We start from the raw sequence: 57,402 nt of genomic DNA on the forward strand, positions 1-57,402 counted from the left end.
TCGGACCCCCACGAGGGCCTCAAGACCCTGCCCGAGCCGCTCGGCGCCCGGGAAGCTGGTGTCCGGTCCCGGAAGGGGGCCGGACACCGGACACACAGGAGGTGGGCTTCATGTCCCGCACCGTCACCGTGGGGCTCGACGGATCCCGGGAGAGCCGGGCCGCCGCCGACTGGGCGGCCCGTCAGGCCGAGTTCCACGGCCTGCCGTTGAGACTGGTGCACGTGTGGGAGCCGGTGCCGGCCCCCCTGGCCCAGGCACCGCTGCTGGGTACGGAGACGCAGCGGCACTGGACGGAGAAGATCCCGCGGGAGGCCGTTGCCGAACTCCGCTCCCGCTACCCCGGAGTGGAGATCCTGACCGAACAGCACAGCGGTGACGCGGCCGAGGTGCTGGCTCGGGCCGCAGGGGAATCGGAGCTGCTGGTGCTGGGCTCCCGAGGTCTGGGCGCCATCGGCGGTTTCCTGGTCGGCTCGGTCGGACTGTCGGTCGTCGCGCACGCCGACCGACCGGTCGTCCTGGTGCGGGGGCAGGAGCGGGCGGCCGACGAGCACCAGCCGGACACCACCGGTGCTCCGTCCACGCAGACGCCCTTCCGGCCGGTGGTCCTCGGGGTGGACACCCAGGCCCCGCACGACGCACCGTTCGCGTTCGCCTTCGAGGAGGCTGCCCGTCGCAAGACGTCGGTGCGGGCCGTCAGCGCCTGGAGCATGTCTCCGTACTACGTCTACGGGTTCGCCGCCGATCCGACCCTGGACCAGGAAATCGCCGCACAGGAGAAGGCCGCCCTGACCGGACTCCTGGAGCCCTGGCGGCAGAAGTACCCCTCCGTCGAGGTCATCGAGGAGTCCGAGTTCGCCAGCCCTTCGCTGCGGATGGTCGAGGCCGCGCACGACGCGTCCCTGGTGGTGGTGGGCCGGCGGCGGCGGACCGGGGTCGGCGCCCACGTCGGACCGGTCGCCCACGCGGTACTGCACCACTCCGCTGCCCCCGTCGCCGTCGTCCCGCACGACTGACCCCTCCCCCGTCCGCGCCGTGAGGCCCCGGCGGAAGGACCCGCGGGGCAGGGATCGTCCACGTGCTCAGGGCGCCATCGACTGAAGGGCCATCCGGCCCGGTCGGCCCCCCGGCGTCCCTGGCGCCACCGGCGTCACCGGCGTCCTGGGCACCGCCTCCCTCACCGACATCCCGTACCGCACGGCCCTTGCCCTCCGGACCGCACCGGAGGGCAAGGGCCGTCTCGAACGTGGCATTCTGGTCGCGGGAGACCAGGAGGCCGTGGGATGAGCGGACGCGGGGAAAAGCCGTTGCTGTTCCTGGACGTCGACGGGCCTCTCCTGCCGTTCGGCGACGGCCCACGGCATGAGCCGTCAGGCTCCGTGACGGATTCGGCCCTGATGCGGCTCGACCCTCGCCTCGGGCCTCGGCTCGCGGCACTGCCGTGCGCGTTGGTCTGGGCCACCACCTGGGAAGGAGCGGCGAACACCGACATCGCACCGCTGCTCGGCCTGCCCTCCCTGCCGGTCGTGCACTGGCCGGAACCCTCCGACGCGCAGGAACACGAGGACCGGTGGTTCGGGCTCCACTGGAAGACCCGGACCCTGGTGGCACGGGCGGACGGACGTCCCTTCGTCTGGGTCGACGACGAGATCACCGACGCCGATCGGGACTGGGTGTCCTCTCACCACCCTGCCCCGGCCCTCCTCCATCACATCGCGTCGTCCCGCGGCCTCGCCGACGGCGACTTCGCGGTCATCGACCCGTGGCTGCGGGCCGCTTGGGGCTCCCCGGACGCTCCGGGGGAACTGCCGGTTGCTCGCGGAATCCCGACGGCACCGGCGTGGACCATCCGCAAGCGCCCCGGCCGGTAGACGGGCGGGCCCACACGGAATCCGGGGATCGTCGGCGTCAGCGCAGTTCCTCCTCCGGGTCTATGACCCAGTGGTTGGCGCTGAGGACTCGCCCCGCGAAGGTCACCTCGACGGGAGAGAGGAGACGAAACCCGACGGACCGACAGATCCCGTTCGAAGCCGCGTTGTTCGTTGCCGGGAAGGCATGAACCAGCCCCCAGCGTCCCTGGTCACCGGCCTGTTGCAGGAGGGCGCGGACGGCACGCTTGCCAAGGCCCCGCCCTTGGAACTCCGGCAGGACCATCCAACCGATCTCGGAAATCGGCCCGTCGCCGGTGTCGTGGGACCAGATCGTCACCGTCCCGGCCACCACGTCGGGCTCGGTCGCATCAGGAACGATCATCTTGAACCACGCAAGGCCGTCTGCCGCCTGCTGGGCGTCCCTGCGCACCTTGTCCGCCATCCCCTCCCGGGGGAGAGGCCCGCCCAGATCAGCCATCATGACCGGATCGCATCGCATGCGCACATAGGCATCGACGTCGTCCGGTGAAACGTTCCGCAACCGCACTCGCTCCTCCTCCGCTCCACCGGGGACGCTCCCACGGTCCGGGGAGGACGGGCAACTGCTCGTCTGCCACCAAGGCCTGCCGTTGGCGTATCGGTGGTCTCCGGCAGGGACTCCTTCGACCGGACCTTGGCACGCGTGCAGGAGCCGGGCGGCACGGCCACCGCTCATGCGGAGGATCACGAGGGTTCCATCGAGGCCGTACGTCGAGGACGACAGCCCGCTCACCCGGGCACACCGCGCAGCGAAACGGGCGCGGCCACCCCCGGAAGTCCTGGTGGAGGTCAAGGTCGACGGAATGGATCCCGTCGGTGGAAAGCACCGGGGAGAGGGAGGTCCGCAACGCCCCGTCCTCCTGGGGCATGGGAGGTGACGTGGCGCGGGCGTGAGGACCACCGTGCCCGGTGGCCCGGAAGCGGGCGACTCCGCATACGGGATGCTGCCGCTGTCCCACGGGAACGCCCGTCAGGAGCTGGCGGTCCCTCCAGCCTCCGCGCAGGACTTCCAGGGCCGGGCACGCGGAAGGCCGCCCCTCCCCCCGAGAGGGGCAGTCGTTCGACGCCGGACCGGTGGGTGGGCACCAGCCCCCCTTCCAGGCTCCGACACCTCATGGTGACCGGTCGTTCTCCGTCGGGAGGCCGAGGAGAGCGAAGAGGGGACGTCACGGGCGGTCGTCAGCACCCGTGTCGCGCCGGCCGACGACACCCGAACGGAAACGGTGCGGCTCCCCGTTCAGGAAGAGCGCGACGGGCAGGCCCGGGCCGGACACACTCCGCAGTCCGGGCCGCCTTCCATGAAGACGGGCAGCGGGGAGGGGCCGGCCGCGGGGATGCCTCCCCGGTCCGGGTGGCCCTCGGGGAAGCGGAGCACGGCCTCGGGGCGCCTCGATTCCGGTGTCGCTTCCGGTGTCGCTCCCGGTGTCGCTCCCGGTGTCGCTCCCGGTGTCGCTCCCGGCAAGGGGGCGAGCTCCAACAGGAGGAGGGCGGAGTCGTCCTGCAGCTCCCCGCGCACATGCTGGTGCAGGCTTGCGCGCAGCAGGTCGAGGCCGTGGTCGAGGCCGTCGTGGGCGAGCAGTCCGATGCCGTTCTCCACGGCGTAGAAGGTTCCTCCGGCGTCGCGCGCCTCGCTGAGCCCGTCGGTGTAGAAGAGGATCCGGTCGCGACCACCGAGGCGGGTGCGCCCAAGGGCCGGGGCGGCGGACTCACCAAGGACTGCCCCCATGCCCAGCGGGAGGGCCGGGGTGGGTGGCTCCAGGAACTCCCCGGCCCGGTCCCGACGGATCAGCAGCGGTGCCGGGTGACCGTAGTTGAGGGTGAGCAGGGTTCCGTCGTCACGGAGTTCGGCCAGGACGGCGGTGACGAACTCCTCGCCCTCCCTGCGTCGGTTCAACGCGCACTCCACCCGACGCCCGACGGTTTCCAGGTCACCGGTCGTCGCGGCTGCCTCACGGAACGAGGCCAGTACGGTCGCCGCCGTCCTCACCGCTTCGAGGCCCTTGCCCTGGACGTCGCCGATGATGGCCCTCACCCCGCCCCTGATCGGCTCGACCGCGTAGAAGTCGCCTCCGATGTCCGCCGCACGGGCGGCGGACACGTACGACGCCGCAGCGTTCACCCGGCCCACACGCGGCGGCGGAACCTGGAGGATCACGTTCTGCGCCGCTTCCGCAACGGTCTCGACGGCGGACAGGCGGTGCACGGTCCGCAGGCGCCGGCGCGCCGCCCAGGCGGAACAGAGGGTGACCAGGACGATGGCGCCGAGGGCCGCGCGGGAGTGCGCGGCGCCCCAGTCGCCGCTGATGCCACATGCGATCGCACTGAGGACCGCGGTGGTCGCGCCGATCCGGAGCACCGTGATCACGGAGCCGTGGATGGCGGCAAGCACGGGTACGACCGCGGCCAGGTGGACGAAGCAGATGTCCGGACCGATTGCGGCGTCCAGGAGGGCGAGGGCGAAGGGCGACGCTTCCATTAGCAGGCCGCCGTGCGGTCGGGGCTTTTCATGGTGCATGAAACGTTCAGTTCTCCGCTGTCGATCGATGCTCCAGAGAAGTCACAATTTGATCATTAAGTATACATTTAGGAAAATTAAGGGAAAAGTCCGCATGGCTTTCGGAGCGGCGTCCGCTCGGGTCCGATGGGCGAACCAACCGCTGAGTGCCGGCTCGCCCTCCGCCGTCCCCTGGACGCCGGCTTTAGCGGCTCCCCTCCCGTCTCACGAGGAGTCGGGCACGCCGTACGGGAGGGGCCGCACGTCAGTCGGTGAACGCCGGGATGGCGAACCGTTCGACGAGTTCGGCGCCCTTCCTCTTGGCATCGGTGGCGTTGACCGAGTACACCAGCGTTCGCGACAGGTCTCGGGTGGCCGCGACCACCGTGTGGTAGCCGGGGCGCGCGCCCGTCTTGCCCCAGATCTCCTTGCCGTTCACCTCGTACCGCGTCAGCCCCATGCCCATCGTCGCGCCCGGCAGATCCGGGACGGTGAACATCTGGTCCAGGTAGCGCCCGGGGACGAGCCGGCCGCCGAACAGCGCCACCAGCAACCGCTCCAGGTCTGCGGTGGTCGAGATCAGGTCTCCGGCCGCCCACCGGTCCGACATGTTCCACTCCGTGACGTCGACGAGCCGGCCGTCGACCTCCTCGTAACCGCGGTTGTGCGGACCGCGGATGCGCGGGTCCGCACCCTCGGGGAAGGAAGTGCGGCGCATGCCGAGCGGCTTGAAGATCCGGGCCTCCGCCTGATGGGCGTAGCTGTCTCCGGTGACCTTCTCGACGAGCATGCCGAGCACCGTGTAGTGGATGTTGGAGTAGTGCTGCTCCGCCCCCGGGGCGTGTGCCGGGCCCTTCGCGACGGCTGAGGCGACGACCGTCTCCGGGGTCAGGGTCAGGTAGCGGTACCTGAGTGATTCCTCGACCGTGTTGCCGAAGGAGATGCCCGGCTGCAAGCCGCTCGTGAAGGTGAGCAGCTGGCGGACCGTGACGGGCGCGAAGTCGTCGCTCAACAGACCGGGAAGATAGGACTGCACGGTGCCGTCCAGGTCGATGCGCCCCTCCGCGGCGAGCTGGACCACCAGCGATGCGGTGACGACCTTGGTGACGGAGCCCGCGCGGAACCGGGCGTCGGTCAGGGCGGGGGCACCGGTCCGGACGTCCCGCACGCCGGCGGTGCCGCACCAGGTGGCGTCGCCGCCGACGCGGATGAGTGCGGCGGTGGCGTCCCGGTCCGGAAGTCCGGCGATCGCGGCCTCCAGCGCGGGCACGTTCCCCTCGTCCGCCCGGGTGCCCGGGGCGGGCGCGCCGGTCCGTAAAGCGGGGGCGGGGCCTACGGCGAGTGCGGGAGCGGCCAGGGGTCCGGCCGTCAGACCGAGCGTGAGGGCGATGGCGACGGCCAGGCGGGTGCGGGGGTGGGGGGGGGGGCGCATGCGGGGCTCCTCGGGTCTCGGGGTAGGTTGCCGGTATCCATCCTGGTGATCTTGGTGACCGCGCGGATCCTCAGTGAGGAGGGGCTCTCCCCCGATCTCCTGACCGGGAGGGCGGCGCACGGGCTGCGGGTTGTCGTCCGGGGTGCCCCCTAAGGTCCGCCGGGCGAACCTTCGAGCGTTCCGGCCCTCGGACGGTCGCGCGGCGCACCGCTGTCGGTGGTGGGGGTTCGGGCGGATACTTGAAGTCGCGGGGCCGTTCCCTGGGAGGTCGGCACAGATGGAGTGGTGGATCTGGCTCGTGATCGCCGTGGCGGTCGTCGTACTGTGTGCGGCATCCGCGCTCGGGGTCCAGGCGCGACGGCGCAGTGGCGGGGTCATCGCCGGGAAGCGCCCCCCTCGCGGCGGAGGCAGGACCAGACCATGACCGAGTACGTGCGGGCAAGCGAGATCACGAAGTTGCCGGTGGTGACCCTCACGGGTGAGGACATCGCCCAGATCAAGGACATCGTCTTCGACGCCGCCCGCGGCGGTGTCCGCTGTTTCACCCTGAGCGGGCGCGGGTTGCTCTCCGGCCCGCTCAAGCGGGACCTGTCGTGGAACAGGGTGCATGCCCTGGGCCCGGACGCGGTGATGGTCCGCGACGAGAACGCGCTCGACGACGACGATCGGACCTCCCAGGGCCTCATGGCCTCCGGCGGCGGCAACGTTCTCGGTGCCCGGGCGATGACCGAAGGCGGCACGGACCTCGGCAAGATCGTCGACGTCGTCCTCGAGACCGGTCGCAGGCCCTCGGTGGTCGGCTACGAGGTCGAATCCGCCGGGCACGGCCACCCACGGGTCCTGCTTCCCGTGCTCAAGCCCGTCGCCGTCTCCGGTGAGATGGTCCTCGTCCCCGACGCCACCGGCGAGTTCACCGCCGGAGACCTGGCCGGATTCGCCGAAGCCGCTCACGGGCTGCGCAACCGCCTGGAACCGGAGGAGTGACGATGCCGCTGTTCAGCCAGGTCAAGGGCCACGGTGTCGTCGGCTTGGACACCGCAGAGACGCTCGCCACCGTCACCGGACTGATCGTCGCCCCCTCGCCCGCCCGCATCACTGCCCTCCGCGTGAAGACCAAGGGCCCCGGCACCCTCGTGACCTGGAACCACGTCCACGCGTGCGGACCCGACGCCGTCACGATCCGCTCCGCCGAGGACGTCCAAACGGAGGACGACACTTCGATCCCGGCGGACAAGCTCCACGACCCGCTCGGCAGACGCGTCCTGACCGAGGCGGGAGAGGACCTCGGCCCCGCCGATGACATCGAGTTCGACGCGAGCACCGGGCACGTCCAACGCCTCGTCCTCGCGGGCCAGGACGTCGACGGCGAACGTCTCCTCGGCACCGGTGGTTACGCCGTCGTCGTCGCCTCCCCCTGACCCCCGCCCCGCCCGCGGCGGCGCGGCCGGTCGCGCCCCGGGCGCCCGGGCCCCGAACCACGCACATCGACGGGGCGGTGCCGCACCGGCCCGGAAGCCGTGCCGGAGTCCGGCTTCCGACGACGGCACTTGCACTGGCACTGCGACGTTGCTGGAGGGGTGCTCGATGGTGAAAGTCGCCGGGTGCCTAAGGTCGGTTCCATGACGAGGACCACGCCCCCGCGCCCGCTCGATGTCGAAGTGCTCTTCCCGGAACTGGCCGCCTACCGGGGCACGACGACACGGCTCCACCCGCGGCCGGGCAGCCCGCGGGCGTCGGCCAGCTCGGTGGGCGGTCCGATGCTGTGGCCGGTGGACGAGCCGTGGCCGGTATGCGGTGAGGCCCACGGCCGCGGGCAGGGCGGAAGCCCGGCCGACATCCATCACTACCAGCGGGTCCTGGCCGCCGCACGGGCCCGGGAACAGGACCCGGGCCCCACGGAGGAGGAGCAAGGGCTCCTGGCCGGGGTGGCCCGGGAACACCAGCTTCCCGAGGCACCGGAGACGGATCCGCTGCCGATGATCGGTCTGGCGCAGCTGTACCGGCGGGACGTCCCGGACCTACCGGCGGGGCCGGACGGCTGCGACCTCCTCCAGGTGTTCTGGTGCCCCTTCAACACGCACGGCCCGGGCCGACATGACCTGAAGATGCACCTGCACTGGCGGCGATCGCGGGACGTCGGGGAAGTACTGGCCGCAGCCCCCCAGTCGCTGGTCGTCGGATCCGAAGGGTTCGTGCCCGAGCCGTGCGTGCTGCACCCGGAACAGGTGGTCAGCTACCCGTTCGCCGGCCTTCTGCCCGAGGAACTGTGCACCCGGCTCGACGCCTGGGAGGAAGCCCAGGAAGAGCAGGCCGCTCGGTCGGCCGGCGAGGACGCGACCGATCCGGTCGGCTACCAGTACGACCTGTCCATCCCGCCCGGCTGGCGCGTCGGCGGCTACGCCTCCTGGCACAAGACCGACCCGTACCCCATGGACTGTCAGGAGTGCAGGACACCGATGCGCCTGCTGCTGACCATCGACAGCTCGGAATGGGACGGTGGCAGCGGTAGCTGGAAACCGTTGGAAGACCGAGGTCGACCCACCCATCGGTACGCCACCCCCACCAAGGTCATCGTGGGCCGATACGGCGAACTCAACCTCTTCGCCTGCCCTACCGACCCCGACCATCCGCACCGCTGGAGCATCCAGTAGCTCGCCCGTACCGGGTTCCGGCTGATGCGGTGCTCCGCGCGTCGGCGGGCGCGGGGGCCGCCGCTCCCCGGCTCCTGACACTCCGCACCTGCCACGTCCCGTGGGACGGCAGCGCTGCCGGACCCGGCGGCCCACAGCGTTTCCGGACCGGTGCGCCGGGCGACCTCGTTCCAGGGCGACCAAACTGGACGGCCCCACCCATCGAGACGACACACTGCGACACCAGGGGCTCCTGACGACGCTCGGTGATTCGACGCCGACGAGCTTTTCGGAAGGCCCCGTCCACATGCACCGAGCACCCCGCGACCACTCGATCTGGACTCCCGTTCGACGGGCATATTTCAAGATCGAAAGGACAACGACCCCTGAGGAAAACACCAACGGCGACGCAGCGCCTCACACCGTTCAGTCGGTGAGTCGGAACACCCGGTTGTCGTCCGTCACCTCGTACACGTCGATGCGTAGGAGCCGTCGGACGTGCACCGGGACGCGCACGGCGGCCTTGATGGAGGAGGACGGCACGACGAGGGCGTAGCGCGTGTGCGGGTCCTGGCTCGTCATGCGGCGCAACAGTTGGCCATAGGCGATGTCGGCGTCGACCCCCTTCGCGCTGGTTCGGCCCTTGGCCTCGCAGATCAGCCGTTCCTCTCCCCTCACGGCTTCCAGGTCGGTCCACCGGTCCGTGGGATCGACCGGTGTCCAGCGTTCGGCCAGGAGCCAGGTGCGGAAGGTGTCGGTGACCCGGTCCTCGTCACTGTCGCGGGCCAGGACCTTCGCCAGTGCCGCCAGATCGGCGTCTTCGTTGCGGCGCAGCCGCCCGCGGCCGTCCGCATCCAGGTCCGCGGGGCGGATGACGACCAGGCGGAGCCCGTGTAGGGGAATCTCCGTGTCGCGCCGGGCGTCGTACAGGGCCCGCTGCTCGCCGCGGTGGACACCGCTGACGGTCAGTCGGTCCGGCTTGTCGAAATGGGGCATCGACTGGTCGTGCTGCAGTTCGCGGTACTCCACCACGAGCTCATGGCCCGGCCAGTAGGCATCGACCGGCAGTTTGACGCGCCGGCCACCTGCTCCGGGATCTCCCAGCAGCCAGTCGAACTTGTGCTGCGCAAGGCCGACCTCCCCAAGAATCCGGTTGCACAATCCGACGACGTATGACTCGTCACTGCCGTCTCTCGTTCCCATGGCCGAACATCCTGCCACCGTCCACGGACCGCAGCACCGGGCCGACGAACCTCAAAAGCTGTTGTGACTGGACGATACGGCTGTCGCCTGAGCGCGATACCTGTCACTGAGCATGGGGGGGCACGACATCCGTGGCAACGGTGCCTGTCCTGTCGCACCGAGCCTGTCGGATTCTCACCGCTTCTCGTTCGTGCCGGCGGATTCTCATTGCGTCGCGCACTGAGGGACGAGGCTTGCCCCCTAAGCGGGGTTTGATCGCATTTTCCTGGTCCGGTTCTCACCGTACCCGTCACGATCGTTTCGGCAGGTACTGAGGTTGAACTCGCGATAGTGGGTGGGGTGGTCAAGGCGGCTCGATGATCAGGCCGGTCTCGGCGAGGCAGCCGTCGAGCAGGTGCGGGCGGTACTGGATCTTCTTCAGCTTGCGCTTCATGACGCGGACGAGGTGATCGAGATTGACGGCGGCGAAATTCTCCAGCGACCGTTTCAGCAGCGACCACACCCCCTCGGTCGGGGCGGGGAGCGACGGCAGCCGTCGAGCCGCTTCACGTCAGGCTGACCTCCGAGGTGGCCTGGCCACTGCCACTCGCCGTACCCGGGACATGCGCCGGGAGCCGCCGTACGGCAGGAACGCAGAGGAGCGCGAGAGCGGCCGGAACCGCGATGACCGTCATTCCGTACAGGGTGGTCTGCACGCCGATGGATTCGGACACCGGACCGGCGAGTGCCAGGCCGACCGGCATCAGTCCGGCCGACAGCAGGTGGTCGTAGGAGCTCACGCGGGACAAGGCGTGCTCCGGCACGTGCGTCTGCAGCGCCGTCTCCCACAGGACGAAGAAGAGGGAGACGGCAACGCCGGTGACTCCTTCGAGGACCGCGATCAAGGCGAGCGAAGCACCGGACCCGATGATGATCGCCTGGCAGGAGGCCACGGCGAGGGCCGCAGCCCCCAGGGCCATGGGGCGCGAGAGCTTGAGCCGGTAGGCGGCCAGGTCGCCGACGACGGCACCGATGCCGAAGGCCGCGACCACCACCGACCAACCCGCCGCACCACCCCACTCGTGCTCGGCGAGGACCGGTCCCAGCACGTAGACCGACGGCAGCACGACGACGTGGTAGACCGCAATGCCGGCCATGCCGGCCAACACCCACGTCCGGCTGCGCACATGGACCCATCCGACGCGCAGTTCCTCCAGGAAGGTCCCCGCAGCGGTGACCTCCTTCCCCTCGGATGCCGCTCGTCGGGGCTTCAGCCGGGCCAGGAACGCGGCGCTGACGGCGAAGGTCAGGGCGTCCAGGGCCAGGGCGCCACCGGGGCCGGCCAGCGCGACCAGTCCACCGGCCAGGGCCGGACCGAGCACCAGACCGGACGACTGGACGAAGCCGCGCAGGGCATTCGCCTCCCGCAGCCGTTCGGCCCCGACCAGCAGCGGCATCAGTCCCGTGGAGGCGGGCATGAAGAACGCGTCCGCCGTTCCGAACACGACCATCAACAGGACCAGGTGCGGAACCTCGGCGACACCGGTCAGCAACAGCACGGCGATGAGCCCCTGAACGACGAACCGCACCAGGTCGGAGACCAGCATGATGCGGTGCCGTGGGAACCGGTCCGCCCACACCCCGCCCACCAAGGTGAACAGCAGCATGGGCACCAGCCCCGCAGCCGCCACCAAGCCGACGTCGGAGGCGGACCCGCCCGTCGCGAGCACGGCGAAGGGCACGGCCACGAAGGCCACGCGGTCCCCGAGGACCGACAGGGACTGCCCGATGAACAGGCGGGCGAACTGCGGTTCGTCACGCAGCACGCCGGGGATCAAGGGCTTCATGTGGTGGCCGTTCAGGGGCGGGGGCGGATGGCGCAGCGCCCGATGGTAAGAAGAAGCGTCCTCGCCGGTCACCTGAATTTCCCCGGTCGGTTCCGGCGGCGGTACGCCCTCCCCACCTGGCACTCCGGTACGGACCGCTCGGGTGTGCGGCGCGTCGTGCCACGGTCCGTCAAGGTCACGGTTCCCGCCCACGACCGAAAAGCGCCCTCAGTTCCCACTCGTGCACGCTGTGCAGTTCCTCGATGTCGTGTCACGCGTGGAGGGGGACCGATGACACCTGTGGTGAACCCTGAAGCGGGCTACTCGTACCGACTGAAGAACAAGCGCACGGGCCTCCACCTGACCAGCGCCGACTTCAGCGCCGGCACCTGTGCCACGATCTACCCGTCGGTCGCCAGCGGGCAGGGCCGGCCGGCGCAGACCTGGAACGTGCTGAGCCCGGACAACGGCGGGTACCTGATCGAGCAGAAGGCCGGCGGGACCATCCTGACCGCGGACGACTACTCCAGCGGCACGGTGCGCATCAACCTCGACAACCCGCAGAACGGCACCACCAACGTCAGCATCCGCAACAGCCAGATCTGGGTCCTGTGCCCGGAGGGGACCGGGTACACGCTCAGCAACAAGAACGGCGGCCCTTCCTCACCCCCGACGGCTTCGACAACGGAAACGGCCAGGTCGACAAGTGCTACCGGGCGTCCGGCGCGGACGGGACTCCCAGATCTGGGAGTTGGAGCGCGAAACCACCTACGACCGGATCGTCACGGCGGAGGGCGGCCCGACCGACCAGGGCGCCGGCCGGTACCGGTACCGGCCGGCTACCCCAAGCCCAACCCCGAAACCACGCCCGAAGTGCTGATCGGCACCACCGCCCTGCCCTCCCCTCTGGGCGTCGACCCCGCCCTGGGGCAAGCCCGCAAGGCACAGGAGAGCCCGTACCACCTGCTCAAGCGGTACGGCTTCTACAAGATCGTCCACTGCGACGACCACAGCGGCCCCGTGCACAGGGTGGAGTCCCGGAGCGCCACGATCGGCATGTCCACCACCAACGCCCGAGAAGTGGAATCCACCACCGGGATCTCCGTCACCGCCGAAACGGCGATGGGGTACGAGGGCTTCTCCGCCTCCCTGAGCACCACGGTCGGCCATCAACTGCGCACCCGGGTCGCCACCGAGACCACCCAAGCCAACAGCACCACGGTCCCGGTCGAACGCGAATACCTCGCCAACGGCAAACGGCTGGCCCAGAGCATCTGGTTCCGCGCCGACCGCTACGTCCTGGAACGCTCCGCAGGTCATCGCCTTGGAACCAGGCTAGGACGCGCTGTGGACGACTGCACACCGGCCGGGAAAGCGGCGCAAGGGCACGGTCACGCAACGGCATGGTGCCCGGCGCGGGACTGCGGAAGGCCGGACCTCGCCCGGATGCGTCCGGTCGGACCGTGGAGCAACCGGACGCAGGGACGAGGAGAGCGACGGATCGAGGCCCTCCACGTCACCGAATCGCCATTTCGCCCGTGTTGATCACCTTTGCGTCGACCGGACGCTGAGATGCTGCCAGCCGACAGTGGACGCGGCGGTCCACCAGCAGGGAAGGTGATGGCGTGCGGGACGCGAGTTGGCAACCGGTCGCGCTCTTGTCCGCGGTCGCCCTGGCGGGCGTGTTGCTCCTGCGCGTGCTGGGGGCCGCGGCCCGCTCGGCGCGGGAGCCGCTGCGCACCGGAGCGTTCAGCGGGGGCCTGGAGCCTGCGCAACACGCGGTCTCGCGCTTCCACGTGCGCTGGTACCCGGTCACGATGATCTTCCTCGCGTTCGACATGGAGATGCTCTTCATGTACCCGTGGACGAAGGTCGTTCCCGAGATGGGTGCCCCGGCGGTCATCGAGATGTTCCTCTTCCTCTCCATCCTGCTCGCCGGTGTGGGATATGCCTGGCGGGAAGGGGCGTTCCGGTGGACCTGAGGACGCGCATCCACAGGACGGCCCTCGCCCGGCCGGCCGTCCTGCTCGTCCCCTCACCGGGCGGGACACGGGTGCGCCTGGCGGTCGAGCGGGAGCTCGCCCGGAGGGGCTGGCCGCAGAGCACCGGTCCGGCCGATGCCGACCTCCTGGTCTTCGCGGGAGATCCGCTCCCGCTCGGTCGGGACGACTGGGCCGAGCACGTGTGGAGGAGCATTCCCGCCCCGAAGGCACGGGTGACCATCGGCACCGCCGAGGAAGCGGCGCATCTGCTGGACCGGGGACACGCGATGCTGCTGGAGCCGCCCGCGCGGCACGCCGGGCACGCGGATGCCGATGAACAGGGGCGTCCCGGGGAGCACGCGCACGAGGGCCGCTCGGGCGCCGGGCACGAGAGCCACGGTCCGCACACCGGACACGAGAGCCACTCCGGCGCCGTCGCCGGGCTCCCGATGGCCGAACGGGCCGATGACCGGGACGGCTTGCGGCTGGACCGGCTGCACGTGCCGCTCGGGCCCGCCCTGCCGGACTGGCCGGCGGGGCTGGTGTTGCGCGTGGACCTCCAGGGCGACCTCGTGCAGCGCGCCTCCGTCGAGACGGTGCCCGTGCCGCCTTCCGCCCCGCCCCGGGCCTTCTGGAACGAGCCGTGGCTGAGGGCCCTGGAGGGCGAACCGGTGACGACGGGAGAGGCGGCCCGGCGTCGGTGCGCGGCCCATCTCGACAGCCTCGGCAGGCTCCTCGGCGTCGCCGGTTGGGACGATGCGGCGGCCAGGGCACGCGGCACCCGGGACCAGGTTCTCGGTGGCGCCCCGCAGGACGCACTCGCCCCGCACGTCGTCCCGCTGGTCCGGCGCCTGCGCCGGTCGTGGACGCTGCGCTGGCTGACCGCGGGCGTGGGTGCCGGGAACCGGGGGCCGGTCGACGGAGACGTACACGGCAGGCTGCTCGGCTGGTTGGACGCGATCGAGCACGCCCTCGGCGAGATCTCCGTGCGCACGTCCCTCCAGGACGCTCCGCCGACCGGTCCCCGAGGAGGTGCGGGCGCCGGGACCCCGGCTTCGCAGGTGCTCCTCGACGCACTGCCGGGGCTCCTGGAAGGCGCGGAGTTCGCGTGTGCCCGGCTGGTCGTGGCGAGCCTCGACCCCGACCTGGACGAACTGCCCGCCGAGCGCCCGTCGGGAGGGCACGGCCGTGACTGAGACCGCTCCGCCGTGGGTGACCGTGGTCCTGCCGGTGGCGTGGGTCCTCGTCGCCTGGGCGGTGGCCGTGGTCGACGTGCGGTCCACGGGGACGGGGCGCGGCGTGCTGCGGCTGTTGGTGCAACAACGGCGGGTCACGCCCGCCGCGGACACCGCTCTCGTCCGGGTGGGCACGGGTTTGCTTCCCTTGGCCGCCCTCCTCGCCGCCGCGGTTCTGCCCCTCGGTTTCCGCTCGCTCTCCGACCTGCCCGAGGGGATCGTCTGGTTCAACGCGATGGAGGCACTGGCGTGGGCTGCCGTCTGGATGACGGGGTGGGGTCCGAACTCGGCGCTGTCGCTGATCGGCGGGTACCGCTTCCTCGCCCAGGGGCTCGCGTACGAGCTGCCGCACATGCTGGCGATCACGACGGCGGCCCTCGGTGCCGAGTCCCTGCGGGTGGGTGCGGTGGTGGAGGCGCAGTCCGGGCTGTGGTTCGCCGTGTGGATGCCGCTGGCGTTCGGGATCTATCTGTTGAGCGCCCTGGCGATGGCCTTCTGGGGACCGTTCGACCAGCCGGTCGGGGCCGACGTGGCGGGCGGTGCGGCAGCGGAGCTGTCCGGCGTGGACCGGCTGCTGTTCCTGGGCGGGCGGTGGCTCTTGCTGGTGGTGGCCGCCGCGTTCTCCGTACCGCTGTTCCTCGGCGGCGGCCACGGACCGGTGCTGCCGGGCTGGTTGTGGACGGTGGTCAAGACGGCCGCGGTGCTGGGGTTCCTGCTGTGGGTGCGGCGCCGGGTACCGACCTTGAGGACGGAGCGTTACGTGGAGCTGACCTGGGTGGTCCTGACGCCGCTGGCGGTGGTGCAGGCGCTGGTGGTGGCCTTGGTGGTGCTGGGCAGGTGAGCACGGCGGCGTTCTGGGTGATGGCCGCGGTGGCGGTGGCGGGCGGAATCATGGTGTTCCGTTTCGACTCGATGGCACGGGCGACCTTCGCCCTGCTCACGGCCCTGCTGTGCGTGGGCGGACAGTTGGTGGTGCTCGGTCTGGACTACCTCGGCATCGTCACCGTCCTGATGATGACGATCGAGATGGCCGTCATGGCCGTCTTCATGATCATGTTCATGATGAATCCGGCGGGTCTGATGCCGATGACGATGGTGCACAACCGGCGGGGCGCCGCAGCCCTCTGCGCCCTGACCTTCGCCCTGCTGGTCATCGGGATCCTGCTCGCCCCGTGGCCCCGACGGCAAGGAGACGCCCCTGCCGATCCGACCCGAGACCTGGGGATCTCCCTGATGGGGCCGCAGATGCTCACCATGATGACCCTCGGCATGGCCCTGTTCGCCACCATCGTGGCCACGGTCGTCCTCGCCACTCCGCGCGGCCGGTACGACCGCTACGGCGACGACCTGCGGAGCGCCTCCCCCGAGGACCCGGTGCGCGGCGGGGTGGGCCGGTGAACCTGGAAACCTTCCTGCTCCTCGCCTCGGCCCTGTTCTGCATCGGACTGTTCGGTGCGCTGACCCAGCAGTCCGTCGTGATGCTGATGATGGGGCTGGAGCTGATGTTGGGCGGGGTCATGCTCGCCGCGGGCGCGGCCTGGCACTTCATCGCGCCCGCAGAGGCCGCCGGACAGGTGCTGATCGTGGTCGCCGTCACCGCCATGGCCTTGGAGATGGCGATCGGGTTCGCGGTCGTCACGGCCCTGTTCCGGTCCCGCGAGGTCGACATGACGGACGGTGCGGCGGAGTTGAGGGAATGAGCCCCTTGCTGTGGCTGCTGGTCCTGCTGCCACCGCTGGCCGGGACCGCGCTGCTCGTCACCGGGCGGGCGGCCGACCGGTGGGCCGCGGGCACGGCCCTCGCGGTCGCCGCCGTGACGCTGGGCCTCGCCGTCACCGCCGCCGTCCGCCATCCCGCGGCCCGGGCGCCCTTCCTCCAGGGACTGCCCCTCGGCCTCGCGGTGGACGGACTTTCCGGAGTGCTCGTCATCACCGTCGCCGCCGTCGCACTCGTCGTCCTGCTGTTCAGTGCGGCGGAGTTCGGTGCGGCGGAGGCACGGGCGCGGTTCTTCGGGCTCATGCTGCTCTTCGCCGGGAGCATGCTGGTCACCGTCACCGCCACCACCCTCCCGACCCTCCTCCTCGGCTGGGAGGTCATGGGCGCCACCTCGTGGGCGCTCATCGGCTACTGGTGGCGCGAGCCCGCCCGTACGGCGGCGGCCGAGACCGCCTTCCTCACCACCCGCACGGCCGACCTGGGGCTCTACCTCGCGGCGGGAGCAGCCCTGGCGGCCGACCCCGGTGCACTCGACCTCGACGGGCTCGTCCGGGCCGAGGACCCCTGGGCGTCCTTCGCGACGGCGGGACTGCTGGTCGCGGCCTTCGGCAAGTCCGCACAGCTCCCGTTCGGCTTCTGGCTGTCCCGGGCGATGCAGGGACCGAGCCCGGTCTCCGCACTGCTGCACTCGGCGACGATGGTGGTGGCCGGCGCCTATCTGCTGCTGCGGACCGGGCCGCTGCTCGCCGCCTCCGGCTGGGGCGCGACCGCGGCGGCGTGGACGGGCGCGGTGACCGCCGTTGCCCTCGGGCTGGTCGCCATCGCGCAAACCGACCTCAAACAGCTGCTGGCCGCATCCACCTGTGCGCAGATCGGCTTCATGGTGATGGCGGCCGGAGTCGGGGCGACCACCGGCGGAACCCTCCAGTTGGCCGCCCACGCGGCGGCCAAGAGCCTGCTCTTCCTGGTGGCCGGTGCTTGGCTGACGGCCTGGGGCACCCGGCAGCTGTCCGAGCTCCGTGGAGCCGCCCGGTCCTACCGCACCGTCGGCGCCCTCTGCACGGTGGGCGCCCTGTCCCTGGCCGGTCTGCCCCCGCTCTCCCTGTGGGCGGCGAAGGACGTCCTGCTGGCCGGCGCCCTCGACGACAGTCCGTGGCTGTACGCGACCGGCCTCGCGGCGGCCGTGCTCTCCGCCGCCTACAGCGCCAGGATCCTCCGCTTCGTCTGGAGCCCGCCGGTGCGAAGCACCGGGGACGGTCCGCGGATCCCCGGCGGTGCCGTCGCCCCGCTCGCGCTGCCGGCCCTCGGCTGCCTCGCGCTGACCCCCCTGGCGTTCCCCCCGCTGCGGGACGCGCTGAGCGAGTACCTCGGCGCGGGAGACCAAGCGGAGGCGAGGGCCGCGGAGTTCGCCCTGTCCGGGGTTCTCGCCCTGGTCACCGCGGGCGCCGCCTGGGCCTGGGGTGCCCGCCCGGCCCCGATGCCCCGGGGGCTGGCGGCGTGGGCCGGGGACTGGCTCTCCCTGGAGCGTGCCGCGCGACGGCTGTTCGTGGCACCCACCCTTCGGGCCGCCGACGCCGCCGCGGTCCTCGACCACGTGGTGCTCGACCGCGCGGTGGACGCCACGGCCAGCGGTGCCCTCGCGTGGGCCCGATGGACGGCCCACCACGTCGAAGGAGCGATCGACTCCGCCGTCGGGGGCGTCGCCACCACCGCCAGACGGCTGGGCCGTTGGGCCCGCCGCCCACAGACCGGTCAGTTGCACCAGTACCTCGTCCAGGCCGTCGCCGCCTTCGTCCTCCTCGCCGTCGTGCTCGTCCTCGTGAGGTGACCCGCTTGCTCACCGCCCTCGTCTTCGCCCCGTCCGCGATCGCCCTGTTGCTCCTCGCCGCCCCGCCCGCCGTCCCCGAACGGGTGCTGCGGGCCGTCTGGGTGGCGACGACGGCCGGCGAACTCGGTCTGGTCATCGCCCTGTGGGCGGGATACGAGTCGACCGGCGGAACGCAGTACGAGGTGCGGGCGCGATGGATTCCCAGCGCGGGCGTGGGCTACCACATCGGCGTCGACGGCCTGTCGCTGCCGCTGCTCGCCCTCACCTGTTTCCTGTTCCTCGCCTGCTCGGTGTACTCGCTCCGCGAGAACCGGCGCCCCCGGCTGTTCGCCGCCCTGTTCCTCTTCCTCCAGACCACTTGCCTCGGCCTGTTCGCCTCGCTCGACCTCATCCTGTTCTTCGTCTTCTTCGACCTGTCGATCGTGGCGATGTTCTTCGTGATCGCGGGCTGGGGGCACAGCGGCGCACGACGGGCGGCGCTGATGTTCTTCCTCTACACCTTCGTCGGTTCACTGGTGCTGCTGCTCGGGTTCATCGCCCTGTACCTGGCGGCGGCTCCGCACACCTTCGACATGGTCGACCTGATCCGGCAGAACCCGCTCGCCGGTCGCTCCGCGTACGCCGCGCTCGTCCTGCTCGCCATCGGAATCGGCCTCGCGGTGAAGACGCCCACGTTCCCCTTCCACACCTGGCTGCCGCCGGCCCACACCGAAGCGCCCGCGGCAGGCTCCGCGATCCTCGCCGGGGTCCTCCTGAAGATGGGAACGTACGGGTTCCTGCGCATCGCCATGCCGATGCTGCCGGACGCCTGGCGTCGCTACGCGGCCGTCATCGTCGTGATCGGAGTGCTGTCCGTCCTGCACGGCGCCCTGGTCGCCCTCGCCCAGACCCACTTCAAGCGGATGGTGGCCTACACCTCGGTGAACCACATGGGGTACATCGTCCTGGCGGTCGGTGCCGCCGCTGCCGTCGCCGACACCTCCGCCCAAGCACGCTCGCTCGCGGTCACCGGCTCGGTCACCCAAATGGTCAGCCACGGCCTGATCACCGGTGCCCTGTTCCTCCTCGCGGGCGCGCTGCACGAGCGGGGCCGGACCTACGAGATGACCGCCTACGGCGGGGTCGCCTCCCTCGCCCCCGTGTTCGCCGCGCTGACCGGCGTGGCCGCCTTCGCCTCGCTCGGCCTTCCCGGCTTCTCCGGTTTCGTGGCGGAGTTCCAGATCTTCACCGGCTCCCTCGGGCCGCGCCCCCTGGCCACCTCGCTCTCCGTCCTCGGCATCCTGCTCACCGCCGCCCTCTTCCTCCGTGCGCTGCGACAGGTCCTGATGGGCCCGCTGCGCCTCCCCGGGGCACCGGGCACCCCCCTCGCCTTCCCCGACCTCCGCAGACACGAGAGCCTCGCCGTCGTACCGCTGCTCGCCGCGGCCGTGGTGATCGGCGTCGCGCCCCGTTTCCTCCTCGACGTCATCGAGCCCGCTTCCCGCACGGTGCTGGAGCAGCTCACCCGATGAACCCCATGAGCACGATGAACGAGAACCCCCTCGACATCCTCCCCGAGGTGCTGCTCACGGCCTCGGCGGTGCTCGGGCTGCTCCTCGGGTCGTGGCTGCCGCGCCACCGCCAGTGGCTGGTGGGCCTGCTCGCGGCCGTTGCCGCCGGCGCGGGCATCGTGGCCTCGGCCCTCGCCGCGGTCCGCCCCGATCTGACCGCGTTCGGCGGCGCGTTCACCGTCGATCCGGTCAGCAACACGTCCCGGATCGTCGTCCTGGGCACGCTCCTCCTCGTCCTCGCCCTCTTCGCCTCGCCCTTCCGGGCGCACCCCCGCGAGAGCGAAACCCATGTGCTCCTCCAGCTGTCGGCGCTCGGGGCCCTCATGATGGCCGGTACCCAGGACCTGCTGCTCCTCGCCGCCGGCTACCTGCTGGCAAGCATCCCCGCATACACCCTGGCGGGCTTCCGCAAGGACGGACCCGGCACGGAGGCCGCGCTCAAGTACTACGTGACCGGCGCGCTGCTCGGCGTGCTCATGCTGGCCGGCATCACCGTCCTGTACGCCGCGGGGCGCGGCACCGGCTACCCGGCGCTGGCGTCCTCGCTGTCCCGTGCACCGGACGGGCTGGTCAGCGCAGGGGCCGTCGGACTGCTCGCGGGCGTGCTGTTCAAGGCGGGGGCCGTTCCCGCCCACTTCTGGGTACCGGACGCCGTGCAAGGCAGCAGCCGCCCGGTGGCGGCCTTCCTGACCACGATCCCCAAGATCGGCGCCCTGGCAGCCCTGTTGCGCCTCGGCGAGGGCGTGCTCGCCCCCAGCGGAATGCCGTGGGCCGTCGGGGTGGCCGCGGTGGCCGCGGCCTCGATGACGCTGGGCAATCTGGCGGCCTTCTTCCAGGACGACGTGAAGCGGCTCCTGGCGTACTCGACCATCAGCCAGGTCGGCTACCTCCTCATGCCGGTCGCCGTCGCGGGACGCTCCGCTCTCGCCACACCCGCACTCCTGTTCTACGCGGCCGCGTACGCCGTCACGAACCTCGGGGCCTTCGCCGTGGTCTGCGCCCTCCCCCGGGCGACCCGGCTCGCCGACTACCGCGGTCTCGCGCACCGCCGTCCACTGCTCGCCGCGAGTCTCGTCGTCTGTCTCCTCGGCCTGGTGGGCACCCCTCCGACCGCCGTCTTCGTCGGCAAACTGGAGGCGTTCACCGCTGCTTTCGACGGTGGTTACACCTGGTTGGCGGTCCTGGCCGCGGCGAACACCGTGGCCTCCCTCTTCTACTACCTGCGCTGGATCGTGCCGGCGGTGTCCCGGGGCGACGGTGCGGCCCTCGCCACGGGCGACCGGTCCGCACGCGGGGTCGCCTACGCGTCGGCCCTGTTCTCCCTGGGACTCGGCCTCGCCGCGGGAGCGGTCCTCCCCGCCTTGGGGGCATGAGCGAAACCGTCCTTCCCGCCCACGAGCCGGGACGGGGTGACGGCCCCTCAGGAATCCGCCGCTACCGGGTCCGGGGGTTCCTCCGGCGTCGGAGGTGAAGCGCCCTTCGCATTCCGTCGACGACGAGTCCGGTGCCCACGAGGACGGCGAAGATCGAGTAGGGGATCGTGGTGATGGTGCCGGACACGTCGAGGGCGAGAAGCATTGCACCCGCAACGACGGTCCCGTATGCCGTCCATCTGTTCATGGTCGCTCCTGTTGGCGTGTGGAGGGCGTGGAGGGGTGGGAGCCGAGCCCCGCCCTTCGGACGTTCCGCTCATGGTCCACCACCGGCACGGGCCCCTTCGGGAACTCCCCCGCGTCCGCATGCGCGGGCACCGCGAACTGGAGGGCTCCGGGCCGTCGGGTGCCCTTCTCCGTCATGCTCGGTCCAGGCGGCTCGACTGCCCGGCGTTTCGCCACCGGGGGAACGGCCGCTCGTTACCCTCTCACACCATGCGAGCCCTCTTCCCAGGATCCTTCGACCCGGTCACCCCAGGGCACCAGGACGTACTCCGGCGTGCGGCCCTCCTGTTCGACGAGGTCGTCGTGTGCGTGATGTCCCATGCGCACAAGACGGGTCGTTTCCCCGTCGCGGAACGGCTGGACCGGCTTCGCACGGTTGCGGCCGACTTGAGCAACGTGACGGTCGACTCCCACACGGACGGCCTGCTGGTCGACTACGTGAGCCGGGCCGGAATCGACGTGGTCATCCGCGGGGTCCGCGGCGTTTCCGACCTGGGCCACGAAATGCCGATGGCCCGCATGAACCACGAACTGACCGGAGCGGAAACGTTCTTCATCCCTGCGAACCCGGTCTTGGCCCACGTCTCTTCCACCCTCGTCACCACGGTGGGGCAACAGCGCCGCGTGCCGGACGACGATCCGACCGGGCCCCTTCCGGCAACTGGAGGTGACGGCGCGGGTTCCTGAAACGTGCCTCGCGCACGGCCGGACCCCCTCGCGAGGGGCCGCACCCTCGACGGCGGGTGGAGGTCTCCGTGATCCCCGGTCCCCGTCCGGAGCGACCCCAGTAGGGCTTGGTCAGGTCCGTATGGATGCGGGTATGTCGCGGTGGCAGGTAGGGCAGGCGCCGGCCCAGGTGGCGAGCAGCAACTGAACTTCGCGGACGACCCGGTAGAGGCTCAGGCCGATGCCGTTTCTTTGGGGGCGTGGGTCAGCCTCCGCAGGGTGCAGAAGGCGTGGGCGGGGGAGGCGGGGGGGGACGTGGTGGTGCCAGCCGTTGAACGTGCGGCCCTCGAAGTGGGCAAGCCCCAGGGCCTGCTTCGCCTCCCGGTGGTCGTGCTCGATGCGCCAGCGGAGCTCGACCGGGCGGACCAGAGTGGTCAGCGGGGTATCGGCGGGCCGGTCGGAGAGCCAGAACTGCACCGGCTCGGCCTCCTTGGCGGGCCACTCGGCAAGCACCCGGCACTCGGCCGGCTCAACGCCCTCGGTGGCATCGCGGATCTCGCGTCCGGCGGGGCGGATCCGCAGGGCGACGAACCGCGAGTACATGCGCTTGAGCCCGGTGCGCCCCCTGCCCGGGCGTGAGCCCTCGCGCCAGGACCCCGGCTTGGCCGAACCGCGACCCGCCTCGATGACCAGCGCCTTCACCCTGCGGGCAGGGTCGGGACAGCTGGCCACCGGTCGCCGTCCGACGCCACCGTAGGGCGGGGTGATGGGGCGGGCCGAGGCCGGATGGGCGGTGGGTGTGGTGGAGATGCCGACCACGTCGTGCAGGCCCCGTTCGCCCAGACCCCTGCCCAAGCCCTACTGGTCCTTGCGGCCGGCCCCGTGCCGGGACCGGCGGAGCCTCGTCGTGAGGGAACCGGCACCGGACGGCTCGGACCGCGGCTCGCTGTGCGCAAGGCCGAAGAACAGATTGCCCACTCCGCACGACAGCGGCCATCGCAGGATGGCCGGCTGGTGGGAGAGGCCGATGAAGAGCGCGAGGAAAACCACGATCGCGATCGTCACCCGAACCGTCCGAGAGAGGCGGAGGTAGCGATCGAGCCCGTCGAACAACCAACCGGACAGACGCTTCACTTGTCTCCTACAAAACTCGATCGCCCCACGCCTCGCCCTCGTTGTCCCTGGTCGACGTCGCACGTCCCCGGCGGCAAGCGGCACGTCACCATGGTCTCATCGGCAACAGGCGCGGGAAATCCGGTCGGGCGGTCGACCGTCGTCGTGACCCCACCCCGGCCACCAGCACGACCTCCGTGCTTCCGGGGCCGCCTGTCACGGGGACGACGGCAGCGCCCTCGGCGTCCGGACGGGGCGGACCGGCAGCGCGACGTCGTCCACGCCTTCACCGGCACGGCCCTCGGGCCGGTGACGTGCTGCGGGGGCAACTGGTCACGGAAGCCCCTCACCGCGGTGGGCGTGGGGCGTGAAAGGCGGTTCCGGACACCGAGGCCGACACGTTCGAGTGAAGCCGTCCGATTGCACCGTTCGACATGCGGCGGTGGCGCGAACCGGGCAAGCGCCCCGTGCACCCGTGTGGGGGATCCGCCGATCGGACCAGTCCACGACCTGCCTCATTAAAAATGCCTACATATGCCCATACTCTCGTGCTGCATCTTGCGAGATGGCCCCGTCCGGTGGATCACAGAACCGTTCCTTCGTTCGACGGTCCGACCGATGGAGCCCCAGGTCATTCCGCTCCTCAATCCCTGGAGAAACACATGCGCGTTGCCGTAACCGGCGGCGGAGGCTTCCTTGGGTCGCACCTCTGCGAGGCGCTTCTGCGGCGCGGCGACTCCGTGGTGTGCCTCGACAACTTCATGACGGGCTCCCCGGAGAACATCGCCCCTCTCCTGAGCCACCCGTCCTTCGAGTTCCAGCACGCAGACGTGAGCACCTCCGTGCAGGTGGCCGGTCGCGTCGACGCCGTCGCCCACCTGGCGTCCCCGGCCTCCCCGCCCGACTACCTGCGCCACCCCCTGGAGACGCTCGCGGTCGGGAGTCGCGGCACCGAGAACGCCCTCCGGCTGGCCCTGCAGCACGACGCGCGCTTCGTCCTCGCATCGACGAGCGAGATCTACGGCGATCCACTGGTCCATCCGCAGGAGGAGACGTACTGGGGCAATGTCAACTCGATCGGCCCGCGCAGCGTCTATGACGAGGCGAAACGATACGCTGAAGCGGTCTCGACCGCGTACCGCCGCACGCACGGGGTCGACGTCGGCATCGCCCGGATCTTCAACACCTACGGCCCCCGCATGCGCGCACACGACGGCCGTGTGGTGTCCAGCTTCATCACCCAGGCCCTGACCGGCGAACCGCTCACCATCTACGGCGACGGCGGGCAGACCCGCAGCTTCTGCTACGTCGACGACCTGGTCCGCGGCCTGGTCTCGCTCCTCGACTCCGCCGAACTGGGACCCTTCAACCTCGGCAACCCGGTCGAGCGGACCGTCTCCGAACTCGCGCGGCTCGTCCTGGAGATGACCGGCTCGTCCTCCGAGGTGAAGCACCACCCCCTGCCGGTCGACGACCCGGTCCGCCGCCGCCCGGTCATCACCCGCGCCCGCGAGGTACTGGGCTGGGAACCGGAGGTCGACATCACCGAGGGCCTGCGGCGCACGGTCGCGTACTTCTCCGCCCGTGCGGACCGCCTCGGCGCCTCGGCAGCAGCAATCCGCGGCGGCCAGGACGAAACGGTTCCGCTGACCGCGACGGCGCCCCTCACACCACAGACGATCCCGGGCCCGACCGGCGCCGCCACCGGCGTGACGTCCGCCGCCCCCGGAGCGGCCGTAGCCGGCGGCTGACCCGCGCACCGCGGCGGGCCGCCCGCCGCGGCCACGCCCACCCGCCCCTCTCCACCGGGCCCCGCCGTCCGGCCCACCCTGCCGCACCGCCTGGAGAACCTGCCGCCATGACGTCGTTGGAGCACGGTCCCGTCCACGGAACCGACACCGCCGAGGAACCCCCGCTCCCCTCTCCGGCCCCCGGCTCTCCGGAGGAGTGGGAGGCCCTGGGTGCGGAGATCCGTTCCCTGTCCGACGGTGCGGTGGCCTCCATCGGTCCGGACGGGCCCGTACTCGCCCATCCGGCGCACGGGCTCACCGCCCTCCCCTCCAGCTTCGTCCGGGCGTTCTCCCGCACCGACCGTTTCCTGGTCGCGCTGCTGTCCCTCGGCTGGGTGGCCTGCCTGGTCTGGTTCTGGGCCTGGTGGCTCGAACCCTCCCACCGCATCGGCTGGACGGGCCTGATCATCAACAGCGCCCTCCTGCTGTACCTGACCTACCTCCCCCTGCACTTCCTCGTGGCGCTGCTGCGGATGCGCCGCTTCGACCCGACCGTCCCGGTGCCCGGGCTCCGCACCGCGTTCGTGGTCACCCGCGCCCCGTCCGAGGGCTGGGACGTCGCCCGGCGCACCCTGGAGGCGATGCTCGCCCAGGACTTCCCCCACCCCTACGACGTCTGGCTCTGCGACGAGGACCCCGGCGAGGAGATCCTCCACTGGTGCCGCACCCATGACGTGAACGTCTCCTGCCGCCGCGGCCGCGCCGACTACCACCGGGCCGACTGGCCCCGGCGCACGCGCTGCAAGGAGGGCAACCTGGCCTTCTTCTACGACCACTGGGGCTACGACCGGTACGACGTGGTCGCCCAGCTCGACTGCGACCACGTCCCCGGACCCGGGTACCTCACCGAGGTCGTCCGCCCCTTCTCCGACCCCGCCGTCGGTTACGTCGCGGCACCCAGCGTCTGCGACTCCAATGCCGACGAGTCCTGGGCGGCACGCGGTCGGTTGCACCGCGAGGCCATGTTCCACGGGCCGGTGCAGCTGGGCCACTCCGCAGGTCTGGCCCCGGTGTGCATCGGCTCGCACTACGCCGTCCGGACGAAGGCGCTGCGGGACATCGGCGGTCTGGGCCCCGAGCTCGCCGAGGACTTCTCCACCTCGTTCCTGCTGACCTCGGCCGGCTGGCAGGGCTCGTTCGCCATCGACGCCGACGCCCACGGCGAAGGCCCCCTCACCTTCGGCGCCATGGTCACCCAGGAGTTCCAGTGGTCCCGCAGCCTGGCCGTCATGCTCCTGGGCATGCTGCCGCGCCATCTGGGCCGGATGCCGCTGAAGCTCCGGATGCGCTTCGCCGCGGCCCTGATGTACTACCCGCTGCTCGCCGGAGCGACGATCATGGGCATCCTGCTGCCGCCGATCGCCGCGGTCACCGGCGCTCCCTGGATCGACGTCAACTACTTCGCGTTCCTGGCGCACTTCTGGAGCATGTCCGTCTGGTTGGTCCTGCTCACACTGCTCTGCCGCCGACGGGGCCTGTTGCGCCCCAAGGACTCCCCCGTCTTCAGCTGGGAGATCTGGCTCTTCGGGCTCTCCCGGTGGCCGTACGTGGCCTGGGGCGTGCTGGCCGCGGTGGCCCAGAAGCTGCGGCCCCGCCCGATCACCTTCAAGGTCACTCCGAAGGGGCGCGACGGGCTGGAACCCCTTCCCCTGCGCGCCGTCGCCCCGTACCTGCTGATCACGACCTTCCTCTCGGGTGCGGCCCTCGTCGGCCAGTTCACCGGTCCTGCCGTCGGCTACGTCTTCCTCTGTCTCCTCGGCTCCGCCTCGTACGCCGCCGTGACGCTCGCGATCGGTGCGCTGCACGTCAAGGAGACCGCGCGGGCCACCGGCGTCCCCGCCGTCCGGACGCTGCGCACGGCCGCCCTGCCGCTCCTCGCGGGCCTGCTGTCGCTGTTCCCGCTGGGATTCGCGCTCGCCGTCTTCCCCACCTACCTCACCGGTTTCTACGCCTGGTGACGGTCCCTGCGACCGATCGAGAAAAGAGGTTCCCGTGCCCCAGACCGTCCTGGTGACCGGCGGCGCCGGTTTCATCGGCAGCCACACCTGCGTCGAACTGCTCCGCGCCGGCCACGAGGTCGTCGTGCTCGACGACCACTCCAACAGCTCGCCCGAAGTCCTCGAACGGGTCGCCAAGACCGCGGGCCGCCCCGTCGCGGCGGCCCACGTCGCGGACGTGCGCGACCGGCGGGCACTGGACGCCGTCTTCCAGGACCACCCGATCGACGCAGTGATCCACTTCGCCGCCAAGAAGGCCGTCGGCGAGTCGGTGCGGATCCCGCTCGCGTACTACGACATCAATGTCGGCGGCACCACGGCCCTGGTCTCGGCCATGCACGACCACGGCGTGCACCGGCTGGTCTTCTCCTCCTCCTGCTCGATCTACGGCGACGCCACGACCGTCCCGCTGACCGAGGAGTCGCCTCCGGCACCGACCAACCCGTACGCGACCACCAAGTGGACCTGCGAGCAGATCCTCGCGGACGTCTGCCGGCACCTGCCCGAGCTGCGGGTGCTGGCCCTGCGGTACTTCAACCCGGCAGGCGCCCACCCCACCGGACTCCTCGGTGAGGATCCGAGCGGCGTGCCGAACAACATCATGCCGTTCCTCACCCAGACCGCGGTGGGCCGCCGCGACGAACTCGGCGTCTTCGGCGACGACTTCCCCACCCCCGACGGCACCGGGATCCGCGACTACGTCCACGTCGTCGACGTGGCCGAGGGGCACTGCACCGCCCTGGACCACATGGACGACGAGCCGGGCATGCGGATCTTCAACCTCGGCACCGGCCGCGGCGCCTCCGTCCTGGAGCTCGTCCGCACCTTCGAGGAGGTGACCGGACGGCCGATCCCGCACCGCATCGTCGAACGCCGCCCCGGAGACGTCGCCGAACTCGTCGCCGACCCCTCGAAGGTCGCCTCGGCCTGGAACTGGTCCGCACGGCACGACCTGGCCGCGATGTGCCGTGACGCCTGGACCTTCCAGCAGCAGAACCCGTACGGCTACGCGCCCTGACCCGTCGCGCACACCCCACCTCCGCAGTCAGAACAGGAGAGCACCGCATGCGGTTGACCGTCATCGGAACGGGCTACCTCGGAGCCGTGCACGCCGCGTGCATGGCCGACATCGGGCACGACGTCCTCGGCGTCGACGTCGACGCCGAGAAGGTCGCGGCCCTCGCCGAAGGCAGGCCCCCCTTCTACGAACCCGGCTTCGACGAAGTCCTCACCCGGGCCCTCGCCTCCGGGCGCCTGCGCTTCGGCACCGACCTGCGCGGGGCCGCGGCGCACGGCAAGGTCCACTTCATCTGCGTGGGCACGCCGCAGCAGGCCGGCTCCCGCGCGGCCGACCTGCGGTACGTCGACGCCGTCGTCGACGGGCTCGTGCCGCACCTGTCCGCCCCGTGCCTGGTCGTCGGCAAGTCGACCGTCCCGGTGGGCACCACCGCGCGCCTGACCGCCCGCATCGCGGGGCTCGCCCCGACGGGCGTACGGGTCGCAACGGCATGGAACCCCGAGTTCCTGCGGGAGGGCTTCGCGGTCGAGGACACCCTGCGGCCGGACCGGATCGTCGCCGGCACCACCAGCCGGCAGGCGGACGAGGTGCTGCGCCGGCTGTACGCCCCGATGCTGGACGCAGGCGTCCCCTACATCGGCACCGATCCGAGCACGGCCGAACTCGTGAAGACCGCGGCCAACTCCTTCCTCGCCACGAAGATCTCCTTCATCAACGCGATGGCCGAGGTCTGCGACGCCGCGGGCGCGGACGTGGTCACCCTCGCCGACGCCCTCGGCCACGACACCCGGATCGGGCGGCGGTTCCTCAACGCCGGTCTCGGCTTCGGCGGCGGCTGCCTGCCCAAGGACATCCGGGCGTTCACCGCCCGCGCCCAGGAGCTCGGAGTCGGCCACGCGGTGGCCTTCCTGAACCAGGTCGACGAGATCAACGAACGACAGCGGACGCGGACCGTGACCCTCGCCCGTCAGCTGGTCGGGGGCGACCTCGCCGACCGCCGGGTGACCGTGCTGGGTGCCGCCTTCAAGCCGAACAGCGACGACGTGCGCGACTCGCCCTCGCTGGCGGTGGCGGCGGCACTCCGCCGACAGGGGGCGGACGTCCGGGTGCACGACCCGGAGGGCATCGCGAACGCGCGGCGCGCACATCCGGAGCTGCGCTGCGAAGCCGACCTCCTGACGGCGTGCCGGGGAGCGGAACTCGTCCTGCACCTCACCGAGTGGGGGCAGTACCGCGAACTGGACCCGGTGAAGCTGGCCCGGGTGGTCCGCGAGCCGGTCCTCGTCGACGCCCGCAATGCGCTGCCGCACGACGAGTGGCGGGCCGCCGGTTGGACCGTCAGGGCGCTCGGGCGCCCCGCACCGCCGGACCGCCAGCCGGTAGCCCGGGGCGGGGAGCCGCTGCGCACCGTGATCGGCCCGCCGGACGCCGAGACGGACCGCGCCGTGGCCCGGCCCTCGACGCTGTCGACCGGCGTCTAGGGTCTGCCGGGAAAGCGGGCCGTTCCTCGACGGTCGCGCCCCGGCGGCCCCTGGACGGCGGACGTGGCTCCCGGCACGACGAAGGCCACGACGGTGGCAGGGAGGATTCGGTTCCTCCCTGCCACCGTCGACCCGTGGCGCACCAGGGCACTTACGGCAAGGCCCCCTGGTGGCGCAGCATCTCCGCCCTGACCACCCGGACCAGCGGAAACGGGAGTGACGAACACCCCCTTGCCCCGCCGCATCAGCGGGTGGTGCGCGGCTGTGCGGCGCCGGGCCGCAGGACGTCCGGGATCCGGTTGCCGAAGTAGTCAACGGGGCCCACGTCGGCGCCCGCGGCCTGCGGCCCCATGCTCATGGACGCCTCGTCCTCACAGCGCGGCACGAGGTTCTCCGCTCCGGCCGGATCGGTGACGGGTACGGTCAGGGCTCGCAGGCAGGGGTCCTCTCCGGTACCGGTCGGCTCACCGTCGAGGAGCTCCTGGCCGGATGCGGTGCGCCAGCCGGCGAGGTCGGTGAAGCGCCGACCTCCCCAGTCCAGCGACCAGGGGCCCGCGCTGTAGTAGACGTTGCCCCGCAACCGGTGCGTGTCGGGGAGGTACGAGGACTCGGCGTCGATCAGGGGACCGCCGTCGGTGGTGAGGATGTTGTCGTGGACGCTGACCCCCTTCATGCCGTCGCGCAGTCGTAGTGCCGGGGGGCGGTTTCCCGCCGCCTCCGCAGAGGCGAGGTCCCGCGTGCGCATCACGACCGTGTTGTTGTGGACGTCCAGGTTCTCCATTCGGGAGCCGTAGGCGACGATGCCGCCGTACTCGGGAAGCTTTCGCGCGTCGTCCCAACTCATGTTGAAACGGACGACGTTGTCCCGGTGGGCGCCGGTCGCCTGGCCGGAGTAGACGAGGAATCCCGGCCCGTCGTTGCCGTAGGCGAGGTTGTACTGCATGACCGAGTGGGACACGTTGTTGTCGAGGCCGAAGCCGCCGCCGTCCACTCGGGACCCGGTCCGGTTGCGGTAGGAGCGGTTGTTCTCCAGGACCACGCCGGTGGAGTCGTACGCCCAGATGCCTTCGGGCCCCTCTTTGGCGTCGACTGCGGAGCGCGCACCGTTGTCATGGGCCACCGAGCGCGTCACCCTCGCGTCCCGGACGCTGCCGAGGGCGATCCCGCTGCCGGTGTTCCGCCCGTCGCTGTCCGGGTCGCCGGTGTTGGAGTACGCCGTGACCCGCTCGATCCGCAGCCCGGAGTGCGCATAGGTCGGGTTGCCCGCATCGAACCGGGGTCCGTAGAAGACGAGTCCGGCCTCCAGGTTGTGGTGCACGGAGACGTCGTTGATGTGCACGTCCTCGTAGCCCGTGACGGCGTCTCCGTCCGTGCCGACGCTGATCCCGTTCTGGAAGCCCCGCGCTTCCACGTTCGCGATCCTGACGTGGGTGAGCTTCCGTTCCCCGGGGCGGGTGGCCCGGAAGGCGACCCCGACCCCTTCGTGCAGCGCCTTGTCGTCGCCGACCAGCGTGATGTTCCTGATCTCCACGCCCGCGGTGTCGTGCACGGTGATGCCGGAGGCGCCGCGGGGCGCGATCGTGGCCCGGCCCGTGCCGTAGGAATCGATGACGACGGGCCGTGCCGCACTGCCCGCCTCGCCCTCCTCCAAGGTGATGGTGCCGCGGAACCGTTCGCCGCCCTTGAGCCGGAGCCTGTCGCCGGGTCGGAAGCTCGCGGTGTTCGCGTGGTCGAGGGTCCGCCAGGGCTTCTCCGGCGACATGCCGTCGTTCGTGTCGTCGCCGTCCGGGCTCACGTAGAAGGTGAACGGGCCACCGCTCGCGGGGCGGGCGGGCCGGTAGACCCCCGGCACGTCGCATCCCGTGAGCAGGAGGAGCACCATGGCCGGGATTCCCATCGCGGCCCTCGTCGTCCGGCTCCGCTTCACCGCGTTCACGCACACCCCTCGGGGACGTCTTGGTGCCACATCCAGCACATGGGCTAGCAGAGTGCCAGAAAAGCGACACGGAAAACGCCGAGGGGAGTGCGGCATCCGAGTCACGTGCAGCGAATCACGGCTCGGGGGCGGCGGGCCCCTTCAGGGCACCGGGTCTTCCGGACGCGGCAGGCGGCGACGGCCGGGCGGCCGTGGACGGGCTTTTGGAGACGGTTCCGTCGGACCGTTCCGCACGACGTCAGCCCCCGGGCGCCCGGTCGCCCCGCCCGTTGCAGTGGGCGTCGGCGCGCGAAGGTCCGCAGCCGCGAGGACGCACGGGCTACGTCTGGCCGCGGAAGGCCCACGCCCGGGCGCCGACGGCCACGAGGGCGCAGACGACCACGACGAACGGCACCGGAAGGGAGGAGGCGAGCCAGAACGTCATGGACGAGGCCAGCAACCAGCCCGCGCCGGCGCCCAGCGCGGCGAAGAGGAACAGGTCGAAGCCCCGGCCGAAGGCCCGGAGCGCAACCGCGTCACGACGGGGCTGCGCGAGCCAGGGGAGCACCAGGGCCAGCGAGGTCAAGAAGGCGATGAAGCTGGGCTGCACCGGCCCGGGCAGCGGCACCTCGTAGTTCAGGCTCTGGATCGCCGCCAACATCATGAGGAGCGAACCGAGGATCGATGTCTGACTGAGAGTCAGTCGGTCGCGACGGGTCCGGGTCAGTCGGTCCGCCGTCGCGGCCGATCGACGTGCGACCGCATCGGCCCGGCCGTCCGCAAGCGCCAGCACCTCGGCAAGGGTCCGGTTCTGTGCCCGGGCCCAGCGCACCCGTCGCAGTTCCGGCGCGGCGAGTTCGGCCTCTTCCCCGCCCAACAGGTGCAGGGTTTCCTCGGCACCCGCCACGTCCAGGTCGAGGCGCCTCAGCCGGAGGACGGCCATGGCCACCTCCTGGCGGACGGTCTCGAGCGAAGCCAACGCGGTCTCCAGGTCGTGCAGCCTGACGTGGGCCGCGGGCACTCCCCGGCCGTCCCGCGCCGTGTCGTCGACCACGGCCACCTCCCGGCATGCCCGTCCGACCCGGTCCGCCAGGTCCCACAGCGGTGCGGTCGTGATGCGCAACTCGTCGCAGTGCTGCCGGATCCGGGCCGCCATCAGCAGGTGGACGGTCGCCGCGGGTGCGCCCGCCCGCACGCCTTGCCAGGACCACAGGCTCAAGGCCTCGGCGTCCGCTTCGGCCGCCACCGCCAGTTGCCGACGGTGTCCCGTCCACCAATCGCGGCTCACCGACAGCTCCCAGAGGCGGATCGCGCCGCCCTTGCCGACGGTGACGGAGGGCTCCTTCGGGGTGGGCGCCGGAACCGCGGGCATCAGCCAGGACGTCACCGCGTCTGCGTCGAGGGTCGCCGCGGCGGGGGGAAGTTCGGCCAGCAGTTGCTCGCTGCTGCCGAGCAGTCCGGTCGCGGGCCGTACGAGGCGGCCGGCCGTGCCCCACCAGCGAGCCGCCAACCCCGCCCAGTCCGAGGTCGCGTCGTTGGGAGCCAGGAGCACCGAAACAGCGATCATGTCGTGGACGGCCACCACGACGAGCATCTCATAAGCGTCCGCTCCGGCAGGCCCAGTGCGCTGAACGGCTGCGAGCAGCCGGGGCTGCGGCTCCGTCTGCGGCGTTCCCGTGGCCGTCGGCAGGGCGGACGGACGGTTGCCGACCGGATCGACCATGCCCAGCGATGCCGCCGCGTTCCACCAGCGCCGCAGCAGGGCACGGGCGGGCGTCCCCTCGACCAGGGCCGCGTCGGACAGCAGCAGCCGGGCGACCAGCGCTTGCCGGAGCGGCGCTCGGGCGCTCACGGGGTCGACGGGGTGCCGACGGCCCGTCCCGGAGGCGGAGGCGGGTACCGCAGATCGGTTTCCAGCTTGGTCAGCACCACCAGGACGTCCTCCCGACGGTCGTCGTCGTCCTCGGGGAGCCTGCCGTCCGCGAGGACCGGACGGGCCATGGCCACGTTGACCAGCGCGTCGCCGAAGGCCGCCCGATCGTCGGCATCGAGCGCTGCCACGAGGTCCTGCAGGGCTCGGACCAGCAGCGGGGCCGTGCCCTCGTCGAGCTCCCACTCCGTGCGGATGTCGTGCACCAACTGCAGCGCCTGCACGCGCTGTTCGGCGGATACTTCCACGCTTCCTCCCCCGTCTCCCCGACACCTGGCGAGGCGTCCCGGTGCGCCACGGGCGACGATCACTCACCGGCGCAGAGGCTTGTTTGCCCAGCGGCGGCCCGGGTAATCATGCACGCGTTGCATCGGCCGCACGAAGGTGCCACGGGGACATGCCGGGGGACTCATGTCGCAGGTGGACCAGTTGATCTCACGGGCATTGACGCTTTGCCTGCACTACGAGCAGGACGGCGGTGTACGGGCCTTCCGCAAGGCCCGACGAGCGGTCTTCGGCGCCGAAGGCGCGGCCCGCTTCAGCGGCACTCCGGCTCAGCTCGACGAGATGGGCTTCCTGCTCGGACACCTCTGCCTGATGGGGCATCAGCGCGGACACGCCCATGGCGAAGCGCTCGATCAGGCCGAACTACGGCTGCGTCCGATCGTCATGAACACAGGGGCCGATGCCCACGTCCGGGCTTCGGCGGTCGACGTCCTCGCCGGGGTCCTGCTGGCCCGGTACGAGACGACGGGACGCTCGGAACACCTCCACGAGATACGGGGCCTGCTGAAGAGGGAGCTGGTCGTTCCGCTCGGCCGCACCCCGCCCCCGGACACCGTGCTGCGCCTGGTCAACCTCGGCACCATCACCTCCCGGCTGGCCCGCCACACCGGTGATCCCGCCCTGGCCGACGTCGCCATGGAGCAACTGCGCGACGCCCTGGCCCTGGTCGCCGAGGACGACCCCGTGCGGGGCGGCCTGACCTCCCAGATCGTCAACGCCCAGATCGTCGCCGCCCAACTGCACGGCTCGCTGGTCGGCGGTTCCGACACCGTGAACCAGGTCGTTGACGCAGCACGGCAAGCAGTACGGGAGTCCGAGCGGACGGCAGGCCGCACGAAGAACCCCGACGTCCTCACCCGTGCCGCTCCGTACCTGCACCTGTGCAACGCGCTCTCCTTGCGCTTCAGGGCGACCAACGTCCTCCAGGACCTGGAGGAGGCCGCGGAGGCCGCGGACCGTGCGCTGGCCGCCGTTCCCGAAGGCCACACGGCCCGTCCCCTCTACCTGCTGGCCCGGAGCAGCGTGGCGCTGGAGCTCTACAGGGCCGTTGACACCCAGGATCGAGAGGGCCGGTACGAGGAGGCCGGCGCACAGCTGGACCGGGCCATCGGCAATCTGTCGGAGGCGTTGACCGGTGCGGCGGCCGGGGACCGAGTGCTGTACCTGAGCAACCTCGCGCTCGCCTTCAGCCTGCGCTACCGGCACGACGAACTGCGCACGGAGGATCTGCGGGAGGCGGTCCGCCTTGCCGAGGAGGCGGTGGACGAAGCCGACGGACCGGCGCTGACGGCCGGCCCGCTGCAGAACCTGTGCCTGATGAGGGTGCTCGTCTACAAGCAGTCACGGAGCCCCTTCACCGTGGCGCTCCAGTCGTCGGAAGCGGCCCTCGCCGCCGCGGAGGCCACCTTCGACCGGGCCCTGGAGGTCTTTCCGGGGGACCATCCGGCCCTCGCTGACGTACATGGACTGCGAGGACGGCTGCACCGGGCCGTGTTCCGTGTGACGCGGGCGGAAGAGGACCTCGATCGCGCCCTGGACGCCTTCGGCACGGCGGCTCGGCACGAGCCGGGGCCGTTGCTCCTGCGTGCAGCGGCCGCCCGGGAGGGCGGCGATCTCGCGAGCAGCGCCGGGCACGGGTACGTCCGTGCGGACGTGTCCGCAGCACTCCTGGCCCTGGCGGTCGAGCTGCTGGAAGCCTTCATCGAGCCGACCTTGCTCGGCTGGGAGGATCGCCGGGGGCAGTTGGACCGGTTCGACGGCCTCGCCGCTCAGGCGTGCGCCGTCCACTTGGATGCCGGGCGTCCCGGGGATGCCCTGGCGGTGCTCGACCGCGGGCGGGGCATGCTCATCGCTCCCCTGTGGCGACTGGGATCACGGGCGGACGGACTGCCCGCCGCGGTGCTGGCGCGTTATCGCGAGGCGGTCTGGTCCGCCCATCTTGCCGACGAGGCCGCGTCGGCGGCTTCTCAGACGCTCGTGCCGCAACTCCTCGCGCCGGCCGCGCCGGAGGATCCGGTGCGGCACCGGAGCGAAGACGATCCGAGGGAGCTGCGTCGGGAAGCAGCCCGTCTCCTGGCCGAGCACGCCGCCGACCTCCCGCCGGCCCATGCCGACCCGGAGGCCCTGGCGGCCAAGCTCGGCACCACCGCGGTCGTGGCCGTGAACCTCTCCTCCTGGCGCAGTGACGCACTCGTGACGACCTCCTTCGGGACCGTGCCGCTGCGCCTGCCGGAACTGGACCCCGACGTCGCACACGACCACGCGCTGCGCCTCCAGCGCGCGACCACCGAGCGGTCCGCGGAGTCCCTGTCCGTCATGGACGGGACCGTGCGCTGGCTGTGGGACGTCCTCGCCGGGCCGGTGATGGACTTGTTGGCACCGCTGGCACCGGAACGGGTGTGCTGGGTCCCGTCGGGCCCCCTGTGCATGCTTCCGTTGCACGCAGCCGGTCACCACGGGGTGGGGACGACGTCGGGGCAGCTGCCCGAAACCGTCCTGGACCGGGTCGTCTCCTCCTACGCGGCCACCCTGCGCGTGCTCCAGCGCGACCTGGGCCGGGCGACCCGGCCCGAGGGCCCCGCCCTCCTCGTGGCACCCGGACGGGCGGGCGGTACGGGCCGGGTGTCCATCCCCGGCGCGCTCTTCCGGGAACCCGGGGCGCTGCGGTTGGAGGAGCACCGGGCCACCCCTCCGGAAGTGCTGCGCACGCTGCCGGGACGTGCGGTGGCCCACTTCGCCTGCCACGGTCGCAGCGTTCCCGCCGACCCCACCGAGAGTGCGCTCCGACTGGCGGACGGCACGAGCCTGATGTTCACGGACATCGCACGCACCGACCTCGTCTCGGCCCGGCTGGCCTTTCTGGCCGCATGTGAGACGGCATGGGGCGGGGCGACCCTCCCGGACGAGGTCCTCCACATGGCCGCCGCCTTCCAACTGGCCGGATTCCCGCATGTGATCGGCACCCTGTGGAAGGTCTACGCGAGCGAAACCGCCACCGTGGCCCGGTCGGTCTACGCCGCCCTCGCCGACGGCGCGCCCCCGGCACTCGCCCTCCACCGGGCGGTCCTGGGCCTGCGTGACGCGCAGGCCAGCTCCGCAGTCGACCTGGGCCCCCTGGCGTGGGCCCCCTTCGTCCACCTCGGCGTCTGACCGGCTGAAAGGCCTTCCCCATGAACAAGGCAACGACTTCCCGTCGCCGCGCGCGCCGCGCCGGAGGAGTGCTTTCCCGTCCCTCGCGGTTCCTGGTCCCGTGGGTCTTCGGCCTCGCCCTGTCCCTGACGGCGTGCGTCGGTGCGGTGCGCGTGGCGGCGCCCCTCGTCATCGTGAACGTCACCCGGATCATGAGTTCGCAGGCCGGAGGCACCGCGATCCGCCAGGCCGGGAGCATTCGGGTGGCACGCCTCGCGGGCGATCTCACCGCAACGGCGCTGGACGCCTACCTCACCCGGAAGGGCGGGCAGGAAGCGGACTGGACGCTGGTCGTCACCCGGGGCACCGGTGCCGCCACCACGTCGGAGGTGTTCGCCATCGCCTTCGAGCGGAAGGTGTACGTACGGACCCACGGCCAGACCCTGCAGAGTTTCGAGCCGAGCAAACGGACCGTCACGATCACTGCGGAGACCGGTGACACGAGCATTGCCATCCTCGACACGGACCAGGAGCCCGTTCGCGCCGAAGGGAGCTTCCAGTTGCTGCGCTTCTCCGGAACCACGGACTTCGACTTCGACTCGGGCAAGAGGTCGGGCGGCGGCAAGGACTCGGACATCCACTTGGCGTGGAAGGCCAGCCCCCTCATCGCGCGCAACGGGGCGCAGTGGGCGAAGGTCTCCGACGATCCCACCCTCGGCGACTGCACGACGGTGAAGCCCGGCGACTGGAAGGGCGACGTGGACAGCGTGTGGCCCTACGGGGACTACTGCTTCCTTTCGAGCGAGGGAAGGTTCGGGAAAATGCACTACGAGCTCAAGGGCTTCTCCTACAAGCTCTGGGAGACCGCGAAGACGTCCTCCTGACGCCCTCCCGCCCTTGGTCCCCGGTGCGTCCGGCGGCCTGCCGGCTCCTGGTCCCCGGTGCGTCCGGGCGGCCTGCCGGCTCCTGGTCCCCGGTGCGTCCGGGCGGCCTGCGGCCGTTCCGGTTCCCGGCGGGCGGTCGGTCGTGACGATCAGGCGGGTGCCGCCGTCGATGGCGGCCGCTGCTCAGTGGAGCACCGGTGCTCCCTCGGCCGCTCGGCGATGACGTGGCCGCGCGTGGGATCGGGAAGCCGTCCGATCCGGTCGTGACGTGAACGGCGACACTCCGGTCATCAGCGACGACGGGCAGGTACCGCGACCGTCCGGTCGGATATGAAGCCACGCTCTGGGTAGGTAACCATAAGGAAAACACTTTTGATGTCTTTTGTGGGCTTTGGTGAAGGGGTGACCGGGCATGCAGGCCGAAGCGGGCCCTCGCAGGAGGGTCGTCGTGGGCGTCGACGGCTCGCCCGCGTCCCATGCGGCACTGCGGTGGGCCGTGAACTACGCGCACATGGCCGGGGCGCGCGTCGAAGCGGTGGCGGCCTACGACGTGCCGGGGGCGACCGGATGGTCCGCCCCGGCGGTGGATGCCGATCTTGACGCCGAGCAGGCGCGGACCCTGCTGAGCAGCGAGATCCGTACGGGGCTCGGCACCGCCCCGGACGTACCGGTGGAGGAACACCTGGTGCGGGGCAATGCCGCTCAGGCACTGATCACCGCATCGGAGGGTGCCGAACTGCTGGCCGTGGGAAACCGGGGACGGGGTGGCTTCGCCCGACTGCTCCTGGGATCGGTGAGCCAGCAGTGCGCGCTGCACGCTTCGTGCCCCGTCGTGATTCTCCGCGCGCCGGAAGAGGCTTCCGAAGCGGCGGATGCGTAGCGCCGGGCGCGGACCGGCCCGTCGGTGGCTTCCCTGTTGCCACGGGGGGGCATCCGTCGGCGGACCTGGAAGGGGTGTCCCATGGAGTGGTGGGCATGGCTGGTGATAGCCGTGGTCATACTGATCGTGATCGGGGTGTCGGCGCTCGTGACCCAGGCCAGACGCCGGCGCGGTGGAGTGATCGTCGATGAACGGCATCGGCCCCCGGGGCGGCGATGAGCGATGAACGCTTTTCCCATGCGGGCGGGAGACGTCGTGGGCCGTCCCGTGCTGACGCTGCACGGCGATGCGATCGCGCAGGTCAAGGATGTGATCGTCGATCCGGGAACCGGCAGTGTCCGGGCCTTCACGCTGAGCGGGCGGGGAGTGCTGTCCGGCCCCCTGGAGGAGGGGGTTCCGTGGAGCGCGGTCCACGCCCCCGGCCGTGATGCCGTCATGGTCGCCGGTCGTGACGCACTGCGCGAAGGTGCCGCGACGGCGTCTGGATCCGAGGACGGGAGCCTGCTGGCACTGCTGACGGCCGGGGACGCGTGCCACGGGACACGACTGGTCGGGGTGGGGGACTTCGCGGCCGTGATCACCAGTGACGCGGTGGACGACGCGGGCACGGCGGACTGACGACGAGCCCGTCACCACCGGGCACGGGCGGGAACACCCGGCCCGGTGGAGGGTGCTCCCGGCCCGTGTTCTGGGGCTGGTGGCGGTGTCGGTCCTTTCCGTGTGGCTCGCGGTGCGCCTCACCCCGCCACAGCGGGTCTCCGTCGGTGGACAGACCGTCCACCTCTCGGTCACGGGGCCGTGGGGCCACTGGACCGGGCCCGGGACGCTCGTCCTCTTCGGTCAGGACGTTCCCACCACCGTGGCCTTCCACGGTCCGCTCCGGCCCCGCCTCTCGCTGGCCGGGATCACGTTCGGGCCGGAGCTGGACCAGTTCGTGCGGGAACCGGGCGGCTCCACTGCCGAGGTGGGAAGACGGCTGGCGGAAGGATGGTTCCGGTACGCCTTGTGGCAGACGGTGATCGCTGCGGGCGTCGCACTCGCGATCCTGGTCGCCGTGGCCGTGCTCAGACGCCTGCCGGTCCGGTCGGCCGTTGCGCTGGCCTGCGCGGGGGTGGCCCTGGCGAGCGGCCTCAGCGCCGTCGGCTCCCTGGTGCTCGCCCAGGACACGCCGAAGGTGTTGCGCTCGATCGACTCGCTGGAGGGTCTGGTGGGCCGCGCTCCCCAGGTGCCCCTGCCGCCGCCCGAGGGGCCTGCCGCCGGGGACGTCCACCTGGTCGTGCTGGGCGATTCGACGGCCGCCGGGGCGGGGAACGCCCCCCTGGGGGATCCCACGGCCGAGGACCGTGCGTGCCGACGGAGCGCGGACGCGTTCTCCGAGTACCTGGAGCGCCTGCGGGAACGCCCGGTCCTCAACCTCGCATGCTCGGGTGCCACGATCCGTGACGGTCTCCTGGAAGCCCGTACCGTCGGCGGAACGACGGTCCCGCCACAGTTGTCGGAGTTGCGTCGGGCCCCGGGGGCGTCGGCGGTGACCGTCAGCATCGGTGCCAATGACGTCCGATGGGCGGCGCTCACCCGGCTGTGCACGACCCAGCCGCAGTGCGGGGACCGTGCCACGGACGCGTTCTTCGACGCCCAGCTCACCCGCTTCTCCCTGGACTACCGCGAGTTGCTGCGTCGACTCGCCGCACTTCTCGGATCCCCCCGCGTCGTCGTCACCGAGTACTACGACCCCTTCGGCGAACGGGCGGACTGCCTCGGTGAGGAGGGCATCACCCCGGACAAGGCGCGCGTGCTCCGCACGTACCTGGCGAGGCTGAACGCCGTCCTGCGGGAAGGTGCCGAAGCCGCCGGATTCTCCACCGCCCGCCCTGACTTCACCGGGCACGGCCTGTGCACCGGCCAGCCCTATGTGCAGGGCTCCGCCGAGCGGGCCCCGCTCCACCCCACGGCCACCGGGCAGCTGGCGATCGCCCTCGCCGTCCAGCGGGCCCTCCTCCAACCGTCACCCGCCCCGGCCGGAACGCACACCGCACCCTGAGCGGGTAGCCCTCGCCGTTTCGGGTAGGTGCCGGACGTACGCGGAAGTCGGGTGGAGACGCCCGAGCACAACCGTGTGGAGGCATCGATGGAGTGCTTCGAATGCCGGACGGGGGACGGCAGGGCCGTGCCCGCCGTGGCCGTGTGCTGTGACTGTGGAGCGGGACTGTGCACGGACCACGTGAGGTTCGCATCGCGGGAGGTGCACCACGAATCGGGAGTCGGCAGGAGCACCGGACGCGTGCCGGCCCGAACCGCACTGTGCCCGGTGTGCGACCGGGCGGAACACAGCGCGTGAGGCCAAAGGCGCCGTGTGACGGCCTCGGGAACGGCCTCGGGGGACGAGCGGCGCCGACGGTCCCCTCAGCGGGGCGGCGAACGCGTTCCCGCCGGGAGGGAGAGTCGCGCCCCGGCCCGTCACGGGCCGGGGCGGTCTGTCGCCGATCGGCCGGCCGCTCCCCCGCGACCGGTCTCGAACTGCTCGCGCGGTGTGCGCACACCGGCCCGGAAGGCCTTCAGGCCGGCCTCGAAGTCGACCGCCGACCCCACGAAGAGGACCGTTTCGTCGGGCGCGACATAGAGCTTCCCGCCACCGCGGGCGAGGTGCACGAGGCAAACGCCGAGGTCGTCGGGGAGGTCGACGACGCTCAGCACCGGGTCGTCCGCACACCTGGCGAACAAGGCGCGGCCGAAGTCGACCGATCGGTCCTCCGTCGAAGCGGAGGCGACCGGACGGGAACTCCGGAACGTCGTCACGGGTACCTCCCTCGGACCGGTGCAGCCGCAGCGGCGCCCCCGTGCCCGGCTCGGCACACGGGTCTGGAACCGTGTGGGGCCCGGGCGTCCCGGCGCCTTCGGCAGCCTACCGGGGCCGCTCCCGGGTCCGCTCCCGGGGAGGCGGCGGTCCGGGCGCTCCACGGCGGTGTGCTCAGGAACCGGGTGTGGCCCGGGCCCCGCGCACGGAACCCGGGCCGCGCGGAGGAATGCCTCAGGGGAGGCGGTGGTCGGCGTTCAACACCGCGCCGCGCTCGGGGTGGTTCTGGTCGTAGCCGCGGGTGTCGCACTGGAGTCCACCGACGATGCAGTGGTCGACCAGGGCCTTGAGGGTGGGGTCCTCCCAGGCGTTGAAGACGTCGTAGTGGAAGGAGTGACCACGACCGCTGGCGAGCCTGACCCCGGACATGTCCCCGGAGACCGGGAAGGCCATTTTGAACTCGACCATCGGTACGGCGACGGGGTGCGACGACGGACAGACGTCGTCGTTGGTCCCGGGCTTGACCACGGGATACGCCATGTGGCTCCGGTGGTTGGGGGCGTCCAGGTGGAGGCCGTCCCAGCAGCTCGGGGCCTGCATCCGGATGTTCAACTGGGTGCCGTCAGGGCAATGGCCGGGGAAGTCCACGTTCTGGTAGCTGTCCCCGCACTCCCACCCCTCGACCCAGCCGTCGTGGGCGCGGAACTCGTCCGCCGATTGCATCGGGCTGCCGACGACGTACCGCAGGCCCCGCGGGAAAGGTCGGACGCTCGTGTAGTCGGTGACCCCGGACTTGTAGTAGATGACCTGTGGTCCGGTCGGGAGTACCTTCTGATCGCCGTCGTAGAGCGACGGCATCCAGTACGCGGAGGCGTCGGCGGGGGCGTTGCAGGTGGTGGGCCGGCCGACGAGGGCGGCGGTGTCCGAGTGGGCGTCGGTGGTGGTGTTGCCCAGGAAGGTGTGGTCGTGGGAGACGCCCGGCTGGCCGGGGAAGACGATCGGGTCGTCGGGAGCGGTGTGGGAGACCGCGCAGTTGGCCTGGAACTCGTGGAAGTAGGCGGGTGGTGGGACGGCGTCGGAGGGGGTGACGCCGGTGACGGGCGGTACGGCGGGGATGTAGCCGTCGCCGTCGGGGTCGTCTGCGGAGGGAAGGGCGGCGGCCGTCGTGTGGCCGGTGGTCGCGGCGGCGTCCGGGGTGGCGGCGGTGACGGTCTCGACCGTCAGGGCCGAGACGCCCAGGGCGGTGGCGAGCAGTAAGGCGGACAGGGTCCTGATCCGTGTTCTCATCGGACTCTCCTCGATGGGTGGAGCGGTCTCTGCCTGCGGGGACCCGTCAGGCGTAGATGCCGAAGTCATGGAGCGAGTAGCCCCAGCCGGTGCCCCGGGCGGTGAGCAGGAGGCGGACGTACCGGCCGGTGGCCGCGGTCTCCAGGGCGTCCACGTCGCCGTCGCCGTCCGTCACGCTGTGCACGGTGCGCCAGGACCGGTCGTCGTCGGAGACCTGGACCTCGTAGGCCCGGGCGAAGGCCGGGTCCCAGACGAGCTGGAGCCGACGGAAGGAGCGGACGGCCCCGAGGTCGACGCGGATCCACTGCGGATCGCTCCAGTCGCTGGCCCAGCGGGTGCCGGGGTCGCCGTCGGTGGCGTTGGCCGGCGGGCAGGGGCAATCGCCGTACGAGGTCTGGTAGGAGGAGGCGGTGGTGGGTCGGTTCCGGGCGATGTCGGTACCGGACACCGGCGGGGGGACGACCTTGACGGAGCGCGTCTCGATCCCGACGTTGCCGCGGCCGTCCTCGGCCTGGACGTACACCTTCCACACGCCGAGCCGGTCGGGTGCGGTGACGGCCCAGGTACCGTCGCCGAGCGGACGGTGGGGCGCCTCCACCAGTCGCTTGTCGCCGTTGGCGTAGTTCCCGCTGAGGAAGACCTTGGTGGTGACGGGGTCTCCGTCGGGGTCCCGCACGTCGGCGTGGACGGTGAACTCGCCCCCGGCGGGCGCGGATCCGGCCGGGGTGACGGTCATGCCGGAGACGACCGGCGGGGTGTTGTCCCCGGTGGTGCCACCGGTGTACGCCTTCTTGACGGCGTAGTAGGAGAGGCGCTTGAGCCCGTCGGGCAGCAGGTTGAACCAGATGCCGCCGAAGTCGTGCTCGACGCCGTAGTGGAAGACGGTGGCGCCGAGTGCGACGCCGTGGTGCCCGGTGACGCACTCCCAGGCCCGGGTGTACCCCTCGGCCTTCTGGACGTCGGTGGGCTCCTCGGGGACTCCGTTGGCGTCCTCGGCGGTCTCCCACTCTCCGGCCGGCCCGGTCTCCGTGATGACGTACGGCTTGGTGTAGCCGCCCTCCTCCCACGCCCGGCGCACCCCGCAGACGTCTGCGTAGGAGTTCATCGCGTACAGGTCGAGATCGGGGGCGTTGCGCCGGTAGTAGGGCCAGGCCCCGGTCCACGCGTCGGTCGAGGTGACCGGGTGGTCGGGGTCGATGCTGTGGATCTTCTTGGCGACGTCGTTGACGAAGGTGGTGTAGGCGTCGCGCTGGGCCTCCAGGGCGGCACCGGCGTAGCAGTTCTGCAGTCCGAGGACGGATTCGTTGCCGACGTTCCACAGCAGGGTCGCCGGGTGCGACTTGTAGGCGTCGACCCAGGTGGCGAACTCGGTCAGCATGGCGGACTTGTAGGCATCGTCGCCGACGTAGTCGACGCAGCCGCCGGAACCGGGCCCGCCGCCGGGCTGGAGCCAGAATCCGTTGATGACGCGGAGGCCCTGGGCGGCAGCGGCGTCGAGGAGGGGCTTGGTGCCCGCGTCGGTGCCCCAGGTGCGGATGGTGTTGACCCCCATCGCCTTGGCGTCGGGAAGGTGGCGGGCGGAGTCGGCGATCGAGGGGCCCCAGGTGACGCCCTTGACGGTGTACGGCTTTCCGTCGACGGTGAGTTGCCAGTCGCCCTGGCTGCCGGTGACCCGGACGGCGCCGCCGGGCGCGGGCCCGGCCTCGCCGTAGACCTGGAACTCCCACAGGGAGTAGCCGTATCCGGTGCCGCGGGTCAGGCCCTTGAGGCGCACGTAGCGCCCGGTGCCGGAGACGGCGAGGTCGTCGGTGCCGCCGTCCCCATCGGTCACCGACCGGACGGTGCGCCAGTCGGTGCCGTCGTCGGAGAGCTGGAGGTCGTACGCCTTGCCGTATGCGTTCTCCCAGGTCAGCACGATGCGGCTCACGGAAGCGCGCTGGCCGAGGTCGATCCGGATCCACTGGTCGTCGCTCCACTGGCTGGCCCAGCGGGTGCCGGTGAGGTCGCCGTCGACGGCGGCGGACGCGCTGTAGGCGGCGCCCTCGGAGGAGGAGGCGGTCGTGGTCCTGCCCTGGGAGAGCAGGGTTTCGACGGCGCTGGCGGGGGCGGCGGTCAGTGCGGTGACGGAGCCGGCCAGGAGTGCTCCGAGTACGGCGAAGGTGGTGAGGGGGCGGCTGCGCGGCGGGGACGTCGGGGGTGTCGTGGCGGTGCGCGTGGTCATGGCGACTCCAGGACGGGAGGGGAGGCGGAGCGGCGTTCCGGGTGGCGCGGCGGGGACGTGCCACCCGGAAGGAAGGGGCCGGGCGCGCCGGTCGGAGGCGCGCCCGGGGACCGTCAGGGGTAGGAGACGACGGTGGACGGGACCGTTTCGGTGCCCTGGGTGGGGGCGCCGACGTCATTGATGACGTGCTCGAACTGGCCGTTGCCGCCGAGCGAGACGGTGAGCAGGCTGTGGAACTTCACGCCGGGCCGTACCGGGGCGCGGAAGCCGTGGTCCTGCCGGATGGTGGGGTCGACGTTGTAGTAGCAGTAGCTGCCGAGGCCCCAACCTTCGTGGGTGGTCACCGCGTCGTCGACGCGGTAGGCGGCGTAGCCCTTGACGGAGCCGTTCTGGACGGCGGCCTGGTTCGGGGCGTCGTAGGCCTTCTCGTTCTGGAAGAAGATCGTCCTGCCTCGTTCGCCGTACCACTCGACGTCGTACTTGTTGAAGTGCTCGACGAACAGGCCGGTGGCGAGGACGTCGTCGCCGTTGACGCGGACGCCGTAGTCGGCTCGGTTGGTCTCCCAACCGACGCCCTCGCCGTGGTCGGCGCGCCAGATCCAGGTGTGGTCGATGATGGTGTCGTCGCTGTTGACGACCAGGCTGGTGGTGGCCTTGCCGGGGCCGGCGCCGCCGATGCGGATGTAGACGTCCTGGACGGTGGTCGGGTTCGCCGCGTGGTCCGCGGAGGAACCCTGGGGGCCGATCTCCAGGAGGGTGGGCGAGTTGACCGGTCCGGCGTCGATGAGGAAACCGGCCAGGCGGACGCCGTCGACGTCGGCGACCCGCAGGGCGGTGACTCCGTTGTCCGGGATGATCGTGGCCAGTCCGAGTCCGAGCACCACGGTGCCGGGCCGGTTCACCGTGAGGGTGCGGTCGACGTGGTAGACGCCCGGGGTGAACAGCAGGTGCAGCCCCTGGTCCAGCGCCTGGTTGATGGTGGCGGCAGTGGTTCCGGGCTTGACGACGTAGAAGTCGCTGAGGGGGATGGACTCGCCCTGCGGGGTGCCGCTCCAACTGACGCCCCGGGCGTTGGTGCGCTTGGCCGGGGCGAAGACCTTCAGTTCACCGCCCTCGAAGTAGAGGAAGGGCTTCTCCCGGGAGATCGGGGTGGTGTCGAGCGTGGTGTAGCGCGGTTCGGGGAAGGCGTTCGCCGGGGCGCCCTCGACGCCGGAGAAGACCTGGTTCCAGACGGAGTTCGACCAGCCGCCGATGGCGCTGTCGCGGGTGTACCACTGCTGCTGGCTGTAGTTGCCCACCTGGCCGTCGATCTTGGAGTCGGCGATGTAGCCGCCGCTGGCCCAGCCGTAGCCGCTCGGGGCGAGGTTCAGACCGCCCTTGACGTGCATCCGGCGGAAGGAGGACGCCTGGGAGACCGCCCAGCGGTCGGTTCCGTTGACCGGGTCGAGGGCGAGGTTCTCGGCGGAGCGCCAGAAGTTCTGGGTGGCGTTGCCGTTGAACCAGCCGGCGTCGACGGTCACGTCGCCGTTGATGGTGGTGTCGTCGGGGCGTAGGCCCAGGCCGGCGATCTGGGTGTAGAAGCCGATCTGTGCGTTGAGGCCTTCGTACGTGCCCGGCTTGAACAGGAAGGCGTGCCGGCCGTCGCCGAACTGGGCCGACTCCTGCTGCTGGAAGACGCTGTCGAGCGTGTTCTGGATGCCGGGGGTGGAGGGGTCGAAGATGTGTACGTTGGGCCCCAGGTCACCGCCGCCGGGCAGGGTGGGGCCACCGCCGCCAGTGGTGCCGTAGACCTGGAACTCCCAGAGGGAGAAGCCGTATCCGGTGCCGCGGGTGAGGCCGTTCATCCGCACGTAGCGGCCGGATCCGGACAGGGAGAGGTCATCGGTGCCGCCGTCGCCGTCGGTGACTGCCGCCAGCGTGTGCCAGTCGGTGCCGTTGTCGGACGCCTGGATCTGATAGCTGCGGCCGTAGGCGGTTTCCCAGCTGAGGACGGCCCGGTTGAGGTCGGCGGTGCGACCGAGGTCGATCTGAATCCACTGGGAATCCTGCCAGGCGCTGGCCCAGCGGGTGCCGGTGAGGTCGCCGTCGACGGCGGCGGACGCGCTGTAGGCGGCGCCCTCGGTGGAGGAGGCGGTGGCGGTCTTGCCCTGGGAGAGCAGGGTGGGGGCGGCCTGGGCCGTTGTGGCGGGGGCGACGGCGAGCAGGGCGCCCGCCAGCGCTGAGACGAGGGCTCCGGCGGCGGCGCGGCGGAGTAGTGGAGCGGGGCGCCGGAAGAACGGCGTGGACCCGACGGAGGGCATGGGGGGCTCCTCGGTTTACGGGAGGGAAACGTGGGAGAGCGCTCTCCCGAAACCTTGCCCGCGGCGGGAGTTGACGGTCAAGCCTTGCGGCAGACCTTTTCTTATAGCGTGCACTAAGCATCGAAACGCGCCGCGGGGCAATCGCACCCCCCTCGCGCCCGCTCCTTCCGCAGAGCCTGCGGGCGGAGCGGAGCGGCCGGGACGGCGCGCCGCACCCACAGCAACGAGGCGCCCGAGGGGGCTCGTTCGAGGTGCGCCCCGCGCATGACCGCCGAGACGCCCCGGGTCCGGCGGACCACCGCACGGCTCACCGGCCCGGCCGGTGCGGGCGGAGGCCGTGCGTCCGGATGAGCTTCCGGGACCGGAACTGCGGGCATCGAGCGCCATGAGGTGCGCTCCGGGACAGGGACGCACCACCTCAACGCCGGTCTCGGCGAGCGGTGCCGGGGACCCGTCGTCCGAGGTTCAGGGACGGGTTCTGAAGCCCCCACCACGCCCCGAAGCCGCTGCCTCGGGAGCGCTCCTGGGCAAGGCGCTCACCCGGCCGCCTTGGGGATGACCAGTCCGGTTTCGTAGGCGGTGACCACGGCCTGGACGCGGTCACGGAGTCGGAGCTTGGCGAGGATGCGGCCGACGTGGGTCTTCACGGTCGTCTCGGACAGGAAGAGACGCTCGGCCAGTTCGGCGTTGCTCAGCCCCTGGGCCAGCAGGCGCAGGACTTCCAGTTCGCGGGGGGTGAGGGTTTCCAGGTCGCGGTGCGGGGCCCTGTCGGGGGCGGGCGCGGCGGCGCTGCGGGCGTGGCGCTCCACGAGGCGACGGGTGATGGCCGGCGCGAGCAGGGCGTCGCCGGTGCGGACCAAGCGGACGGCGGTGACCAAGTGCTCGGGGGTGACGTCCTTGAGCAGGAAGCCGCTGGCTCCGGCGGCGAGGGCCGCATAGACCAGGTCGTCGAGGTCGAAGGTGGTCAGCATGATCACGCGCGGCTCGTCGGGGGCACCGGTGAGGATGCGGCGGGTGGCCTCCAGACCGTCCAGCTCGGGCATGCGGACGTCCATCAGCACGACGTCGGGCCGGGTGCGGGCCACCGCCTCGACCGCCTCCTCGCCGTCTGCGGCCTCGGCGACCACGTCGATGCCGTCGGCCATGAGGATCAACCGGAAGCCGGTGCGTACGAGTGCCTGGTCATCGGCGACCACGACGCGCAGGGGCGCACTCACACGGTCTCCACGGGGGGCAGGGGGATGTGGGCCCTGACGCGGTAACCGCCGGTCAGGCGGCGCCCGGTGTCCAGGGTGCCGTCGTAGACGGACAGGCGCTCGCGCAGGCCGAGCAGGCCTCGGCCGTTGCCGGTGGCCGCGGTGGCGGAGGGGGCGCCGCCGGTGTCGGTGATCTCGACCTTCAGGTGGTCGTCGGCATAGTCGACGCTCACGTTCGCCAGCGCTCCGGCAGCGTGCTTGACGGTGTTCGTCAGGGCCTCCTGGACGACGCGGTAGGCGGCGAGCCCGACGCCGGAAGGTACGTCGCGCGGGGTGCCGGACCTGGTGAGGGTGACGGGCACTCCGGTGTGGCGCATGCGGTCGACGAGGGAGTCCAACTGGTCGAGGCCCGGCTGCGGTGAGAGGTCGGGGGCGGTCGGCCGGTCGGGGGCCTGGGGGTCGTTCATGGTGAGGAGGCCCATCGTGTGGCGCAGTTCGGTCAGCGCCGAGCGGCCGGCCGCCTCGACGGCGAGGAGGGCCTCGCGGGCATCGTCGGGAGCGAGGTCCATGACCTTGCGCGCGGCGCCCGCCTGGATGGTCATCATGCTCACGTTGTGCGTGACGACGTCGTGCAGCTCGCGGGCGATGCGGGCCCGCTCCTGCTCCGTCGCGCGGCGCAGGTCCTCGGCGCGTTCGCGTTCCAGGGCCGACACCCGGTCCTGGCTTGCTGCGGTACGCAGCTTCCACGTGCGCATGCCGTTCGCCGCGAAGATCAGCGGGATGAGGATGAGCAGCGGGACGTACTGGGTGGGGACGATGGGCGGCGAGGTCATCGCCCCCATGATGCGGGTCTGCTCGTCCGTGCCGATGGTGAACACGGTCACCGGCAGGCTGAGCAGGGTGGCGGCTCGGTAGGGGCTGTAGACGGCGGCCGTGTAAACGGCGATGACGATCGCGTAGAAGGTGATCCGCTGCGCGCTGGCCGGCGTCATCACTGCCGCCGCCGTCACGGTCCACAGCACTGCCAGGGGGTATCGGCGGCGGAGGGCCAAGGGCGCCCAGGCGAGAACCGTCAGCACCACCACGGCGATCTCGGTGCCCGCCTCCGAGCCGAGCACGAGCGTGGCGATGCCGTCGGGCGAGTTGCGCAGCCGTTCCGCGCCGTTGCGCACGGCCCAGTGGAGTACGACGCCGCCGATGACCAGGACGAGCAGCACGTCGAAGACCAGGTTGCGCCGGGCAGGGCAGGTCGGCGGACCCGTCGGTCGTCGCAGCAGGGCGATGCCGTCTCTCGGCCTGGCTGCCACGGGCGCTGTCCTCATCGGGCCATTGTCGCCGAGCGGCCCTGCGCCTCGCATCGTTCTCGCAGATCGCCCTCGTACGCCGCACGACTACTTCCCGAGGAGGACCCCGCCGGGATCTCGTCCTCGCGTTCCGCCGATGTGGGTCCGGTTGCCGACGCGGCGCGGCCCTCCTCGCCCCTAGCGTCGGTCGGGCCCAGCCGGGCGGAACGCAAGGACTCGAGGAGGACCCCGTGCCCACCACGCCAATGGTCGAACTGCGCGACGTGAGCCGCCGCCACGACGCGGCTTCCGAGGGACTGCCCGCCCTGCGGGGCGCCTCCCTGAGCGTGCAGGCCGGTGAGGCAGTCGCGATCCTCGGGCCGTCGGGCAGCGGGAAGTCCACGCTGCTCCATCTGGTCGCGGGCCTGGACCGACCGGACGCGGGGACGGTCACCGTGGACGGGGTGCGGGTCGACGGGCTCGGTGAAGCGGCGGCGGCCCGCTTCCGGCGGGCCAAGATCGGGATGGTGTTCCAGTTCTTCCACCTGCTCGACGATCTGACCGTCACCGACAACGTGGTGCTGCCCGCCCAGCTGGCCGGCATGGCGCGCGGCGCAGCGTACCGGCGGGCGGCGGAGCTGCTGGAGAGCCTGGGCATCGACCGGCATGCCCGCGCCCATCCCGGCCGGCTCTCGGGTGGTGAGCGGCAACGCGTGGCGGTGGCGAGGGCGTTGATGAACCGGCCGCCGCTGCTGCTGGCCGACGAACCGACCGGCGCCCTGGATTCGGCGTCCGGCGAGGACGTCAGCGAACTGCTGCGCGAGTTGCACGCCGACGGCCAGACCCTTGTCCTGGTGACCCACGACGTGGCCCTGGCCCAGGCGTGCACGACCCGCACGATCCACCTCGCCGACGGCAGAACCGTCGCCGACTCCCTTGTGGGGGAGGTCCGTTGAGCGCCGAAGGTCGAGGGTCGCTGCGCAGCCGCACGGGCGCCCTGAGTCGTGTCGTCCGCTCCGGGGCGGGGCGCCGGCGCGTGCAGACCGCGCTGATCGCGCTCGCCGCGCTGATCGCCGTGGCCTCGTCCGTGCTCGCCGGGTCGCTGCTCGTCGCCTCCAGCGGGCCGTTCGACGCCGCCTTCACGCGGCAGGACGGTGCGCACCTGTCCGTGCAGTACGCGCCGGGCACGAGCGACGCCGAACTGCGGGCCACGGGCGACGCTGCCGGAGTGAGCGCCGCGGCGGGTCCCTTCCGTACGACTACGCTCACCCCGCGCTTCTCCGACGGCTTCCCCGAGCCGCCGATGACCCTGGTCGGACGGGCCGGGCCGGGCGGAACCGTCGACCGCCTCGCCCTGACCGCGGGCCGATGGGCCAGCGGCCCGGGCGAGATCGTGTTGGCGGCCGGAGGCCGGCGCTCCTCGGCCATCGGCCGGCAGGTCGCCTTCCCCGATCTGCCGGGCGGTCCGGCCCTCGAGGTGGTCGGCACGGCCCGCTCCGCGACCGGCACCGCTGAAGCCTGGGTCACCCCGACCCAGCTCACCGCCCTCACTCCGCACGGGCAGGCGAACGGCCGCCAGATGCTGTACCGCTTCGCCGCGGCGGACACCGCCGACCAGGTCGCGGCCGGCCGCGAGGCGGTGACCGCACGGCTTCCCGCGAAGGCGGTCGCCGGCTCCCAGTCCTGGCTCGTCACGAAGAAGAACGCCGAGCGGGGCACCGCGCTCTACGTCCCCTTCCTGGTGGCGTTCGGGGTCCTCGGGCTGGTCATGTCGGTGCTCGTCGTGGGCACCGTGGTCGCGACCGCGGTCGGCTCGAGCATCCGCCGGATCGGCATCCTCAAGGCGATCGGTTTCACTCCCGCCCAGGTCGTACGCGCCTACCTGGGTCAGGCACTGCTACCGACGCTCATGGGCACGGCGCTCGGCGTGGTGACGGGCCACCTGCTTGCCGTCCCGATCCTGTCCGACGCCGAAGAGGTGTACGGCACCGGCGGGTTGGGGGTGGAGCCGTGGGTGGATGCGGCCGTGATCACCGGGGTGCTCGGTCTCGTGACCGCGACCGCGTGCGCCAGCGCCTGGCGCGCGGGCCGACTGCGTACCGTCGACGCCCTCGCCACAGGCCGCGCCCAGCAAGCGGGCCGCGGCCGGTGGGCGGCGCGCCTGGCGGCACGGCTGCCCCTGCCCCGTCCGGTCGCGCTCGGCCTGACACGGCCCTTCGCCCGACCCGCCCGCGCTCTGGCCATGGGCACGGCGATCGTGTTCGGCACCATCGCCGTCACCTTCACGGTGGGCCTGGGCTCCTCCCTCGGAGAGGTGATGGCGGCCCGGGACCATGACGCCGCGGACGTCACCATCGGCGTCCTGCACCCCCCGTTCCCGGGTACGGAGAAGTCGCAGGCCGATCCGAGCACGGTGATCGAGGAGCAGCCCGGCACCCAGGCACACTTCGGCACGGCCTCCACGTCGGTGACGGTGGCCGGTGTGTCCGGCTCGACCCGTGTCACCGCGTTCACCGGTGATGCCTCCTGGGCCGGGTACGTGATGGTCGGCGGGCGCTGGCTCGACAAGCCCGGAGAGGCCGTCGTACCGACCGGATTCCTCACCGCGACCGGACGGCAGGTGGGCGACGCCATCACCCTCAACGGCCGTCGGGCGCCCGTCACGGTGCGGATCGTGGGCGAGGTCCTCGACCCTCGCCACGGCGGCATGCAGGTGCTCACGGACGCCGCGACGCTCAGGTCCGCCGAACCGGGCCTCGTGCCCACGGCCCACCACATCGCGGTCACGTCCGCCACGGACGCGAGCAGTTACGCGGACGCCCTGAGCGAGGACCTGCGCCCGTTGGGCCTGACCGCCGAGGCGGGCGGCTCTGAGGGCGGAAGCGAGATGGTCGTCACCCTCAACTCCCTGTCCGCGCTGCTGACCCTGATGCTCGTCGCGGTCGCCGCGCTCGGCGTGCTGAGCCGTGTGCTCCTCGACACCCGTGAGCGGGTCCGCGAGCTGGGCATCCACAAGGCGCTCGGCATGACGCCGCGCCAGACCACCGGCATGGTCCTCACTTCGGTCACGGTCATCGGCCTGGCCGGCGGCGCCCTCGGGACGCCCCTGGGGGTGGCCCTGCACGGCTGGGTACTGCCCGCGATGGGCGACAGCGCGGGGCTGCGGCTGCCGGATGCGGTGATCGCCGTGTACCGGACGCCGGAGCTGGTTCTCTTGTGTCTGGGTGGGCTGGTCATCGCCGCCCTCGGGGCGCTGCTGCCGGCGCGGTGGGCGGCCCGGATGCGGACGGCTGCCGCCTTGCGCACGGAGTAGGCCCACCGCGGACGACGGGCCTTGCCCCCGAGTCCCGAACACCGGTCATGCGGCTGATGCCAGCACAGTCGGTGGTGCTTCGACTGCGGCTTCGAGGGTGAGGGGCCGCGGTGTCCGAGGCGGGAGTGCCGGACGGATCCAACCGGTCGAAATGACAGCAGCGGTCGCAGCGGATACCGCGGGCCGGGGCGCGCTCGGCGAGGTCGAACGCGCCCCACGCCACCCGCGGGGCCGCGTCGGGTCAGTGCTCTCCGTCGACGCCCGCACGGCCGGCAGCGGGGTCAGTGCCCGTGCCTTCGTCCTCGACGCCGGACCCTTCGACCTCGTCGGCCGCCCGCACCAGGTTCTGCTCCAGGCGCTCCAGGGTGCGCAGTGCCTCGGCCCGCTCATCGGCGGTGAGCCCCTCGGCCACGAGCTCCTCCAGCCGCCCCCAACTCCGCTCGACCTCGCGCCGGAGGGCATGGCTCGCCGCAGTGGGTTCGATGAGCGAGGCGCGCCGGTCGGTCGGCGAAGGACGACGACGTACGAAACCGGCCTGCTCCAGACGCCGGATGGTGCGGGTCATCGTGGCCGCGTCGGAGTCCAGCAGCCGCACCAGATCGGCCTGCCGCTGGGCCCCCAGCTCCCACAGGTGCATCATGACCAGCTCCTGGCCCGGATGCAGGCCGATGCGACGCAGCAGCTGTCCGGCGAACATGCGGTGCAGACGGGCAAGGCGGAAGATCGCGTGGCTGATCGGCCCGCCGCCCGCCGTCGCCGGCACCGGAACGCTCGCTCCTCCCCCCGCCGACGGCACGGTGTCGCCTTCCCCCGAGACGGATTCCGTCATCTCTCCTCGCTTCCCTGATTGAGCAACTAAAACTACCTCGAAGCCAAGATCTTCACCCGAGATCAGCACCCCTACTCCCCACAAAGGGAGCATTAGCCACGATTTTTCCTCCCAAGGGAGAGCTCCGGAATACAGCGGAGCCATTACCTGTTCGAACAGGTAACTGCTACGGTGAATACACCGAGCCCCCTTCTTCCCCGATGAGAGGAAACGACCATGACGACAGCATTCGACCCGATCGTCCTTGGCGGCCGCCGCCTGAGCAGCCGGATCGTGATGGCTCCGATGACCCGCAGCCGTGCCTTCGGCCCCGGAGCGGAACCCACGGATCTGATGGCGACCTACTACGCCCAGCGCGCTGGAGCAGGGCTGATCGTGACCGAGGGCGTCCAGCCCTCACCGGTCGGCCAGGGCTACCCCGACACCCCCGGTCTGCACGCGCCCGAGCAGGTGACGGCCTGGCGGAGGGTGACCGATGCCGTACACCGCGAGGGCGGGGTGATCTTCGCGCAGCTGATGCACACCGGTCGGATCGGCCACCCCAGCCTGCTGCCCGGGGAGCTGGAGCCGGTGGGCCCGTCGCCGGTGGCCGCCAGGGGTCAGGTGTTCACCCACGAGGGGCCGAAGGAGTTCGTCACCCCGAAGGAACTGAGCGATTCGGAGATCCGGCAGACGATCGAGGACTTCGCCGCCGCCGCGCGCAATGCCGTCGCGGCGGGCTTCGACGGCGTGGAGGTCCACGGCGCCAACGGCTACCTGCTCCACCAGTTCCTGGCGCCGCACGCCAACCGGCGCACCGACGCCTGGGGCGGCGACACCGAGCGCGGGATCCGCTTCGCCTTCGAGGTCACCGCCGCGGTCGCCGGGGCGATCGGCGGCCACCGCGTCGGCCTGCGGATCTCGCCCGGGAACCCGTACAACGACATGACCGAGGAGAACCCGGGCGAGGTGTACGAAGCGCTGCTGGCGAAGCTGGCCGATCTGGACCTGGCCTACCTCCACCTCCTGGAGGGTCCGGACCGCGACCTCACCGCGCGGCTGCGCAAGGCATGGCCCGGAACCTTCGTCCTGAACCCCTTCACCCACCCGGAGGTCACCGGCCCCGAAGCACTGGGGCTGGTCGAGGACGGCACGGCGGACATGGTCTCCTACGGGGCCCTGTTCCTGGCCAACCCCGACCTGCCGGCCCGACTCGCCGCCGGCGGCCCGTTCAACACCCCGGACCCGGCCACCTTCTACGGCGGTGACCAGCGCGGCTACACCGACTACCCCCGCCTGGACTCCTGAGCCGCCGACCCCACCGACCCAGCCGACCGACCGACGCGTCGCACGGTCGCCCCTTCCCCACCACCCCCTGCTCCCCCCTCAGGAGTTCTCCGTGTCCCAAGCAATCACCTTCTCCGCGTACGGTCCGCCCGAAGTACTGCGGCTGACCGAGGTCGTCCCGCCGGAGCCCGGCCCGGGCCAGGTCCGGGTGCGGGTGCGGGCCGCCTCCGTGAACCCGCTCGACCTGAAGGTCCGTTCCGGGCGGATGGCCGCCGTCGCACCAGCCCGGCTGCCGATGGTTCCGGGCCTCGATGCGGCCGGCGTCGTGGACGTCGTCGGCGAAGGGGCGGACGCAACCGTGGGGGACGAGGTCCTCGGCGCCACCGTCGGGGGCGGCTACCGCGAACACGCCCTGCTGGAGCACCCGGTGGCCAAGCCCGCCGGGGTGTCGTGGGAGGTAGCCGCCTCGCTGGTCACGGTCGGCAGGACCGCGGCCCGGGTCCTCGACGAGCTCGACGTACGTCCCGGCCGGACCCTCCTGGTGCACGGCGCCGCCGGCAGCGTGGGGGTGCTCGCGGTGCAGTTGGCCGTCGCCCGGGGCCTCAGGGTCATCGGAACCGTCGGCGAGGAGGACATCGAGCGCGTCACCGCTCTCGGAGCGGTTGCGGTCCGCTACGGGGACGGGTGGGCGGACCGGGTCGGGGACGTCACCCTCGACGGGGTGGACCACGTCCTCGACGCCTCCGGAGCCGGAGTGCTCCCCGGCTCCGTCGCCCTGACCGGTGCTGCGGACCGGGTCGTCACCATCGCCGACCTGTCCGCGCGGGAGCACGGCGTCCGCTTCAGTGCGGGCGGCGCCGGTCGGACCGGGGACCACCTACCGGAACTGGTCCGGCTGGTCGCGGACGGTGCACTGGCCCTGCCGATCGGGACCGCCTATCCGCTGGCCCAGGCCGCACGGGCCCATGCCGATCTGGAGTCCCGCCGCCACCGCGGCAAGGCAGTCCTGCTGCCCTGACCGCGCCGCTTCCCCGGCGGCACGACGCGGCGGGGCACGGCGCGGGCCGGGCCCCGTTCGCACCGGGACGGAGTCGTCGAGCCGCGGTGCGAGGGGGAGCGTCGGACCGTTCCGGTGGACGGCCCGCTCGGTTTGTCCGGCGTTCCTCCCGGAACGCTCCGGAGGGGCCGGTAAGGTGCGCGGGTGGGGAATCGAGGACCGACGCTCGAAGACGTCGCGCGCGAGGCCGGGGTGTCCCGGGCGACGGTGTCCCGGGTGGTCAACGGCGTGCGCAACGTGGATCCGGCGATCCAACGGACCGTTCGGGACGCGATCGACCGGATCGGCTACGCGCCCCACCAGGCCGCCCGTGCGCTGGTGACGGATCGTGCCGGGACCGCGGCCCTGGTGCTCTCGACGACAGACTCGGCCTTCGCCGCCCGGATCTTCTCCGACCCGTTCTTCGGACGCGTGGTGGACGGGGTGCTGCCGGTTCTGCGTCGACGAGCGGTGCAACCCGTGCTGCACGTCGCCGAGTCGGAGCGGGCCCGTGAACAGCTGGTGGCGTACCTCCGGCGCGGCGGGGCCGACGGCGCCCTCGTCGTGTCGCTCGACGAGGGCGATCCCCTACCGGGACGGCTGGTGGCGGCCGGCTTGCCCACCGTCCTCTTCGGCCGGCCCTCCGAGGACCTCGGGTGCGGCCATGTGGACCTCGACCACGCCGCGGGGGCCGCCCTTGCGGCCCGGCACCTGTGGGGGACGGGCCGGCGACGCCCCGGCATGATCACCGGACCGGAGGGCGCTCCGACGGCGCGGCCCCGCCTCGAAGGGTTCTTGGCGGAGTGCGCGGCGCTCGGCACGGCGTCGGTGCCGCTCGCCCGGGGGCGCTTCACCGTGGACAGCGGGCGCCGTGCGATGGCGGAGCTGCTGGCCCTGGATCCGTCGATCGACGCGGTCTTCGCCGCGAACGACCTGATGGCGCAGGGGGCCTGCCAGTACCTGGGGGAACGGGGAGTGGCCGTTCCCGATGCGGTGGCCGTGGTGGGCTTCGACGACTCGGCTGCGGCACGCAGTTGCAGCCCGGCGCTCACGACGGTGCGGCAGCCGGTGGAGCAGATGGCCGCGGCGATGGCGGAGCTGCTGGTCGACGTGCTCGACGGAGTGGGGGACGGACCCGGGTCCCTGGCCTTCGAACCGGTCCTGGTGGTGCGCGACTCGGCCTGACGGCGCCCGCACCGCGCGGGGAAGGGAGCGGGGCGGGAGATCGCTCCCGCCCCTCCCCCGCGGGACGGTGGACGGTGCCGGATCAACGCGCCCGCGACCGGTGGGTGCGGATGATGTCCGCGTAGCGCCGGCCGCTCGCCTTGACCGTCCGCTGCTGGGTGGCG

At 71.7% G+C, this 57,402-nt stretch carries 49 protein-coding genes (1 of these 49 cut by a window edge); 30 read left to right on the forward strand and 19 right to left on the reverse strand.

From position 1 onward, the window contains the following. The first annotated feature begins 110 nt into the window (after positions 1-110). A complete protein-coding gene (locus ACFW22_RS06495) occupies positions 111-1,013 on the forward strand; it encodes a universal stress protein (protein WP_386399792.1) in 903 nt (300 codons plus the stop codon). Positions 1,014-1,280: 267 nt separating this feature from the next. Beyond that, positions 1,281-1,868: an HAD domain-containing protein gene (locus tag ACFW22_RS06500; protein WP_386399795.1), complete on the forward strand. Its 588-nt coding sequence runs from the start codon at positions 1,281-1,283 to the stop codon at positions 1,866-1,868. Positions 1,869-1,905: 37 nt separating this feature from the next. Here ACFW22_RS06500 and ACFW22_RS06505 read toward each other — a convergent pair whose 3' ends face one another. The 3 genes from ACFW22_RS06505 to ACFW22_RS06515 form a co-directional block, all read right to left on the reverse strand. Further along, positions 1,906-2,415 carry a GNAT family N-acetyltransferase gene (locus tag ACFW22_RS06505; RefSeq protein WP_386399798.1) on the reverse strand — a complete coding sequence of 170 codons (510 nt, stop codon included), beginning with the start codon at positions 2,413-2,415 and terminating at the stop codon, positions 1,906-1,908. 729 nt (positions 2,416-3,144) lie between these two features. Further along, positions 3,145-4,383 (reverse strand): PP2C family protein-serine/threonine phosphatase, encoded by a 1,239-nt coding sequence (locus ACFW22_RS06510; protein ID WP_386399801.1) that lies wholly within the window; start codon positions 4,381-4,383, stop codon positions 3,145-3,147. A 283-nt stretch (positions 4,384-4,666) separates the two neighbouring features. Continuing rightward, entirely contained in the window at positions 4,667-5,833 is a 1,167-nt protein-coding gene (locus ACFW22_RS06515) for a serine hydrolase domain-containing protein (protein WP_386399804.1), read from the reverse strand. Positions 5,834-6,253: 420 nt separating this feature from the next. Between ACFW22_RS06515 and ACFW22_RS06520 the strand changes: the two genes are divergently transcribed. From ACFW22_RS06520 to ACFW22_RS06530, 3 genes are all read left to right on the forward strand, one after another. Continuing rightward, positions 6,254-6,817, forward strand: a complete 564-nt coding sequence (locus tag ACFW22_RS06520; RefSeq protein WP_386399807.1) for a PRC-barrel domain-containing protein — start codon at positions 6,254-6,256, stop codon at positions 6,815-6,817. 2 nt (positions 6,818-6,819) lie between these two features. Beyond that, entirely contained in the window at positions 6,820-7,251 is a 432-nt protein-coding gene (locus tag ACFW22_RS06525; protein ID WP_386399810.1) for a PRC-barrel domain-containing protein, read from the forward strand. Between the two features lie 201 nt (positions 7,252-7,452). Then, complete coding sequence (locus tag ACFW22_RS06530) at positions 7,453-8,484, forward strand: hypothetical protein (protein ID WP_386399813.1); 1,032 nt, start codon at positions 7,453-7,455, stop codon at positions 8,482-8,484. A 405-nt stretch (positions 8,485-8,889) separates the two neighbouring features. Here ACFW22_RS06530 and ACFW22_RS06535 read toward each other — a convergent pair whose 3' ends face one another. Together ACFW22_RS06535 and ACFW22_RS06540 are read right to left on the reverse strand one after the other, a co-directional pair. Beyond that, entirely contained in the window at positions 8,890-9,666 is a 777-nt protein-coding gene (locus ACFW22_RS06535) for a hypothetical protein (protein WP_386399816.1), read from the reverse strand. Positions 9,667-10,211: 545 nt separating this feature from the next. Then, complete coding sequence (locus tag ACFW22_RS06540) at positions 10,212-11,492, reverse strand: MFS transporter (RefSeq protein WP_386399819.1); 1,281 nt, start codon at positions 11,490-11,492, stop codon at positions 10,212-10,214. A gap of 270 nt (positions 11,493-11,762) precedes the next feature. On the opposite strand from ACFW22_RS06540, the gene ACFW22_RS06545 reads away from it, so the two are divergent. From ACFW22_RS06545 to ACFW22_RS06585, 9 genes are all read left to right on the forward strand, one after another. Continuing rightward, positions 11,763-13,016 (forward strand): hypothetical protein, encoded by a 1,254-nt coding sequence (locus ACFW22_RS06545; protein ID WP_386399823.1) that lies wholly within the window; start codon positions 11,763-11,765, stop codon positions 13,014-13,016. An 80-nt stretch (positions 13,017-13,096) separates the two neighbouring features. Then, the gene (locus ACFW22_RS06550; RefSeq protein ID WP_386399826.1) at positions 13,097-13,453 is read left to right on the forward strand and encodes an NADH-quinone oxidoreductase subunit A; all 357 of its coding nucleotides are present in this window, start codon (positions 13,097-13,099) and stop codon (positions 13,451-13,453) included. Next, positions 13,444-14,649, forward strand: a complete 1,206-nt coding sequence (locus ACFW22_RS06555; RefSeq protein ID WP_386399829.1) for a hypothetical protein — start codon at positions 13,444-13,446, stop codon at positions 14,647-14,649. The genes ACFW22_RS06550 and ACFW22_RS06555 overlap by 10 nt, the downstream gene beginning before the upstream one ends. Then, positions 14,642-15,529 (forward strand): complex I subunit 1 family protein, encoded by an 888-nt coding sequence (locus ACFW22_RS06560; protein ID WP_386399831.1) that lies wholly within the window; start codon positions 14,642-14,644, stop codon positions 15,527-15,529. Before ACFW22_RS06555 ends, ACFW22_RS06560 begins: the two co-directional genes overlap by 8 nt. A gap of 20 nt (positions 15,530-15,549) precedes the next feature. Next, complete coding sequence (locus tag ACFW22_RS06565; RefSeq protein ID WP_386399979.1) at positions 15,550-16,086, forward strand: NADH-quinone oxidoreductase subunit J; 537 nt, start codon at positions 15,550-15,552, stop codon at positions 16,084-16,086. Next, on the forward strand, positions 16,083-16,388 hold the full coding sequence (locus tag ACFW22_RS06570; RefSeq protein WP_386399834.1) for an NADH-quinone oxidoreductase subunit NuoK: 306 nt from the start codon (positions 16,083-16,085) through the stop codon (positions 16,386-16,388). The genes ACFW22_RS06565 and ACFW22_RS06570 overlap by 4 nt, the downstream gene beginning before the upstream one ends. Next, positions 16,385-18,232 carry an NADH-quinone oxidoreductase subunit L gene (locus tag ACFW22_RS06575; protein WP_386399837.1) on the forward strand — a complete coding sequence of 616 codons (1,848 nt, stop codon included), beginning with the start codon at positions 16,385-16,387 and terminating at the stop codon, positions 18,230-18,232. The genes ACFW22_RS06570 and ACFW22_RS06575 overlap by 4 nt, the downstream gene beginning before the upstream one ends. A 5-nt stretch (positions 18,233-18,237) precedes the next feature. Next, complete coding sequence (locus tag ACFW22_RS06580) at positions 18,238-19,743, forward strand: NuoM family protein (RefSeq protein ID WP_386399981.1); 1,506 nt, start codon at positions 18,238-18,240, stop codon at positions 19,741-19,743. A 5-nt stretch (positions 19,744-19,748) separates the two neighbouring features. Then, on the forward strand, positions 19,749-21,155 hold the full coding sequence (locus ACFW22_RS06585; protein WP_386399839.1) for an NADH-quinone oxidoreductase subunit N: 1,407 nt from the start codon (positions 19,749-19,751) through the stop codon (positions 21,153-21,155). A gap of 61 nt (positions 21,156-21,216) precedes the next feature. On the opposite strand, the gene ACFW22_RS06590 is transcribed toward ACFW22_RS06585, so the two are convergent. After that, positions 21,217-21,402: a hypothetical protein gene (locus ACFW22_RS06590; RefSeq protein WP_386399842.1), complete on the reverse strand. Its 186-nt coding sequence runs from the start codon at positions 21,400-21,402 to the stop codon at positions 21,217-21,219. Between the two features lie 248 nt (positions 21,403-21,650). Here ACFW22_RS06590 and coaD point away from each other — a divergent pair, with 248 nt between their 5' ends. Beyond that, a complete protein-coding gene (coaD, locus tag ACFW22_RS06595) occupies positions 21,651-22,127 on the forward strand; it encodes a pantetheine-phosphate adenylyltransferase (RefSeq protein ID WP_386399845.1) in 477 nt (158 codons plus the stop codon). A 111-nt stretch (positions 22,128-22,238) separates the two neighbouring features. Here the strand turns inward: coaD and ACFW22_RS06600 are convergent, their stop codons facing one another. Then, positions 22,239-22,961 (reverse strand): transposase, encoded by a 723-nt coding sequence (locus ACFW22_RS06600; RefSeq protein WP_386399848.1) that lies wholly within the window; start codon positions 22,959-22,961, stop codon positions 22,239-22,241. A 3-nt stretch (positions 22,962-22,964) separates the two neighbouring features. After that, positions 22,965-23,240, reverse strand: coding sequence for a hypothetical protein (locus tag ACFW22_RS06605; RefSeq protein ID WP_386399851.1), 276 nt, complete (start codon positions 23,238-23,240; stop codon positions 22,965-22,967). Between the two features lie 641 nt (positions 23,241-23,881). Here ACFW22_RS06605 and ACFW22_RS06610 point away from each other — a divergent pair. The 4 genes from ACFW22_RS06610 to ACFW22_RS06625 all read left to right on the forward strand — a co-directional run bounded on the left by ACFW22_RS06610 (position 23,882) and on the right by ACFW22_RS06625 (position 29,505). Next, positions 23,882-24,970, forward strand: coding sequence for a UDP-glucuronic acid decarboxylase family protein (locus ACFW22_RS06610; RefSeq protein ID WP_386399854.1), 1,089 nt, complete (start codon positions 23,882-23,884; stop codon positions 24,968-24,970). 107 nt (positions 24,971-25,077) lie between these two features. Next, positions 25,078-26,967: a glycosyltransferase family 2 protein gene (locus tag ACFW22_RS06615; protein ID WP_386399856.1), complete on the forward strand. Its 1,890-nt coding sequence runs from the start codon at positions 25,078-25,080 to the stop codon at positions 26,965-26,967. A 34-nt stretch (positions 26,968-27,001) separates the two neighbouring features. Continuing rightward, positions 27,002-28,024 carry a UDP-glucose 4-epimerase GalE gene (gene galE / locus ACFW22_RS06620; RefSeq protein WP_386399859.1) on the forward strand — a complete coding sequence of 341 codons (1,023 nt, stop codon included), beginning with the start codon at positions 27,002-27,004 and terminating at the stop codon, positions 28,022-28,024. Between the two features lie 47 nt (positions 28,025-28,071). Then, positions 28,072-29,505: a UDP-glucose dehydrogenase family protein gene (locus ACFW22_RS06625; protein WP_386399862.1), complete on the forward strand. Its 1,434-nt coding sequence runs from the start codon at positions 28,072-28,074 to the stop codon at positions 29,503-29,505. A gap of 244 nt (positions 29,506-29,749) precedes the next feature. Here the strand turns inward: ACFW22_RS06625 and ACFW22_RS06630 are convergent, their stop codons facing one another. From ACFW22_RS06630 to ACFW22_RS06640, 3 genes are all read right to left on the reverse strand, one after another. Continuing rightward, entirely contained in the window at positions 29,750-31,441 is a 1,692-nt protein-coding gene (locus ACFW22_RS06630) for a right-handed parallel beta-helix repeat-containing protein (RefSeq protein WP_386399865.1), read from the reverse strand. Between the two features lie 319 nt (positions 31,442-31,760). Then, entirely contained in the window at positions 31,761-33,272 is a 1,512-nt protein-coding gene (locus ACFW22_RS06635; protein WP_386399868.1) for a CATRA conflict system CASPASE/TPR repeat-associated protein, read from the reverse strand. Next, positions 33,269-33,598 (reverse strand): hypothetical protein, encoded by a 330-nt coding sequence (locus tag ACFW22_RS06640; protein ID WP_386399871.1) that lies wholly within the window; start codon positions 33,596-33,598, stop codon positions 33,269-33,271. Before ACFW22_RS06640 ends, ACFW22_RS06635 begins: the two co-directional genes overlap by 4 nt. A 163-nt stretch (positions 33,599-33,761) precedes the next feature. Here ACFW22_RS06640 and ACFW22_RS06645 point away from each other — a divergent pair, with 163 nt between their 5' ends. From ACFW22_RS06645 to ACFW22_RS06670, 6 genes are all read left to right on the forward strand, one after another. Beyond that, the gene (locus ACFW22_RS06645; protein ID WP_386399874.1) at positions 33,762-36,785 is read left to right on the forward strand and encodes a CHAT domain-containing protein; all 3,024 of its coding nucleotides are present in this window, start codon (positions 33,762-33,764) and stop codon (positions 36,783-36,785) included. Positions 36,786-36,805: 20 nt separating this feature from the next. Beyond that, positions 36,806-37,648, forward strand: a complete 843-nt coding sequence (locus tag ACFW22_RS06650; protein ID WP_386399876.1) for a hypothetical protein — start codon at positions 36,806-36,808, stop codon at positions 37,646-37,648. Positions 37,649-38,060: 412 nt separating this feature from the next. Then, the gene (locus ACFW22_RS06655; RefSeq protein WP_386399878.1) at positions 38,061-38,528 is read left to right on the forward strand and encodes a universal stress protein; all 468 of its coding nucleotides are present in this window, start codon (positions 38,061-38,063) and stop codon (positions 38,526-38,528) included. Between the two features lie 222 nt (positions 38,529-38,750). After that, the gene (locus ACFW22_RS06660; protein ID WP_386399881.1) at positions 38,751-39,146 is read left to right on the forward strand and encodes a PRC-barrel domain-containing protein; all 396 of its coding nucleotides are present in this window, start codon (positions 38,751-38,753) and stop codon (positions 39,144-39,146) included. A gap of 79 nt (positions 39,147-39,225) precedes the next feature. Further along, positions 39,226-40,569 (forward strand): SGNH/GDSL hydrolase family protein, encoded by a 1,344-nt coding sequence (locus tag ACFW22_RS06665; RefSeq protein ID WP_386399884.1) that lies wholly within the window; start codon positions 39,226-39,228, stop codon positions 40,567-40,569. A gap of 87 nt (positions 40,570-40,656) precedes the next feature. Further along, complete coding sequence (locus ACFW22_RS06670; RefSeq protein WP_386399887.1) at positions 40,657-40,866, forward strand: DUF2180 family protein; 210 nt, start codon at positions 40,657-40,659, stop codon at positions 40,864-40,866. Between the two features lie 119 nt (positions 40,867-40,985). Here the strand turns inward: ACFW22_RS06670 and ACFW22_RS06675 are convergent, their stop codons facing one another. The 6 genes from ACFW22_RS06675 to ACFW22_RS06700 form a co-directional block, all read right to left on the reverse strand. Beyond that, complete coding sequence (locus ACFW22_RS06675) at positions 40,986-41,324, reverse strand: hypothetical protein (RefSeq protein ID WP_386399890.1); 339 nt, start codon at positions 41,322-41,324, stop codon at positions 40,986-40,988. 232 nt (positions 41,325-41,556) lie between these two features. After that, positions 41,557-42,609, reverse strand: a complete 1,053-nt coding sequence (locus ACFW22_RS06680; protein WP_386399893.1) for a DUF1996 domain-containing protein — start codon at positions 42,607-42,609, stop codon at positions 41,557-41,559. Between the two features lie 46 nt (positions 42,610-42,655). After that, the gene (locus tag ACFW22_RS06685; RefSeq protein WP_386399896.1) at positions 42,656-44,830 is read right to left on the reverse strand and encodes a discoidin domain-containing protein; all 2,175 of its coding nucleotides are present in this window, start codon (positions 44,828-44,830) and stop codon (positions 42,656-42,658) included. Between the two features lie 113 nt (positions 44,831-44,943). After that, on the reverse strand, positions 44,944-47,130 hold the full coding sequence (locus ACFW22_RS06690; protein ID WP_386399899.1) for a discoidin domain-containing protein: 2,187 nt from the start codon (positions 47,128-47,130) through the stop codon (positions 44,944-44,946). Between the two features lie 536 nt (positions 47,131-47,666). Then, a complete protein-coding gene (locus tag ACFW22_RS06695; protein WP_386399902.1) occupies positions 47,667-48,347 on the reverse strand; it encodes a response regulator in 681 nt (226 codons plus the stop codon). Next, complete coding sequence (locus ACFW22_RS06700) at positions 48,344-49,648, reverse strand: sensor histidine kinase (protein WP_386399905.1); 1,305 nt, start codon at positions 49,646-49,648, stop codon at positions 48,344-48,346. Before ACFW22_RS06700 ends, ACFW22_RS06695 begins: the two co-directional genes overlap by 4 nt. 227 nt (positions 49,649-49,875) lie before the next feature. Here ACFW22_RS06700 and ACFW22_RS06705 point away from each other — a divergent pair, with 227 nt between their 5' ends. Both ACFW22_RS06705 and ACFW22_RS06710 read left to right on the forward strand, forming a co-directional pair. Next, a complete protein-coding gene (locus tag ACFW22_RS06705) occupies positions 49,876-50,565 on the forward strand; it encodes an ABC transporter ATP-binding protein (protein ID WP_386399984.1) in 690 nt (229 codons plus the stop codon). A gap of 80 nt (positions 50,566-50,645) precedes the next feature. Then, positions 50,646-52,922, forward strand: a complete 2,277-nt coding sequence (locus ACFW22_RS06710) for an ABC transporter permease (protein ID WP_386399987.1) — start codon at positions 50,646-50,648, stop codon at positions 52,920-52,922. A gap of 241 nt (positions 52,923-53,163) precedes the next feature. Here ACFW22_RS06710 and ACFW22_RS06715 read toward each other — a convergent pair whose 3' ends face one another. Beyond that, positions 53,164-53,751: a MarR family winged helix-turn-helix transcriptional regulator gene (locus tag ACFW22_RS06715; RefSeq protein ID WP_386399909.1), complete on the reverse strand. Its 588-nt coding sequence runs from the start codon at positions 53,749-53,751 to the stop codon at positions 53,164-53,166. 216 nt (positions 53,752-53,967) lie between these two features. Between ACFW22_RS06715 and ACFW22_RS06720 the strand changes: the two genes are divergently transcribed. The 3 genes from ACFW22_RS06720 to ACFW22_RS06730 all read left to right on the forward strand — a co-directional run bounded on the left by ACFW22_RS06720 (position 53,968) and on the right by ACFW22_RS06730 (position 57,238). Continuing rightward, positions 53,968-55,038 carry an alkene reductase gene (locus ACFW22_RS06720; protein ID WP_386399913.1) on the forward strand — a complete coding sequence of 357 codons (1,071 nt, stop codon included), beginning with the start codon at positions 53,968-53,970 and terminating at the stop codon, positions 55,036-55,038. A 91-nt stretch (positions 55,039-55,129) separates the two neighbouring features. Further along, positions 55,130-56,035, forward strand: coding sequence for a zinc-binding alcohol dehydrogenase family protein (locus tag ACFW22_RS06725; RefSeq protein WP_386399916.1), 906 nt, complete (start codon positions 55,130-55,132; stop codon positions 56,033-56,035). Between the two features lie 183 nt (positions 56,036-56,218). Then, the gene (locus tag ACFW22_RS06730) at positions 56,219-57,238 is read left to right on the forward strand and encodes a LacI family DNA-binding transcriptional regulator (RefSeq protein WP_386399918.1); all 1,020 of its coding nucleotides are present in this window, start codon (positions 56,219-56,221) and stop codon (positions 57,236-57,238) included. An 82-nt stretch (positions 57,239-57,320) separates the two neighbouring features. On the opposite strand, the gene ACFW22_RS06735 is transcribed toward ACFW22_RS06730, so the two are convergent. Beyond that, a protein-coding gene (locus tag ACFW22_RS06735; protein ID WP_386399921.1) for a GH1 family beta-glucosidase crosses the window boundary here: on the reverse strand, positions 57,321-57,402 show its 3' portion. Its footprint extends 1,298 nt past the window's final position; 82 of the gene's 1,380 nt are visible here — the last part of the coding sequence; the start codon falls outside the window, past its right edge; the stop codon is at positions 57,321-57,323.

This window comes from Streptomyces sp. NPDC058872, from assembly GCF_042743065.1.
Taxonomy (GTDB): domain Bacteria; phylum Actinomycetota; class Actinomycetes; order Streptomycetales; family Streptomycetaceae; genus Streptomyces.

Coding starts and splice junctions, on each gene's coding strand:
- ACFW22_RS06590 (WP_386399842.1), bottom strand. CDS start 21,402: ATGAACAGATGGACGGCATACGGGACCGTCGTTGCGGGTGCAATGCTT.
- ACFW22_RS06545 (WP_386399823.1), top strand. CDS start 11,763: ATGACACCTGTGGTGAACCCTGAAGCGGGCTACTCGTACCGACTGAAG.
- ACFW22_RS06645 (WP_386399874.1), top strand. CDS start 33,762: ATGTCGCAGGTGGACCAGTTGATCTCACGGGCATTGACGCTTTGCCTG.
- ACFW22_RS06650 (WP_386399876.1), top strand. CDS start 36,806: ATGAACAAGGCAACGACTTCCCGTCGCCGCGCGCGCCGCGCCGGAGGA.
- ACFW22_RS06530 (WP_386399813.1), top strand. CDS start 7,453: ATGACGAGGACCACGCCCCCGCGCCCGCTCGATGTCGAAGTGCTCTTC.
- ACFW22_RS06520 (WP_386399807.1), top strand. CDS start 6,254: ATGACCGAGTACGTGCGGGCAAGCGAGATCACGAAGTTGCCGGTGGTG.
- ACFW22_RS06510 (WP_386399801.1), bottom strand. CDS start 4,383: ATGGAAGCGTCGCCCTTCGCCCTCGCCCTCCTGGACGCCGCAATCGGT.
- ACFW22_RS06700 (WP_386399905.1), bottom strand. CDS start 49,648: ATGAGGACAGCGCCCGTGGCAGCCAGGCCGAGAGACGGCATCGCCCTG.
- ACFW22_RS06540 (WP_386399819.1), bottom strand. CDS start 11,492: ATGAAGCCCTTGATCCCCGGCGTGCTGCGTGACGAACCGCAGTTCGCC.
- ACFW22_RS06575 (WP_386399837.1), top strand. CDS start 16,385: ATGAGCCCCTTGCTGTGGCTGCTGGTCCTGCTGCCACCGCTGGCCGGG.
- ACFW22_RS06610 (WP_386399854.1), top strand. CDS start 23,882: ATGCGCGTTGCCGTAACCGGCGGCGGAGGCTTCCTTGGGTCGCACCTC.
- ACFW22_RS06515 (WP_386399804.1), bottom strand. CDS start 5,833: ATGCGCCCCCCCCCCCACCCCCGCACCCGCCTGGCCGTCGCCATCGCC.
- ACFW22_RS06715 (WP_386399909.1), bottom strand. CDS start 53,751: ATGACGGAATCCGTCTCGGGGGAAGGCGACACCGTGCCGTCGGCGGGG.
- coaD (WP_386399845.1), top strand. CDS start 21,651: ATGCGAGCCCTCTTCCCAGGATCCTTCGACCCGGTCACCCCAGGGCAC.
- ACFW22_RS06685 (WP_386399896.1), bottom strand. CDS start 44,830: ATGACCACGCGCACCGCCACGACACCCCCGACGTCCCCGCCGCGCAGC.
- ACFW22_RS06690 (WP_386399899.1), bottom strand. CDS start 47,130: ATGCCCTCCGTCGGGTCCACGCCGTTCTTCCGGCGCCCCGCTCCACTA.
- ACFW22_RS06585 (WP_386399839.1), top strand. CDS start 19,749: ATGAGCACGATGAACGAGAACCCCCTCGACATCCTCCCCGAGGTGCTG.
- ACFW22_RS06655 (WP_386399878.1), top strand. CDS start 38,061: ATGCAGGCCGAAGCGGGCCCTCGCAGGAGGGTCGTCGTGGGCGTCGAC.
- ACFW22_RS06535 (WP_386399816.1), bottom strand. CDS start 9,666: ATGGGAACGAGAGACGGCAGTGACGAGTCATACGTCGTCGGATTGTGC.
- ACFW22_RS06670 (WP_386399887.1), top strand. CDS start 40,657: ATGGAGTGCTTCGAATGCCGGACGGGGGACGGCAGGGCCGTGCCCGCC.
- ACFW22_RS06615 (WP_386399856.1), top strand. CDS start 25,078: ATGACGTCGTTGGAGCACGGTCCCGTCCACGGAACCGACACCGCCGAG.
- ACFW22_RS06720 (WP_386399913.1), top strand. CDS start 53,968: ATGACGACAGCATTCGACCCGATCGTCCTTGGCGGCCGCCGCCTGAGC.
- ACFW22_RS06625 (WP_386399862.1), top strand. CDS start 28,072: ATGCGGTTGACCGTCATCGGAACGGGCTACCTCGGAGCCGTGCACGCC.
- ACFW22_RS06495 (WP_386399792.1), top strand. CDS start 111: ATGTCCCGCACCGTCACCGTGGGGCTCGACGGATCCCGGGAGAGCCGG.
- ACFW22_RS06660 (WP_386399881.1), top strand. CDS start 38,751: ATGAACGCTTTTCCCATGCGGGCGGGAGACGTCGTGGGCCGTCCCGTG.
- ACFW22_RS06705 (WP_386399984.1), top strand. CDS start 49,876: ATGGTCGAACTGCGCGACGTGAGCCGCCGCCACGACGCGGCTTCCGAG.
- ACFW22_RS06500 (WP_386399795.1), top strand. CDS start 1,281: ATGAGCGGACGCGGGGAAAAGCCGTTGCTGTTCCTGGACGTCGACGGG.
- ACFW22_RS06525 (WP_386399810.1), top strand. CDS start 6,820: ATGCCGCTGTTCAGCCAGGTCAAGGGCCACGGTGTCGTCGGCTTGGAC.
- ACFW22_RS06565 (WP_386399979.1), top strand. CDS start 15,550: ATGGCCGCGGTGGCGGTGGCGGGCGGAATCATGGTGTTCCGTTTCGAC.
- ACFW22_RS06680 (WP_386399893.1), bottom strand. CDS start 42,609: ATGAGAACACGGATCAGGACCCTGTCCGCCTTACTGCTCGCCACCGCC.